Below are 55,476 nucleotides of genomic sequence, written 5' to 3'. Positions count from 1 at the left end.
ACTCAATCTGGATATCGTCCCGCGCAGCCAGCATGCCGACACCACGCTGAACGACGGTGACAATGTCGAAGTCGTGCACGCCATCGGCGGCGGCTAGTCGCCCGGCCCGCAAGGGCACAGAATTCTGCAAGAACCTCACCCCTACAGAGGATTTCCCATGAGCATCGTTCGTAGCGACAAGCCCTTCGTCCTGGCCGGTCGTACTTACCAGTCGCGTTTGCTGGTAGGCACCGGCAAGTACCGTGACATGGAAGAAACCCGCCTGGCCATCGAAGCCTCGGGTGCCGAGATCGTCACATTCGCCGTGCGCCGCACCAACCTCGGCCAGAACCCGGGCGAACCGAACCTGCTCGAAGTCCTGTCGCCGGATCGCTACACCTTCCTGCCGAACACTGCCGGTTGCTTCGACGCTGCCGAGGCTGTGCGCACTTGTCGCCTGGCCCGTGAGCTGCTCGGCGGCCACAACCTGGTGAAGCTGGAAGTGCTGGCGGACCAGAAAACCCTGTTTCCCAACGTGATCGAAACCCTCAAGGCCGCCGAAGTGCTGGTCAAGGAAGGCTTCGACGTGATGGTCTACACCAGCGATGACCCGATCATCGCCCGTCAACTGGCGGAAATTGGCGTTATCGCGGTCATGCCACTGGCAGGCCTGATCGGCACGGGCCTGGGGATCTGCAATCCGTACAACCTGCAGATCATCCTCGAAGAAGCCAAGATTCCGGTGCTGGTGGATGCCGGTGTCGGTACCGCTTCCGACGCCACCATCGCGATGGAGCTGGGTTGCGAAGCGGTGCTGATGAACTCGGCCATCGCCCATGCCCAGCAGCCGATCATGATGGCTGAAGCCATGAAACACGCCATCGTTGCAGGCCGCCTGGCCTACCTCGCCGGCCGCATGCCGAAAAAACTCTATGCCAGCGCCTCCTCGCCGCTGGATGGTCTGATCAAGTAAGAGCCATTGATGACTGAATCAAACGACACGCCTATCACGCCTGCAGAAGGCGAAGAGCGCCAACACCGCCGCATCAAGAGCTTCGTGATGCGTGCCGGGCGCATGACCGAAGGCCAGCAAAAAGGCCTGGAGCAGGGCACGCCGCTGTTCGTCCTGCCGCTGGCTGACGCACCGGTGGACTTCGACCAGGTGTTCGGCCGCTCCGCGCCGCGCTCGCTGGAAATCGGTTTCGGCATGGGCCATTCGCTGCTGGAAATGGCCGCAGCCTCGCCGGAACAGGATTTCATTGGCGTGGAAGTTCACCGTCCGGGTGTCGGCGCGCTGCTCAATGGCGTGCTGACCCAGGGCTTGACCAACCTGCGGGTCTACGATTGCGACGCGATCGAAGTGCTCAACCGTTGCGTGGCCGACAACAGCCTCGATCGCCTGATGCTGTTTTTCCCGGACCCATGGCACAAGAGCCGTCACCACAAGCGCCGTATCGTTCAGGCGTCCTTCGCTGAACTGGTGCGCAGCAAGTTGAAAGTCGGCGGTGTATTGCACATGGCCACCGACTGGGAACCGTACGCCGAGTACATGCTGGAAGTGATGAACGTCGCACCGGGTTATCGCAACCTGGCAGAAGACGGCAAATGCGTCCCGCGCCCGACCGAGCGCCCGATCACCAAGTTCGAACGCCGCGGCGAACGTCTTGGGCATGGCGTGTGGGACCTGAAGTTCGAAAAACAGTCCTGAGCCCTACGCAACACCCAATGTGGGAGCGGGCTTGCTCGCGAAGACGGTTAATCATTCAACAGTGATGTTGACTGACACGACGCCTTCGCGAGCAAGCCCGCTCCCACATTTGTTTTATGCAGTGTTCAAGATCAGCGTTGATCCGCCGAAAGATCTAGGTCCCCACTTGTAAAGGAAGACAGGTTTGAAAGTCATTTTCGTCTGCACGCTATTTTTAAGTCTGCTGTTTTCTGCAGCTTGCGAACGCGTTGTAACGCCCGATGAATACTTTGCACGCGCCCAGAGAGTGGCCGACAAATTCAAGCGTGAGGCCGATGAAAGGTTAAAGCTGGAGGCCGCCGGGGAATCTGCTTTCAAGTACAGTCCAGAGCAGCTGCGCAATGCGGAAGGTGATTTGGAAGCGCTCGTAGACAATCTGAAACGAGCGTCTGATGGCGGACACACTGGAGCAACGTACTTTTTGGCCAACCTGCAGGACAATCCGATGTTCTCTGAGCGCACGCGCAAGGAGGCGTGTGGCCTTTACCAAAAAGCCATGGACCAAGGCTTGCTGGCGGCTGCGGTTGGCTATTACCACTTGTGTGATAAGGCATACGAGAGGGTGATCTGCACAACGCGGATCACCTGAAGTACTTGCAGTCGCTGGAACAGTTGCTGCAAAAGCCCGACGCCCATGGTGACGCCTATCCGTTACCGGCCAAGCATTCCCTGTGTTTCGTGGACGAAGCGGGGCCCTTGCCGGAGCAGGGTGTGCTGGCGGCCATGCAGGCTCGCGCCGTCGCGCTGGTCCTGACCGAAGATCAATACCGGGCCGAGGCCAATTACATTCTGGCGCTGACGCGTGTAAACAAAGATGACCGGCCTGACAGTGTGAATATTGCCTATCTGGATGAAGCTGAAGCGTTGGGCTGCAACGACTTCCACGGGCTGAACGCCATGATGCGCAATGCAGTCAAGGTCGCCGCCAAGCAATAAAGGAATTCGCAATACCCAATGTGGGAGTGAGACCGGCTTGCCGGCGATAGCGTCATTACATTCAACATCTTCGTTGACTGTCAGACCGCTATCGCCGGCAAGCCGGTCTCACTCCCACATTTGTTTTTGGGGGGGGTTCGAGATTTAGCGGCGGTCTGCTACAACGCCAATCAACACCAGCACCACCAACAACACCGGCGCCAAGCTGTAGTTGTTGAACTGGCTCAGCCCTTTGATGATCCACGGCGTGGCGTAGATCAGTGCCACACCGCTCCCGATCATGCACACCAGAGCGAGCAACGGTACTCGTAAGGCGCCGGCGATGCTGCCCAGGCGTTGGTCGACCCAGCCTTTGATGTCCGCGCCGAACAGCACCAGCAGGCAGCCCACCAGCGCCAGAGAGATTTCCGACAGGTTGCTGCGGCTCCAGCGGGAGACGGTGGCGAGCAGGTCGAGTATCAAATCCATTCGTTTTCCCCTAAGGCTGAAATCAGCTCAGAAATGTTTGCAGCAAGTCATTGAGAAACAGCTGTCCGCGATCGGTCGCCGCCAGACGTGACGGTTCGACCTGCAACAGGCCGCTTTGTTCGGCGACCCGGCGGCCTTCGGCGAGGCTTTCCAGGCTCAGCCCGGTGCGTTCCGGATACAGCCGCGACTCGACGCCCTCGGTCAGGCGCAAGGCATTCATCAGGAACTCGAAGGGCAGCTCTTCGTTGGTCAGCGCTTTCTCGCCAGCCTTGAAGCTTTTGGCCGGGTTCAGGTAATCCTTCGGCAGGCGAGTCTTCCAGGTGCGCACGATGCGCCCGTCCGGATGACTGAGCTTGCCGTGGGCGCCGGCACCGATGCCGATGAAGTCGCCGAAACTCCAGTAATTGAGGTTGTGCCGCGCCGCACGACCGGGCTGGGCATAGGCCGAGACTTCGTACTGCGCGTAACCGTGTTCGGCGAGCAGCGCCTGCCCGGCTTCCTGAATGTCCCACAACGTGTCGTCTTCCGGAAGCACAGGCGGCTGGTTCCAGAACACCGTGTTCGGCTCCAGCGTCAGCTGATACCAGGACAGATGCGTCGGCTTCAGAGCGATGGCTTGGCGCAGGTCGCTCAACGCATCATCCAGCGACTGATCCGGCAAGCCGTGCATCAAGTCCAGATTGAAGTTGTCGAACCCGGCCTGACGCGCCATGCCGGCGGCGCGCACAGCTTCGTCACCGTTGTGAATTCGTCCCAGCGCTTTGAGTTTCTCTTCCTGAAAGCTCTGGATGCCGATCGACAGACGATTGATGCCCAGCGCGCGGTAGGCGAGGAATTTCTCCTGCTCGAACGTTCCGGGATTGGCTTCCAGGGTGATTTCGATGTCACTGGCAAACGGAATGCGCTGCTCGACGCCTTTGAGCAACCGGCCCAGGGCCTCGGCACTGAACAGGCTCGGTGTGCCGCCTCCGAAGAAGATCGAACTCAACTCGCGACCGTAGACCGCGTGCAAATCCTGGTCGAGATCAGCCAGCAACGCGTCGACATACTCTTCTTCCGGCAGCACCGGGCTGGCGGTGTGGGAGTTGAAGTCGCAATAAGGGCATTTGCGCACACACCACGGGATGTGGATGTACAACGCCAGGGGCGGCAGCACGGGGAGCGCGGCCCGGGGCGATGATGCGGCACCGCCGAAAATCAGCGGTGACGCGGATGATTCGTGGGTCATTTCAAGCCCAGACGCTGGCGCAGCAGATCCATTGCACGGGCGCGGTGGCTGATGAGGTTCTTGTCGCTCGGGCTCAGCTCGGCGCTGGAACAATCGCGCTCTGGCACCCAGAACAGCGGATCGTAGCCAAAACCATGCTCACCACTGGCGGCTGCCAGGATGCGTCCGTGCCACAGGCCTTCGCAGAGGATCGGCAACGGATCGTCAGCATGGCGCACCAACGCCAGCACACAAACGAACTGCGCACCGCGTTCGGCTTCCGGTACATCTTTCAACACGTCGAGCAGCTTGGCGTTGTTCGCCGCATCGCCCTGACCGTCAGCGTAACGAGCCGAGTAGATCCCCGGCGCGCCGCCAAGGAAATCCACCGCCAGCCCGGAATCGTCGGCCAGCGCCGGCAGACCAGAGATGCGCGCGGCATTGCGGGCCTTGAGGATGGCGTTCTCGACGAACGACAGGCCGGTTTCTTCAGGCTCGACACTGCTGAACTCGCCGATCGAGCGCAATTGCACCGACTCGCCGAGCATGGCCTGGAGTTCCTTGAGTTTGCCGGCGTTATGGCTGGCCAGTACGAGTTGCGTGAAGTTGATCATTCGCCGGGGAAAAGCTCTTGGTTGAAATTGATGGTGTTGGTTTTATCGCCGTTCTGCACCTTGATCTCGAAGGTGCGGACTTCCTGCTGATCGACCGGGAACTGGGCGATGTAGTAGATCGCGCCTTGCTCGGTGATCTGTTTGAATTTCAGCGGCACACTTTGGCTGGTCAGGTCTTTGACCGTTCCACTGACTTGAGCCATCAGCGGTTTGCCTTCCTTGATCACCGAAACGTTGATCACACCTTGGTTCTTGCTGCGGGTGAGCTCCGCGGCTTTAGCGATATCGGGTGTCAGGAAGGTAGAGTTGAAGGTGTTGTAATGCACCGTCACATCGCCAAACTTTTCCTGACGATCACCTTTGATGACGTCGGCGGCCATGGCGGTGACGCTCAGGCAGGCAGTAAGTACAAACAGCGCTAGACGACCCATGTTCGTTCTCCTTGGAATGTCGTGGTTCAGACCGCGATTTTGTGATCCTGCAACCCTGGGCTGCTGACGCGGTAAATACCGATTTCACCTAATAGATTAGGCCATAGCTTACTGGCCCACCCGTGTCGATGCTGTTGATCCACGGCAAGGCGATCAATGACCCTCGCTTCACGTTCGCGGCACAACGCTTCAAAGTCTTCGAAGGTGCAAAAGTGAATGTTCGGCGTGTTGTACCAGGTGTACGGGAGAAAATCGGATACCGGCATCCGACCCTTGCTCGCCAGGTACCAGCGGCAGCGCCAGTGACCGAAGTTGGGGAAGGTGATGATGCACTGGCGGCCGACCCGCAGCATTTCGTCGAGGATCTTGTCCGGGTAATGCACCGCTTGCAGCGCCTGGGTCATGACTACGACGTCGAAGCTGTTGCTGGCGAAGTTGCCCAGGCCCTTGTCCAGGTCCTGCTCGATGACGTTGATGCCTTTGGCCACGCACTCGGCGATATTGTCCGGGTCGTTTTCCAGGCCATAGCCGGTGACTTGCTTGTTGTCCCGCAGCCAGGTCAGCAGCTCACCGTCGCCGCAACCGAGGTCGAGCACGCGGCTGCCGGCGGGGATCCATTCCTGGATGATTTCCAGATCAGCTCTCATGGCTTTCTCACAACGTAATACGGTTCATGTAATTGCTGAACGCCTGCAAGTATCGCGGGATCGGAATCAGGAAGGCGTCGTGGCCTTGCGGAGCATCGATCTCCAGGTAGCAGACGTCTTTCCTGGCCGCCATCAGCGCGTCCACCAGTTCCCGCGAGCGGGCAGGGGAGAAGCGCCAGTCGGTGGTGAAAGACATCACGCAGAACTTGGCCTGGGCATTGGCGAAGGTTTTCGCCAGGTCGTCGTCAAAGTTGGCTGCCGGGTCGAAGTAATCCAGCGCCTTGGTCATCAGCAGGTACGTGTTGGCGTCGAAACGCCCGGAGAACTCTTCGCCCTGATAACGCAGGTAGCTTTCGACCTGGAACTCGACGCTGTGGAAGTCGTAGTTGAGCTTTTCGCTCTTGAGGCCACGGCCGAATTTTTCGCCCATCGAGTCATCGGACAGGTAAGTGATGTGCCCGACCATCCGCGCCAGCATCAAGCCGCGCTTGGGGATCACGCCCGCCTCCTGGAACGAACCGCCGTGGAATTCGGGGTCGGTGAGGATCGCCTGACGCGCCACTTCGTTGAAGGCGATGTTCTGCGCCGACAGTTTGGGGGCCGAGGCGATGGCCAGGCAGTGGCGAATGCGATCGGGGTAGGTGATGCTCCACTGCATCGCCTGCATGCCGCCGAGACTGCCGCCGATCACGGCGGCCCATTGGCTGATGCCGATCCGGTCGGCCAGGCGCGCCTGACTGTGAACCCAGTCTTCCACGGTCAATACCGGGAAGTCGGCGCCGAAGGGCTTGCCGGTCTCCGGGTTGACGCTGCTCGGGCCGGTGGAGCCGTTGCAGCCGCCGAGGTTGTTCAGGCTGACCACAAAGAACTTGTTGGTGTCGATCGGCTTGCCGGGGCCGATGCAGCTGTCCCACCAACCGGGCTTGCGGTCGTCGGGGCTGTGGAAGCCGGCAGCGTGGTGGTGACCCGACAGGGCGTGGCAGATCAGCACGGCGTTGCTCGCCGTGGCGTTCAGCGTGCCGTAAGTTTCGTAGATCAGGTCATAAGCTGGGAGCGAACGGCCGCAGGCCAGGGCCAGGGGTTCACTGAAGTGCGCCACTTGCGGCGTCACCAGACCAACAGAATCGGCGGGAAAGGCAGTTGGCATCGACCCTGCTCTCGTTGAAATGAGGCGTAAGTCTAAAGACCGCTGCCCCTAGCAGCAAGCAAAGGGCTTGGCTGATTTTCCTGTCAGACCGGGGGGCGGCATTCGCGGGCAAGCCTCGCTCCTACAAGACTTATGCGATCCCCTGTAGGAGCGAGGCTTGCTCGCGATGAACGATGACGCGGTTAGCCTGCTGGGCGCAGCAGATCAGGCAAATCCGGCAGCTTCTTCGGCGAACAGATCCGCACCCGCTTCTGCCGGTTCAACTCACCGCTGAGCAAACTGACCTGACTCTTGGAAACCCCAAACGCCTTCGCCAGGAACGCCATCAGATACGCATTGGCTTTACCTTCAACCGGCGGCGCCGTCAGGCGGATCTTCAGTCGATCACCGTGCAGCCCGCAGAAATCATCGCTGCGGGCCGCCGGTTGCAGGTGACAATCCAGAATCAGGTCATCACCGTCCCAGCGAAAGTAGCTCATCAGATCAGGCCGAGCAGCCCCTGCGGCATTAAGGCAAAGTGCGCGAGGCGCGGGATCAGCCAGCTTTGCAGCAACTGGATCACGATAAACGCGAAGATCGGCGAGATGTCGAGGCCGCCCAGGTTCGGAATGATCCGACGGAACGGGGCGAGTACCGGTTCAGTAATCTGCGCGACCAGCTCTGCGCCCGGATTGTGGCTCCCCGGGGCGACCCAGGACAGAATCACGCTGATGATCATCGCCCAGAACACAATGTTCAAGAACAACGAGAAGAGGGCGATCAGCGCCCACGGCACCAGGAACAGCCAGTCGACCATGAAGCCTTTGAGCAGCAGGATCACCGCGATCAGCAGCATTTGAATGATCAGCGCCAACACCAGTGACGACATGTCCAGCCCGAACATGCTCGGGATGACCCGGCGCAGAGGCTTGAGCAGCGGCTGAGTCGCCTTCACGATGAACTGGCAGAGCGGGTTGTAGAAGTTCGCCCGAACCAGTTGCAGGATGAAGCGCATCAGCACGATCAGCAGGTACAGGCTGCCCAGGGTTTTAATTATGAAAATGGCAGCGTCATTGAGTCCAAGCATCATTGATTCCTTTGTAAGAGCTGATTAGCGGCCAAGTTGCTCAGCCATCTCGGCCGAGCGGTGCGCAGCGGCGCCGAGTGCTTTTTCCACCAGCGATTCGAAGCCGCCGGCCTGGAACGATTTGATTGCAGCTTCCGTGGTGCCCGCAGGCGAAGTCACGCGACGACGCAATTCTGCGGCGTCGACATCGCTGGCCACGGCCATGTGCGCGGCGCCCAACGCGGTTTGCACGGTCAATTGTGCGGCGATGTCCGCCGGCAGGCCGAGCTTCACGCCGGCGGCGGTCATCGCTTCAATCAGCAAAAAGAAGTACGCCGGGCCGCTGCCCGAAACGGCGGTGACCGCGTCCAGTTGCTGCTCTTCGTTCAGCCACAGGGCAATGCCGACGGCCGACAACAGTTCTTCAGCTTGCTGGCGTTGTTCAGCATTTACTTCGGCCGTGGCAAACAAACCGCTTACGCCCTGACGCAGCAGTGCCGGGGTGTTGGGCATGCAGCGCACGATCGGCTGGGCGCCGAGCCAGTTGTTCATGCTGGCGCAGGTAATGCCGGCGGCGATCGAGACCACCAGTTGATTCGGCTTCAGGCTTGGGCGAATCGCTTCGCACACGGCTTTCATCGCCTGGGGCTTTACTGCCAGCACGACGACGTCTGCGTCTTGAATGGCATCGGCGTTGTCGGCGAAAACTTCAACGCCGTGTTCGGCCTGCACGTTGGCGCGGGTTTCGGCGCCCGGGTCGCTGGCGCGGATCTGTGCGGCGTCCAGACCTTTGGCGCGCAGGCCGCCGATCAGGCTGGCGGCCATGTTTCCGGCACCGATAAAGGCAATACGAGTCTTGCTCATGTCAGGTCCTTATAAAGAGAGGAGTCAGCCATTGTTTACTGGCTGGCCGTAGTCGCGGGCGCCAAACAGGGCTGTTCCGATGCGGACCCAGGTGGCGCCCATGGCGATGGCCGACTCGAGGTCGTGGCTCATGCCCATGGAAAGTGTGTCGAGCGGCAGGTTCAGGCTGGCTTGCAGGCTTTGCACGGCAGCGAAAGCAGCGTCCTGGGCGGCGCGATCTTCAGTCGGCTCAGGGATCGCCATCAACCCGCGCAGCTTGATGCGCGGCAATTCGCTGATGGCTTTGGCCAAGGCCGGCAGGTCGGCCGGGGTGCAGCCGGATTTGCTGGCTTCACCGCTGACGTTGACCTGGATGCAAATGTTCAAGGGAGGCAGATCGGCAGGGCGTTGTTCGGAGAGGCGTTGTGCGATTTTCAAGCGATCCACGGAATGCACCCAGGCGAAGTGCTCGGCGATAGCGCGAGTCTTGTTCGATTGAATGGGGCCGATGAAGTGCCAGATCAAGGGCAGGTCGGCCAATTCGAGCTGTTTGCTCAGGGCCTCCTGCAGGTAATTCTCGCCAAAGTCACGAATCCCGGCGGCGTGGGCTTCGCGCAGGGCCTCGGCGGGCTTGGTCTTGCTCACGGCCAATAGTTGAACGCTGTGTTCGTCACGGTGGGCGGCGAGGGCGGCGGCACGGATGCGCGAACTAACCTGAATAATGTTGTCTGCTATCGTGGACATTCAAGAGGCGCCAGCGGGTCTGAGGTTGGCGGCATTCTACTGGAATTGAGGAGCGCTATGGATATCACTGAGCTGCTGGCCTTCAGCGCTAAACAGGGCGCGTCCGACCTGCACCTGTCTGCCGGTCTGCCACCGATGATTCGCGTTGACGGTGATGTGCGGCGTATCAACCTGCCGGCCCTGGACCACAAACAGGTGCATGAACTGATCTACGACATCATGAACGACACCCAGCGGGTGGACTTCGAGAAACACCTGGAAACTGATTTTTCCTTCGAAGTGCCCGGTGTGGCGCGTTTCCGGGTCAATGCCTTCAACCAGAATCGGGGTGCAGGCGCGGTGTTCCGGACCATTCCGTCGAAGGTTCTGAGCATGGACGACCTCGGCATGGGCGACGTGTTTCGCAAGATTGCCGAGGCCCCGCGCGGTCTGGTACTGGTGACCGGCCCCACCGGTTCCGGCAAGTCCACCACCCTGGCGGCGATGATCGATTACCTCAACAACCATCGCCATCACCACATCCTCACCATCGAAGACCCGATCGAGTTCGTCCACGAATCGCGAAAATGCCTGATCAATCAGCGCGAAGTCCATCGCGATACCCGCAGCTTTGCCACGGCCCTGCGCTCGGCGCTGCGGGAAGACCCGGACGTGATTCTGGTGGGGGAGATGCGTGATCTGGAGACCATCCGCCTGGCGCTGACCGCCGCTGAGACGGGTCACCTGGTGTTCGGTACGCTGCACACTACGTCAGCAGCGAAGACCATCGACCGGGTGGTGGATGTGTTTCCGGGGGACGAGAAGTCGATGGTGCGTTCGATGCTGTCCGAGTCGTTGCTGGCGGTGGTGTCGCAGACCCTGATCAAGAAGATCGGCGGCGGGCGCATTGCGGCACACGAAATCATGCTCGGCACCTCGGCGATCCGTAACCTGATCCGCGAAGACAAGGTGGCGCAGATGTACTCGTCGATTCAGACCGGGGGCAACCTGGGGATGCAGACGCTGGACATGTGCTTGAAGGATTTGGTGACCAAGGGTTTGATCAGCCGGGAGCATGCGCGGGAGAAGGCGCGTTCGCCGGATAACTTCTGAAAGAAGTTGATCGTTCCCACGCTCTGCGTGGGAATGCCTCTACGGACGCTCCGCGTTCGGCTCTGAAAGGGACGCGGAGCGTCCCAGGCTGCATTCCCACGCAGAGCGTGGGAACGATCGAGTTAGCGCTGAACAACCTGTAAGGTGTTCTTCTCTTTCGGCATAACCCGCTTGGCAACCACGTAGTGTTTTTGCCAGTACGGTTTTTTCAGGGTGTCGATGCTCACCGACTTGCCACGACGCGGTGCGTGGATGAAGCGGTCGTTGCCCAGGTAGATGGCAACGTGATTGACCCGACGACTCTTGAGATTGAAGAAAATCAGGTCGCCCGGTTTCAGGTCGTTGCGATCGACTTTGTCGCCATGACCGCTAGCCATCGCATTGGACGTGCGCGGCAGGTCAAACGTGGCGTCATTGAACGCGTATTTCACCAGGCCACTGCAGTCGAACCCTTTACTTGGGCTGCTGCCGCCCCAACGGTAGGGTGTACCGAGGACGTTGACTGCGCGGCTCAGCACGTCGCTGCTTTCCTTGGTCGCCATTGGCGGAACCAGGCTGCTTTTGCTGCTCAACTGGGGAGCGCGTTTTACGGTCTGTTTGTTTTTGCTCGAAGGAGCAGAAACATGTGATTTTTGGGTGTAACCATTAACGTTAGGAAGACGTTGCTCACGATTGGTGGCGTGGGCGGCCAGTGGCATCAAAAGGCAAATGGTTAGCCATGTCTTGAAAAATGGACGCATTAGGCAAGGCTCATATAAGTTAGCGCGCAACTTTATAACAGCTTTTTTGCCTCTTCCGAGGCCGTTGGTCGATTCAACTTGAGGGCAACGGAACCAAATAAGCTGTAAATGGACGCAATTGTCGGACACAAGTCAGGTGTCACAAGGCTTTGACGGGAGACAAGGTAACATCTGCCATATGTCGGCCACCTGTAAAAAAGTCACAAAGAATTCAAGAATATTTATCTATCGTGTGAATCGAGGTCCTTCATGAACACCTATCAACAGGCCGGCCCGCAGCAAGACACGCACAGCAAAATGATCGGCTATCTGCTATGGATTTTTGGTTTTACCGGGGCTCACCGCTTCTATTACGGCAAGCCGGTGACCGGGACGATCTGGTTTTTCACCTTCGGTTTGCTCGGCATTGGCTGGCTGATCGACCTGTTCCTGATCCCGGCCATGGACCGTGAAGCGGACCTGCGTTTCTCCGCCGGCCCCATTGAGTACAACGTTGCGTGGATTCTGCTGACGTTTCTCGGGGTATTCGGCGTACACCGGATGTATCAGGGGAAGTGGATCAGCGGGTTGCTGTACCTGGTGACGGGTGGGTTGTTCTTTCTGGGGGTTTTGTATGACTTCTGGACGCTGAATGACCAGGTTTCTGTGCGTAACGCCCAGAATAGAGGAACCTTCCAGTAAGCCATCGCGAGCAGGCTCGCTCCCACAGTGGATCTCCAGTGAACACAATATCTGTGCTCGCCAAAGATCAAATGTGGGAGCGAGCCTGCTCGCGATTGCAGGCAACTCGGTCTTAAGCCTGGTGGCTAATCCGCCCATCCACCAGGGTGTAACGCACGACGCCTGGCAGGCTATGCCCAATGAACGGGCAGTTCTCACCCTTGGACAGCCAGGTGTCACCGGCCACGGTCGAAGCCGCCGGATCAAACAGCACGATGTCCGCCGGCCCACCTACGGCCAACTTGCCCGCTGGCAGTCGTAACGCTTCGGCAGGTCCACTGCTCAGGCGCGCCAACAACGTCGACAGATCCAGCAAACCATCCTCCACCAACGTCATTGCCAGCGGCAGCAACAATTCAACACTGCTGATCCCCGGCTCGGTTGCGCCAAACGGTGCCAGTTTGGCGTCCCGTTCGTGCGGCTGGTGATGGCTGGAAATCGCCGAAATCACGCCCGACTTCACCGCTGCACGCAAGCCATCGCGGTCGGCGCGGGTGCGCAGCGGCGGCTGGACGTGATAGAGGCTGCTGAAGTCGATCAGCGCTTCGTCGGTCAGGATCAGTTGATAAAGCGCCACATCGGCGGTCACCGGCAAGCCGCGGGCCTGAGCCTGAGCGATCAGGGCCACGCCGCGAGCGCTGGTGAGCTGGCTGAAGTGCGCACGCACGCCACTTTGCTCGACCAGCAGCAGGTCCCGGGCCAGGGCCACGGTTTCAGCGGTTTCCGGAATGCCCGGCAAGCCGAGGAAACTCGCGGTCGGGCCTTCGTGGGCCAGGCCACCTTCGGCCAGGTCGTGGTCCTGAGAGTTGAAAATCACCGTCAGGTCGAATGTTGCGGCGTATTCCAGCGCCCGGCACAGCGTGCGGGTGTTGCGGAAGCTGTCCAGGCCGTTGCCGAAGGCCACGCAACCGGCATCGCGCAAGGCGACCAGTTCGGCGAGCTGTTCGCCTTCCAGGCCTTTGCTCAGGGCGCCAATCGGGAAGACTTTGGTGTTGCCGGCTTCGCGGGCACGGTCGAGGATCAGTTCGGCCACGGCCGAGGTGTCCAGTACCGGTTTGGTTTTCGGCGGGCAGCACAGGCTGGTCACGCCACCGGCCGCGGCGGCGCGGGTTTCACTGACGATAGAGCCTTTGCGGCTGTAACCCGGCTCACGCAGGGCGACGTTCAGGTCAACCAGGCCAGGAGCGGCCACCAGGCCTTTGGCGTCGAGGGTGTCGACGGGCACAAAGCCGGCGGGCGCGGCGCCAAGGGCGACGATTTTGCAGGCTTCAATATGAATGTCGATGACTTTATCCAGGCCAGTGGCTGGATCGATAACACGGGCGCCGAGAATGCTGAGCTTCACTGGGCGTTCTCCTGCTCGAATTGGCGCTGGGCTGTCTGCCCGCTCATGGCCATGGACAACACGGCCATACGAATCGCGATGCCGTAGGTAACCTGGTTGAGGATCACCGAGTGCGGGCCGTCGGCCACCGCCGACTCAATCTCCACTCCACGGTTGATCGGCCCCGGGTGCATGACGATGCAATCCGGTTTGGCCCCGGCCAGGCGCGCAGTGGTCAGGCCGAACAGGCGGTAGAACTCGCCCTCGCTCGGCAGCAGGCCGCCGGTCATGCGCTCGCGTTGCAGGCGCAGCATGATCACCACGTCGACGTCTTTCAGGCCTTCGGTCATGTCGGTGTAAACCTTCACGCCGTATTGCTCGATGCCGATCGGCAGCAGGGTTTTCGGTGCGATGACGCGGATGTCCGGGCAACCGAGGGTTTTCAGCGCCAGCATGTTCGAGCGCGCCACCCGTGAATGCAGGATGTCGCCGACGATGGCCACCGAGAGGTTTTCGACGCTGCCCTTGTGCCGACGAATCGTCAGCATGTCGAGCATTCCCTGGGTCGGGTGCGCGTGACGGCCGTCGCCGCCGTTGATGATCGCCACTTGCGGGCAGACATGTTCGGCGATGAAGTGCGCCGCGCCGGAATCACCGTGACGCACGACGAACATGTCAGCGGCCATGGCTTCAAGGTTGCGCAGGGTGTCGAGCAGGGTTTCACCCTTGCTTGCCGACGAGGTGGACACGTTCAGCGTGATCACGTCCGCCGACAACCGCTGGGCCGCCAGTTCGAAGGTGGTGCGGGTGCGGGTGGAGTTCTCGAAGAACACGTTGCACACGGTCTTGCCGCGCAGCAACGGGACTTTTTTCACCGCCCGGGCGCCGACTTCGAGGAACGAGTCGGCGGTGTCGAGGATTTCCGTCAGCAGCTCGCGGCGCAAACCGTCGAGCGAGAGGAAGTGGCGCAGCTGGCCCTGATCATTGAGCTGCAGCGGGCGCTTGGTTTCTAGAGGCGTCATCGCGAGGGGGACTCTCAATAGGGCGAATTAAAGGGCGAGGTCTTGCAGTTCGAGCTTCAGTTCCGGGCCGGACAGTTTCACCCGCTCGTGGGCCGCCAGCGACAGGGTCGCGCCGACCACATTCGGGCGAATCGGTAGCTCGCCGGCGTCCAGGTCCAGCAGGCACACCAGCGTCACGCTGGCCGGGCGACCGTAGTCGAACAGCTCATTGAGGGCGGCGCGGATGGTCCGGCCGCTCATCAGCACGTCATCGATCAGCACCAGGTGCTGGCCTTCGATTTCGAACGGCAGCGCGGAGGGGCGCACTTGCGGGTGCAGGCCGTTCTGGCTGAAGTCGTCGCGGTAGAAGGAAACGTCCAGGGTGCCAAGGGGCGAGTCGCTGCCCAGTTCATCGAGCAACGCCTGGGCGACCCAGACGCCGCCGGTACGAATACCGATGTAGCGCGGTTCGCAGATGCCACGGTGTTCCAGGTGTGCCTTGAGACGGATCGCCATCTGGCTGATCAGTTCGGCGGGATTGGGCAGGCTCATGGTTGCTCCTTCTTGGGCCCGAGCCGAATGTTGCTTGAGTGGTAGCTCGGGGTGTCGCTATAGAGAGTCGCTTGTTGCGGCTCTTCAGGATTCGAACAGTGCGGTGTTTTCGTCGAGCCAGCCTTGCAGCAGCAGGGCGGCGGCGATGGCATCGACCGGGTTGTCGCGGTAGCTGCCCTTTTGTCCGCCGCGATCACGCCGTTCACCCTTGGCTTCGAAGGTGGTCAGGCGCTCGTCGTGGGTATAGAAGGGCAGGTTGTAGCGGCCATTGAGGCGGCGGGCGAATTTCTCCGCGCGCAGGCACATGTCGCTCGGCGTGCCGTCCATGTTCAGCGGCAGGCCGACGACCACAGCATCAGGCTTCCACTCTTTAATGAGGGCTTCGACCTGATTCCAGTCGGGAACGCCGTTTTGCGCTTTCAAGGTACACAGCTCGCGGGCCTGGCCGGTAATCACCTGGCCGACCGCAACGCCGATCTGTTTGGTGCCGTAGTCGAAACCCAAAATAAGGCGCAGGGCCATCAGGCGTGCCCCGCCTGGCTGGTGAGCAGGCTGAGATTGACCCCGAGGAGCTTGGCCGCCGCTTCCAGGCGCAGCTCGCTGCTGGTGTTGAACAGGATGTCGGCTTCGAACGGGCAGGTCAGCCAGGCATTCTGCGCCAGTTCGGCTTCGAGCTGCCCGGCTTCCCAGCCGGCGTAACCGAGGGCGATCACGCTTTTGGCCGGGCCAACGCCGTCAGCGATGGCGAACAGCACGTCCTGGGAGGTGGACAAGGAAAGGTCGCCTTCCAGATCAACGGTTGCCTGAAAGGTCTTGCCCGAAGGGTGCAGGACAAAACCGCGATCGGTCTGCACCGGGCCGCCGATAAAGATCGGCACATGCTGGCAGAGCACGGGCGGTTCGATGTCGGGGCGCAATTGCTCGAGGATATCGGCCAGATTCAGGTCTTGCGGCCGGTTGACCACCAGCCCCATGGCACCATTGGCCGTGTGCTCGACGATGTAGGTCAAGGTGTGCGCAAAGTTCGGGTCGGCCATGTGAGGCATGGCGATCAGGAAGTGATGCTTGAGGTAGCTGGGGCTGACGTTCTTCATGAGCGCTAGTGTGGCGTTGGAGGGGCGAACTGACAAGCTGGGGATGCACAGGAAATACCTGCGCGGGTGTCTTTTTGATTTGGGTTTGCTTGAGGGCCTCTTCGCGGGCAAGCCTCGCTCCTACAGGTCATGCGCCATTTTCGCGAAACATACAAAATCTGTAGGAGCGAGGCTTGCCCGCGAAGGCGTCGGCTCAGTCAATACAAATCAATCGGTCAATTACTGGACAACCGGTCGCCGCGAGCGAATTTCCACGTGCGGATGATTTCCAGTCGGTCTATATCCGACAAATCCCCGGTAAACGGCGAAAACGGTGCCGCCAGCCGCACGATGCGCTGGGCGGCCTGATCCAGCAGCGGTTGCCCGGATGACTCGAGCACCAGCACTTCATACAGCGAGCCGTCGCGGTTGATCGAGACCATCAGGCGCAAATTGCCGTAGATCTGCTTGCGACGCGCTTCGTCGGGGTAATTCAGGTTGCCGATGCGCTCGACCTTCTTGCGCCACTCGTCCTTATACCAGGCGCCCTTGTCGCGCATGGTCGACGCGGCGCTCAGTCGGTGGATGCGCGGGCGCTTGGCGTACAGCTGTTGTTCGTTGGCCAGTTCCGCTTCCAGGCTGGCGATGTCGCTGGACAGCTGCTCGGTGTCGAACGTCGGCGCCGCCACGGCAGGTTTGGTGAGTGGCTTGACCTCTTCGTTCTTCGCCGGGGCTTTTTTCGGCTTCGGCGCCACGGTGGTCACGGCAGCCTTGGGCGGCGCTTCCTGCACTTGCGGCTTGGCGGCCGGCGGTGGCGTGACTTTTTGCACTTTGTTGTCCTGAAACGGCGCGACCTCGGTGGTCTTGGGAATCGCCTTTTTATCCAGGGTGCCGCTGCCTTCCTGATTTTCCTGGGCAAGGAAATCAGCTTTCGCAGGCTTCTTTTCGCTTTTGAAGGTGGCGAGGGTGATTTCCAGGGTTTTGCTGATCTGCTGGGGTTCGACCATCGTAAAGCCGACGCCCAACAGCAAGGCCAGGTGAATCAACGCCGCGAGAAACAGGGTAAATCCGAGGCGATCGGCCGGGCGCACGCCACGATGGGCGAGTTCAGCGGGCAGATCGGACGGGAGAGTCATGACAAAAAAACCAACATCGCGTTTTTCACGGGCCGCGCATGATAACGCAATGTTGGATTCATCTGAGGGTCTGTTGACGTTTGGTAGCGGCCGCGACGGAGGCCCACTGGATGCAGGGCAAGGCGCGAGGAACGCGGTTTGGTTGTTTCAAATAAGTTCCGAGTAACGCAGCCCTGCATCCAGTGGGCCCCGTCCCTTCGGGTTGCGTGCCAAACTGCGCGAGGCTGCGTTGCAGGATTTGCCAAGGGAACAACCATTGGCGGCATCCCGCGCCTTGCCTCGCGCAGTTTGGCCCAGCAACGCGGCTCGCTACCAAACGTCAACAGACCCTCCTGTTCTATATCAACGAGCCTTGAGCTTCTGATCGATGGCATCCATCAGCAGGCCACCGATGTCGGTGCCGAACGCGTTATCAATCTCGCGAATGCAGGTCGGGCTGGTGACGTTGATTTCGGTCAGGTGCTCACCAATCACGTCCAGGCCCACGAACAGCAGGCCTTTCTCGCGCAGGGTCGGGCCGACCTGTGCAGCGATCCAGCGATCCTTGTCGCTGAGCGGGCGAGCTTCGCCGCGACCACCAGCGGCGAGGTTGCCACGGGTTTCGCCAGCGGCAGGAATCCGCGCCAGGCAGTAATCCACCGGCTCGCCGTCGATCATCAGGATGCGTTTGTCGCCGTCCTTGATCGCCGGCAGGTAGGCCTGGCCCATGATCTGCTGGGTGCCCAGCGCGGTCAGGGTTTCCAGAATCACCGACAGGTTCGGATCGCCCGCGCGATGACGGAAGATCGAGGTGCCGCCCATGCCGTCCAGCGGCTTGAGGATCACGTCGCCATGCTTGGCGGCGAATTCACGCAGCACGTCGGCGCGGCGGCTGACCACGGTCGGCGGCGTGCACTGCGGGAACAGCGTGGCGAACAGCTTTTCGTTGCAGTCACGCAGGCTTTGCGGCTTGTTGACCACCAGCACGCCAGCGCGCTCGGCTTGCTCCAGCAGGTAAGTGGAGTAGACGAACTCCATGTCGAACGGCGGATCCTTGCGCATCAGGATCACGTCCAGATCGCTCAGCAGCGCGTCGGTCTCGGCTTCCAGTTCAAACCATTTTTCCGGGTTGGCGAAGACTTTCAGCGGACGCATCCGCGCACGGGCCTCGCCTTCACCCTGATACAAATCGCGCTGCTCCATATAGAACAGTTCCCAGCCGCGCTTCTGTGCGGCCAGCAGCATGGCCAGCGAGCTATCCTTTTTATAGGAGATGCTGGCAATAGGATCCATGACAATCCCGACGCGAACGCTCATGGGTTTTTCCTCGAATTTGGGGGCCGGAGCGGCTTTAAAAAAGTGGCGTCAGAGTGGCGCTGAGTGTGTTCCTGGTCAAGGAAAAACCACCGCACCTGTCGCCCGATAGATTGGTTTTAGAGACTGTGCTAAAAAGGCTGCCATATCGTTCTGGCCCTTAAACATCAAGGGCTTCGAGCCTCCGGTTATCGGAAATGGACAATTTGATTCGCAAAGGCGACGGCAGAGCATTTATGGACCAGCATTCCAGCGCCTTGAAGGTCATGGTGATCGACGATTCGAAGACGATTCGTCGCACCGCCGAAACGCTGTTGAAGAACGTGGGGTGTGAGGTCATCACGGCCATCGACGGTTTCGATGCCCTGGCGAAGATTGCCGACAATCATCCCGGCATCATCTTCGTCGACATCATGATGCCGCGCCTGGATGGCTATCAGACCTGCGCGTTGATCAAGAACCACAGTGCGTTCAAGTCCACGCCAGTGATTATGCTGTCGTCCAAGGACGGGCTGTTCGACAAGGCCAAGGGGCGCATCGTCGGCTCCGACCAGTTTTTGACCAAGCCTTTCAGCAAGGAAGAACTGCTGAACGCGATCCAGGCCCATGTACCGGGCTTCGCCGCCGTTTTGCCGCACTAGGACACGCACAGTGACGCTCGGCCAGCGGGCCCGGCGTCGACAAGAATGGGGAAGACCATGGCACGTATTCTGATCGTCGATGATTCGCCGACTGAAATGTACAAACTGACCGGCATGCTGGAAAAGCACGGTCATGAAGTGTTGAAAGCCGAAAACGGCGCCGACGGCGTGGCCTTGGCCCGCCAGGAAAAACCTGACGCGGTGCTGATGGACATCGTCATGCCCGGCCTCAACGGTTTCCAGGCGACCCGCCAGTTGACCAAAGACCCGGACACCGGGCACATCCCGGTGATCATCATCACCACCAAGGATCAGGAAACCGACAAAGTCTGGGGCACGCGCCAGGGCGCGAAGGATTACCTGACCAAACCGGTCGACGAAGAGACCCTGATCGAAACCCTGAACAACGTGCTGGCCGGTTGATCGTCCGGCCATGACCGAGTCGCTGACGGCTTTCGAACTGCTGCTGCAGATCGACCAGCGCTGTCGTCTGCTGGCGGCGGATTTGCCGTCCCAGCCGACCCGACAGGACCGCTGGAGCGGCATCGGTTTTCGCCTGGGCGAGCACTGGTATGTCGCGCCCATGGGTGAAGTCAGCGAAGTCCTGCACGAGCCGCGTTTCACCCAATTGCCGGGTGTCAAACCCTGGGTCAAGGGTGTGGCCAACCTGCGCGGGCGATTGCTGCCGATCATGGATTTGTGCGGCTTCTTCGGTCATGAACAGTCGACCCTGCGTAAACAGCGGCGGGTGTTGGTGGTGGAACACGGCGAAGTGTTTGCCGGGTTGATGGTCGACGAAGTCTTCGGCTTGCAGCACTTTGCCCAGGACAGTCTGGAGCCGGTATTGATGGCCGATCTGCACGGGCCGATTTCAGCGTTCGTCAAAGGCCGGTTTCAGCGTGAGCAGAGCTGGCAGGTGTTCAGTCCGTTTACGTTGGCGCAGTCGCAAAGCTTTATGCATGTAGCGTTGTAATCAAGGCGACATGCAACTTTGTAGGAGCGAGGCTTGCCCGCGAAGCAGGCGACGCGGAGTTACAGAAAAACCGCGTTTTCGTTCTTCGCGGGCAAGCCTCGCTCCTACAAGAGCGTCGTTGAATTGGGCAGTACAGGCGAGGACCGATGATAAAAACAAAGACAGGCAAGCCAGAAGGATCGCGCAGCCGCTCGCAGATCATCGTGCTGTTCATCGCGCTGATCATCTTCATCATGCTGCTGTTCGCCAACTTCGCTTACCTCAACACTCAAGCCACGTACGACAAACAGTACATCGGCCACGCCGGCGAGTTGCGCGTGCTGTCCCAACGCATCGCCAAAAACGCCACCGAAGCCGCTGCCGGCAAGGCTGCCGCGTTCAAGCTGCTGAGCGATGCACGCAACGACTTCGCCCAGCGTTGGGGTTATCTGAAGAAAGGCGATCCGGCCACCGGCCTGCCGCCGGCACCGGCCACCGTGCGCCCGGAAATGCGCGCCGTGCAGCTCGACTGGGAACGCTTGCTGAAAAACACCGACGCGATCCTCTCCAGCGAACAGACCGTACTGTCGCTGCATCAGGTCGCCGCGACGCTGGCTGAAACCGTGCCGCAGTTGCAGGTCGAATACGAAAAAGTCGTCGAAATCCTCTTGCAGCGCGGTGCTCCGGCCGGTCAGGTCGCCATGGCCCAGCGTCAGTCGCTGTTGGCCGAACGCATTCTGGGCGCGGTGAATACTGTGCTGTCCGGCGATGAAAACTCGCAGCAGGCCGCCGACGCTTTCGGTCGTGACGCCGCGCGATTCGGTCAGGTGCTCAACGGCATGCTCCAGGGCAATGCGTCGCTGCGGGTCAGCCAGGTCGAAGACCGCGATGCTCGCGCCCGGTTGAGCGAGATTTCCGAACTGTTCGAATTCGTCTCCGGCTCTGTTGATGAGATCCTCGAAACCTCGCCGGAGCTGTTCAAGGTTCGCGAATCGGCGAGCAACATTTTCACCTTGTCGCAAACCTTGCTCGACGAAGCCTCGCACCTGGCCACCGGGTTCGAAAACCTGGCCGGCGGACGCGACACCGACACCATCGGCGGCTATGTGCTGGGCCTGCTGGCGCTGATGTCGATCATCCTCATCGGCCTGGTGATGGTTCGCGAAACCAATCGCCAGCTGCGCGAAACCGCCGAGAAGAACGAGCGTAACCAGAACGCGATCATGCGCCTGCTCGACGAGATCGAAGACCTGGCCGACGGCGACCTGACCGTGACCGCCTCGGTGACCGAAGACTTCACCGGGACCATCGCCGATTCGATCAACTATTCCGTCGATCAACTGCGCGACCTGGTGGCAACCATCAACCTCACCGCCGGCCAGGTCGCCGCCGCCGTGCAGGAAACCCAGGCCACCGCCATGCACCTGGCCCAGGCTTCGGAGCATCAGGCGCAACAGATCAGCGAAGCCTCCACGGCGATCAACGACATGGCCCAGTCCATCGACCAGGTCTCGGCGAACGCTGCCGAGTCCTCGGCGGTGGCCGAGCGTTCGGTGGAGATCGCCAACAAGGGCAACGAGGTGGTGCACAACACCATCCACGGCATGGACAACATTCGCGAGCAGATTCAGGACACCGCCAAGCGGATCAAGCGTCTGGGTGAGTCCTCGCAGGAAATCGGCGACATTGTCAGCCTGATCGATGACATTGCCGACCAGACCAACATCCTCGCGCTCAACGCGGCGATTCAGGCCTCGATGGCCGGCGACGCCGGGCGCGGTTTTGCGGTGGTGGCTGACGAAGTGCAGCGGCTGGCCGAGCGTTCGTCCGCCGCCACCCGGCAGATCGAAACCCTGGTGCGGGCGATTCAGACCGACACCAACGAAGCCGTGATTTCCATGGAGCAAACCACCACCGAAGTGGTGCGCGGCGCGCGTCTGGCGCAGGATGCCGGAGTGGCCCTGGAAGAAATCGAAGGGGTATCGAAGACCCTTGCAGCGCTGATCCAGAGCATTTCCAACGCAGCGCAGCAGCAGACGTCTTCGGCCGGTCAAATTTCCCTGACGATGAATGTGATCCAGCAGATCACCACGCAGACGTCATCGGGCTCCACCGCCACCGCCGAGAGCATCGGCAACCTGGCGAAAATGGCCAGTCAGCTACGGCGATCGGTGTCCGGTTTCACCTTGCCGGCGGCCAAGGCGCAAGCTGTGGATAAAGTGTGAAGGCCCGCAGGCGTTTGCGTTTTTTTGAGTAGAGCAGTGATTTGGAGTGGTTATGGGTGATCGGCACGACTATGTGGCCCTTGAGTGGGTCAAAGGCGTGATTGCCGAAACGCTGAAAGTGGCTCATCAAGCAATCGAAACCCTGCTTGATGACCCTCAGGCGACGCACGCCCTGAGCGATTGCCTGGCGTGCATCCATCAGGTTCACGGCAGCTTGCAGATGGTCGAATTCTACGGCGCGGCCCTGCTCGCCGAAGAAATGGAACAACTGGCCACCGCCTTGCAGCAGAACCGCGTCAGCCATCGCGACGAGGCGCTTCACCTGTTACTGCAAGCCATCGGGCAACTGCCGATCTACCTCGACCGGGTGCAAGGTGCGCGCCGTGACCTGCCCTTGGTGGTGCTGCCGTTGATCAACGACTTGCGCAGTGCCCGGGGCGAAAGCCTGTTGTCGGAAACCAGTCTGTTCAGCCCGCAATTGCTCGACCTGCCGGCGCTGGACGAAGAGTTGCTGGCATTGCTTGAACCGGCAGATTTACCCACTGTGCTGCGCAAGTTGCGGCAGATGCTGCAAATGGCCTTGGTCGGATTGCTGCGCGAGCAGGATGACGACACTAACCTCGGTTATCTGACCAAGGTTTTTTCACACCTTGAAGGGCTGTGCGGCAACGCGCCCTTGAGCCCGTTGTGGCAAGTTGCCTCGGCGCTGGTCGAAGGCATGCGCGGTGGCTCGATTGCCAACAGCCCCGCGCTGCGCAGCCTGTTCAAGGATGCCGACAAAGAACTCAAACGCCTGCTCGAACAGGGCATACGCGGCATCAATCAGCCGGCACCGCCGGAGTTGCTCAAGAGTTTGCTGTTCTACATTGCCAAGGCCGAACACCCCACCGGGCAGATGCTGACCATGAAAGATCGTTACTCACTGGACGACGCGCTGCCTGACAGCGCAATGGTCGACGAAGAACGCGTCCGCCTGGCCGGTCCTGACCGTGACGCCATGCGCTCGGTGCTGGCCGCGCTCTGTGAGGAGCTGGTGCGGGTCAAGGAGCGCCTCGATCTGTTCGTGCGCAGTGACCGCCAGCACACCTCAGACCTCGAAACCCTGTTGGCGCCGCTGCGGCAAATCGCCGACACCCTGGCGGTGCTGGGTTTCGGCCAGCCGCGCAAAGTCATCATCGATCAACTGGCTGTGGTGCTGAGCCTTGCTCAGGGCCAGCGCGAACCCAACGACGCCATTCTCATGGACGTCGCCGGGGCCTTGCTCTACGTCGAAGCGACGCTGGCCGGCATGGTCGGCACCGTTGAGCCGGAGAGCCAGGAAGAAAGTCACCTGCCGACCACCGACCTGACGCAGATCCATCAGATCGTGATCAAGGAAGCGCGCATCTGCCTGCAACAGGCCAAGGACATGATCGTCGACTACATCGACGCCGACTGGGACCGCCAGCATTTGCAGGCATTGCCGGCGTTGCTGACCCAAGTGCGCGGCGCGCTGTCGATGATTCCGTTAAACCGTGCGGCGAGCCTGATCGAAACCTGCAACCACTTCATTCGCGAGCATCTGCTGCTGGACCCGGACCAGCCCGGCTGGCAGGAACTGGACAGCCTGGCTGACGTCATCACCAGCATCGAGTACTACCTGGAACGTCTCAGCGACGACCCCGAGGCACCGGGCGAACAATTGCTCGACGTGGCGGAAAAAAGCCTGGCCTCACTCGGGTTTTTCCCCAGCGAACAGCATGTGCCGATGCTTGAGGATGTGCTCAGCCCGAGTGAAGCCCAGGTGATGCAGGGCCTTCAGGAACTCGATGATCCGGATACCGTCCAGTCGCTGGCCGATGTTTTGGCCAGCCCAGTGTCTTCGGTCAATCCGCCAGCCCTGACCACCCCGGGCAGCCTGCTGCCACCGCCCGCCGGCGAAGAACCGGTGGACGATGAACTGCGGGAAGTCTTCCTCGAAGAAACTGATGAGGTCCTGGATATCCTCCGGGAATATTTGCCGCGCTGGGCGGCCACTCCCGGCGATGTACCCGCCTTGAGTGAACTGCGCCGGGCGTTCCACACCTTGAAAGGCAGTGGCCGGATGGTCCGTGCGCTGGTGCTGGGCGAGCTGGCGTGGGCGGTGGAAAACCTGCTCAACCGGGTGCTGGAACACAGTGTTGCGCCTGGGGCGGCGGTGCAACAATTGCTCGGCGATGCACTGAACCTGCTGCCGGAGCTGGTGGCCGAATTCGCCGCCAATGCCCAACGCCAGCGCAACGACGTCGACCAGTTAGCGGCTCGCGCCCATGCCCTCGCCAAGGGCGATGCGCCTGCCAGCGATGAAGATACTCAGGACGTCGCGGCACTCGATCCGCTGTTGCTGGAGATCTTCCGCAAGGAAGCCGAGACCCATCTCGCCAGCCTCAACCGCTTCCTCGATCAAGCCGCCGAGCATGTGCCGCTGCAGGCCAGCGACGAGTTGCAACGGGCGTTGCACACCTTGAAAGGCAGCGCCTCAATGGCCGGCGTCTTGCCAATCGCCGAACTGGCGACGCCGCTGGATCAACTCGCCCGTGAGTACAAGGCGCACCTGATCGCCCTCGACCTCGACGAAGTCGAACTGCTGCTGGAAGCCGAAGGTCTGTTCCGCCTCGGGTTGCGGCAGCTCAAGGGTGACCCGCTGGCCGAGATTCCGGGCGCTCATTCGCTGATCGAGCGCACCAAGGCGCTGCTCGCCGAGCGTCTGGACGCGCTCTTGAAAGCGCCGAACACCGCGCTGCGGACCAAGCGCGATCCGCAGCTGATCAACAATTTCCTGGCCCAGGGCATGGACATCCTGCTGGACGCCGAAAGCCTGTTGCAGCGCTGGCAGCAGCACCCCGGCGAGCGTCAGGAACTCAGCGCGTTGCTGGACGAATTGACCACGTTGGGCGAAGGCGCACACCTCGCCGATCTGCACCCGGTGGATGAACTCTGCGAAGCGTTGCTCGACCTGTACGGCGCGGTCGAAGAAAGCAGCCTGGCGGTCAGCGACCGGTTTTTTCACGAGGCGCAAAGTGCCCACGAAGCGCTGATCAACATGCTCGACGAACTCGCCGCCGGCCAGGAAGTCAGCCCGCAACCGGAACGCATCCGGGCCTTGCGCGGCTTGCTGGATGAAAGCCTGGATCCGTCGTCCATGGGCCTGATCCGCAGCGACGGCAGCCGTACCCTGAGCATCCGGGAACTGGGCAGCGCCACCGCGGAACTGGAACAGACCGCGACCCAGGTCGAGCTGGACGATGAGATCGTTTCGATCTTCCTCGAAGAAGCCGTGGATATCCTTGAGAGCGCCGGCCAGGCCCTGCAGCGCTGGCTGAGCGACCCGGAAAACGCCGCGCCGCTGTCGTCCTTGCAGCGCGATTTGCACACCCTCAAGGGTGGTGCGCGGATGGCCGAGGTCGAGCCGGTCGGCGACCTGGCCCATGAATTGGAAAGTCTTTACGAAGGCCTGGTGGACCGCCGTTACAGCCACAGCGAAACCTTGGCGCAGCTGCTGCAACAGAGCCATGACCGCCTCGCGGTGCTGCTTGAACAGCTTCAAAACCAGCACGTCTTGGGTGCCCCGAACGAGCTGATCGAGGCGATTCGCGAGTTCCGTCAGGGCAACGCCAACACCGCCGAAGTGGCGGAACCCGCGCCGGCCAATGACTCGCCGGGGCATGATCCCGAATTGCTGGACATCTTCCTTGAGGAAGGCTTCGACATCATCGAAAACTCCGGCGCGGCCCTCGTGCGCTGGCAAGCCGAGCCGTCGAACCGCCAGGAAGTGGAAACCCTGTTGCGCGACTTGCACACGCTCAAGGGTGGCGCGCGGATGGTGGAAATTGCCCCCATCGGCGACCTCGCCCATGAGCTGGAATTTCTCTACGAAGGCCTCTCCGCAGGCGTGCTGCAACCGACTCCCGCGCTGTTCGCGCTGCTGCAAAGCAGTCACGACCGACTGGCACAAATGCTCGATGCCACCCGCGCCGGTCAGCCCTTGCCGCCGGCCGATCGGTTGATCGACGCGATCAAGAACTTCAGTCATCCCGCCGTTCTCGATACGCCAGTGGTGCTGCCCGCCGCGCCGAAACCGGACACGCCCGTACCGCAAGCCGAAGCGGGCGCCGACATGGTCAAGGTCTCGGCAGAGCTGCTCGATGATCTGGTCAATCTGGCCGGTGAAACGTCGATCTTCCGTGGCCGTATCGAGCAACAGGTCAACGATGCGCGGGTGGCCCTGAGCGAGATGGAAACCACCATCGAGCGGATGCGCGATCAGTTGCGCCGGCTCGATACCGAAACCCAGGGACGGATTCTCAGCCGCCAGCAAGTCGAAGCCGAACGTCTGGGCTACGAAGAATTCGATCCGCTGGAAATGGACCGTCACTCGCAGTTGCAGCAATTGTCGCGGGCGCTGTTCGAATCGGCCTCCGACCTGCTCGACCTCAAGGAAACCCTCGACCGCCGCAATCAGGACGCGGAAAACCTGCTGCAACAGCAGGGCCGCATCAACACCGAATTGCAGGAAGGCCTGATGCGTACGCGCATGGTGCCGTTCGAACGGATGCTGCCGCGCTTGAAGCGGATCGTCCGCCAGGTTTCCAGTGAGCTGGGCAAAGACGTCGAGTTCATTGTCGGCAATGCCGAAGGCGAGATGGATCGCAACGTGCTCGAGCGCATGGCGGCACCGCTGGAGCACATGCTGCGCAACGCCGTGGACCACGGTCTGGAGTCGGCCGATGTGCGCATCGCGGCGGGCAAACCGGCTCAGGGTCGGATCACGCTCGACCTGTCCCGCGAGGGCGGCGACATCATTTTCGACATCCGCGACGACGGCGCGGGCGTGCCGCTGGACGCTGTACGGCGCAAGGCGATCAAGCGCGGCTTGCTGGCCCCGGACGCCGATATCAGCGACCGCGAAGTGCTGCAATTCATCCTGCAACCGGGGTTCTCCACCGCCGAGAAAATCACCCAGATCTCCGGGCGTGGCGTGGGCATGGACGTGGTTCACGAAGAAGTCCGGCAGCTCGGCGGCACCATGGTCATCGACTCGACACCGGGGCAGGGCGTGCACTTCCGCATTCGCCTGCCGTTTACCGTGTCGGTCAACCGCGCGCTGATGGTGCAATGCCTGGAGGATCAATACGCGATCCCGCTGAACACCATCGATGGCATCGTTCGCGTGTTGCCCAACGAACTTGAAGGGCATTACCGGCTCGATCCGCCGACCTACGAATACGCCGGACAACGTTACGAACTGTGCTACCTCGGTGAGTTGCTGAAAACCAGCACCCGTCCGAAACTGTTGGGCCAGAGCCTGCCGCTGCCGGTATTGCTGGTGCAATGCAACGAGCGGCATATCGCCGTGCAGGTTGACTCCATGGCCGGCACTCGGGAGATCGTGGTCAAAAGCCTCGGCCCGCAGTTTGCGTCGGTGCAGGGGCTGTCCGGGGCGACGATTCTTGGCGATGGCCGGGTGGTGCTGATTCTCGACTTGCTGGCGCCAATCCGCGCCATGCAGGCGCAGGTGCCGCAGCGCACGCAGACCCAGGACGCGGAGGTCGAGCCGCATAAACCGCTGCTGGTGTTGGTGGTCGACGATTCGGTCACCGTCCGCAAGGTCACCAGCCGTCTGCTGGAACGCCACGGCATGAACGTGCTGACCGCCAAGGACGGGGTCGACGCCATGCTGCTGCTCGAAGAACACATGCCCGACCTGATGCTGCTGGACATCGAAATGCCGCGCATGGACGGTTTCGAAGTGGCGACCCAAGTGCGCAGTGACGAACGTTTGCAGCACTTGCCGATCATCATGATCACCTCCCGCACCGGCCAGAAACACCGCGACCGCGCCATGGCCATCGGCGTCAACGACTACCTCGGCAAGCCGTACCAGGAATCGGTGCTGCTCGACAGCATCGCCCTGTGGAGCAAAACCCATGCTTGATCCCCATTTTTACCAGCGCACCAACAATCTGACCGGCCTGCTGTTGCCGTTGGCTGACCGCAATCTGATTCTGCCCAACGTGGCGGTGGCGGAGTTGATCGACTATCAACCGGGGGCGTTCGATCTGGACACGCCACCGTGGTATCTGGGGTTGGTGAAGTGGCGGGATCGGCAGATTCCATTGCTGAGTTTCGAGTCGGCGTGCGGCAGTAAAATCGTCATCGGCGAGCGGGCGCGGATCGTGATTCTCAATGCCCTTGGTGGGCGCCCGGAGCTGAAGTTCATTGCGCTACTGGTGCAGGGGATTCCACGGTCGTACAAGCTCGACAGTCAGTTGAGTTATGTGGATGTGCCGCTGTGTTCGCTGGAACAGGCGGCGGTGCAGGTGGGGGAGCAAGTGGCCAAAGTGCCTGACTTGCTGGCGCTGGAGGAGTTGCTTGTTACAGCAGGGTTAGCCCACTGATCGTTCCCACGCTCCGCGTGGGAATGCCTCTTCGGACGCTCCGCGTTCGGCTGTTGAAGGGACGCAGAGCGTCCCGGGCTGCATTCCCACGCAGAGCGTGGGAACGATCATGACCTGACGGCTAAACCTTGGCCTGAGCCCGCAGCTGCATCTGCAACGACTCATGGTGATCCAGCGCCCGCTCCACCAACAACTGCACACCATCGGCCATTCGACTGAGCGCCAGGGCTACCGAGCGGCGTGATCCTTCAACATCGTCCGCCAGATCGGCCGCAATGGCGCTGATGGACAGCAAGTCTTCAGAGGCGTTGGCCAGCAGGGCTTCGGTATCGATATCGGGGGAGACGCTGAAGAGGTGATGTTTGCGGCGCTTGCCCGGTTTTTCATGGGGTGGGAAGTAGTAGGAAAAGACGCGGTCGGCGGCTTCCTTGAGTTTTTCGGCTTCGAGGGTTGCTTCGGAACCGGTGTCGGATTCCGGCGGATTGGGAGTTGGTTTGAACATAGTGAAGCTCCATTTAATGAGTTTCAGCTGCTCCATCGGGTTCCAATCGAAGGGGTGGCAGCTGTACGCGGGTTGGAACCCGGGCAAACGGACAAAACCCGACAGACTCTAAGGTCTCCCGCGCACAGCCGCCATAACGGAGTGCACCCATTAAAGGTGCGCAAGCATACGTTATGGAAGGCGTTTTTGCCTCGTTAACACCACGGGGTTCCAATCCCGGTCGCTGAATTGGCAGCGACCCATAAACGATAAAGATCTACACCAAAGCGCACCAGTCAGCGGCTTCCGGCATTGCTGTAGGCCGCGACGCCAGACGGCGTAGCCTCTCACCGTTCCTGCGGACAAATGTTTAAACACAAATCCCCATTCGGCTCGCGACAGGTTGAAGATTCCCAAAAAGGGACCTATCGTTCCCTTTTTGGGACTCATCGGTTGCCACTGTGAAAAACCTTTCCCTCAGCGAAGCCTTGTTCACGACCACTCAGCAAAAAGTGCTGGGCTTGTTGTTCGGCAAACCCGACCGCAGTTTTTACGCTAACGAGATCGCCCGCTGGGCTCAAGTGGGTAAAGGCAGCCTCATGCGCGAGTTGGATCGATTGCAGCAGGCCGGCGTGCTGACCCTGAGCCGTCAGGGCAACCAGACCCACTATCAAGCCAATCCGCAATGCCCGATCTATGCCGAACTGTCAGGCATCGTCCGCAAGACTTTTGGTATTGCCGAGCCCCTACGCCAAGCGCTGCAACCCTTTGCCGAACAGATCACCTGGGCATTTGTGTACGGTTCGATCGCCAAGGATTCGGCAAACGCATCCAGTGACATTGATCTCATGCTGATCGGCGAAAGCCTTCACTACAGTGAAGTGATGGAGCTGCTAATGCCTCTGGAGGAACAACTGGGCCGCGTCCTCAACCCGACGCTCTACACCCCCGACGACTGGGCTGCAAAACTGGTGGCTGAAAACAGCTTTGTGGTGCGGGTGGCGCAGCAGGACAAGATCAACCTGATGGGGGGAAACCCTTTGGAGTCCAAGGATGGGCAGCAACGAGAATCTGGAGAACCTGTTACGTAGCGGTGGATTGAAAGCCGAACCGCCGGACCGCAAGGAATGCGAAGGGCTGATGCGTTCCGCTGTGGATCGATTGAAAGATGCGCAAACGTCTTCGCTTTCCTTCGCAAGCCGTTTTGACTTGGCTTACAACGCCGCCCATGCCTTGGCTCTGACGGCTCTTCGCTTGTGTGGTTACCGCTCAGACAAGAGATACCTGGTGTTTCAGTGCCTGGTTCATACCGCTGATATTGGCAAAGTGCAGGTTCGGTTATTCGCGCTGTGCCATGAGCGACGAAACCTGGCGGAGTACGAAGGCTATATGGACGAAGATCCGGCGTTGTTGGCGCAGTTGTTGGAAAGCGCTGAGCAGTTGCTGGTTCGTGTGCAGCAGCAGATGGCTGGTCTGTAATTATTCTTCATTGAAAACAGCGGTGATCGCTCTGGCCCCTTCGCGAGCAAGCCCGCTCCCACATTTGATTTGATTCGTACCCCAACCTGAGTACACCAATGAACCAATGTGGGAGCGGGCTTGCTCGCGAAGGGGTCGGTACAGTCACCGCAACTCTACGCTAACCATTACCCTGACCGTAACAATCCACCACTCTGCTTGATTGATGCCCCCACCCAACACTCCTAAGGTGACTCCCACGACAGCGAACCCGTGGAGTGGTCATGACAACAACAATATCCCCCGACTCGCGATGGACGCGGCGGCGCAGCGAAAAGCAGCGGCGTCTCGAACTGGTGCGCAGCCTGGCCGACGGTGTGGTGTTGCCCACCGACAACATCGTCGCCGCGCTGGAAGCGTTGATTCTGCCCGGCGACCGCGTGGTGCTGGAGGGCAATAACCAGAAGCAGGCGGATTTCCTCTCCCACACCCTGGCCAAGGCCGATCCCGCCAAGCTGCATGACCTGCACATGATCATGCCCTGCGTCGGCCGTTCTGAGCACCTGGACCTGATCGCCCGCAAGCTCGACTTCTCCTTCGCCGGCACCCAGAGCCTGCGCATCAGCCAGTTACTGGAAGATGGCCTGCTGGAAATCGGTGCGATCCACACCTACATCGAGCTCTATGCGCGGCTGGTGGTCGACCTGATTCCCAGCGTCGTGCTCTCGGCCGGTTTCATGGCCGACCGCGCCGACAACATCTATACCGGCCCGAGCACCGAAGACACACCCGCATTGATCGAACCGGCCGCGTTCAGCGACGGCATCGTCCAGGTCAATCAACTGGTGGACGATGTCAGCGACCTGCTGCGCGTCGACATCCCCGCGTCCGGGGTCGACTTCGTGGTGGTGGCCGACCAGCCGTTCTACATCGAACCGCTGTTCACCCGCGACCCACGCCACATCAAGCCTGTGCGCGTGTTGATGGCGATGATGGCGATCCGCGGGATCTACGAGAAACACAACGTCCAGTCCCTGAACCACGTCAGGGTGATGAACGTTTCTTCGCGCACTTCGGCCAGGTCAACTTCCGCCCGATGGGCAAACTTCGAATCCGCCGGCGTGGCCAGGAAGATGTCATCGGAAAACAGCGGAATCTGCTTGCAGTCCGGGTTGTTGACGCTGTCGTCCAAGGACACCAGGATCGCGTCGACTTCCATGTTCTTGAGCTTGTACAGCAGGTCGAAATTCGAGCCGAGGATCAGGTCGATGTTGAGTTCGCTGCGGCGGATTTTCAGGCCCATGATCAACTGCCGCAAGGTCTTCACCGTCAGCGAATACAACGAGCCGAGCTTGAAACGTTCAGCCGAGAATCCGGCCGCTTCACGGGTCAGACGCACGGTTTCGACCACGTCCTGAAACAGCTTCTGCGCCCGTTCTTCCAGCACATAAGCACTTTCCAACGGTGTCAGGTTGCGGCCTTCGTGTTTGAACACGGGCAGCGCAGGGCGCTTTCCAGAGAGTGAATCGCCCGGTGCACGCTGACGTTGCTGGTTTGCGATTCGGCGGCGGCCCGGGCCAGGTTGCCGGTGCGCATGAAGGCGAGGAACACCTCGAGTTTTTTCAGGGTCAACTCTTCGTCGATCAGCATGGCGTGGACTCTTACTCGAATGGCTCGATTGTGCACGTATGAGGGAAATTGTGATCTGAAACATTGCGCTTTTAAACTCAAGGGCTGAGCCTTGCGCGATGTTGTAACGAATTTTGAGGTGAGCAATACATGTATCACGGGGAAAGATTGAACGCCTGGACGCATCTGGTCGGGGCGGTGGCAGCGACGGTCGGGGTGGTGTGGATGGTGGTGATTGCCAGCATGGACGGCAGCCCGTGGAAGATCGTCAGCGTGGCGATTTACGGATTTACCTTGATGGTGCTTTACAGCGCATCGACCGTTTACCACAGCGTGCGCGGGCGCAAGAAAGCGATCATGCAGAAAGTCGATCACTTTTCGATCTACCTGCTGATCGCCGGCAGTTACACGCCGTTTTGCCTGGTGACGTTGCGCGGGCCCTGGGGCTGGACGTTGTTCGGGATTGTCTGGGGGCTGGCGCTGATCGGCATCCTGCAAGAGATCAAGCCGCGGTCGGAAGCGCGGATTCTGTCGATCGTGATTTATGCGGTGATGGGCTGGATTGTGTTGGTGGCGGTCAAGCCGTTGCTCGCGGCGCTGGGCAGAACAGGGTTCGCCTGGCTGGCGTCGGGCGGGGTGTTGTACACCGTCGGGATTGTCTTTTTTGCCCTGGATCATCGGTTGCGGCATGCGCACGGGATCTGGCATTTGTTCGTGATTGCGGGGAGTTTGCTGCACTTTGTCGCAATTTTGTTTTATGTCCTTTAAACCGCGTCGCGGTCATTCGCGAGCAAGCCCGCTCCCACATTAAATCGGTATGTTGCTGAAGATTTGTGAATTACCACAAATCCCCTGTGGGAGCGGGCTTGCTCGCGAAGGCTGACTAGAAGTCTCCCCAAAGCTGCTGGGCCACCGCCAGTGCAACCACTGGCGCGGTCTCTGTCCGCAACACCCGAGGCCCGAGGCGAGCGGCATGAAAACCGGCACTCTTGGCCTGATCCACTTCAGCATCCGACAGCCCACCCTCAGGCCCGATCAGAAACGCCAACGTCCCAGGCTTCTCATGACTCACCAAGGGCTCAGCCACAGGATGCAGCACCAGTTTCAATTCAGCCTCGGTCTGCTTCAACCAGTCCGCCAACAACAGCGGCGGATGAATCACCGGCACCCGCGAACGCCCGCATTGCTCGCACGCGCTGATCGCAACCTGGCGCCAGTGCATCAGGCGTTTGTCGGCGCGTTCGTCCTTCAGGCGGACTTCACAGCGGTCGCTGAAAATCGGGGTGATTTCGGTGACGCCCAGTTCAGTGGCTTTCTGAATCGCCCAATCCATGCGCTCGCCACGGGACAAGCCCTGGCCGAGATGGATCGCAAGCGTCGATTCGACCTGCCCGGCGAAGCTTTCATCGATCTGCACGACGACGCGCTTCTTGCCGACCTCCACCAGCGTGGCGCGAAACTCATGGCCCGAGCCGTCGAACAGTTGCAGCGCATCACCCTCGGCCATGCGCAGCACGCGGCTGATGTAATGGGCCTGGGCTTCTGGCAACTCGTGTTGGCCGATGCTCAGGGGGGCGTCGATGAAGAAGCGGGACAGTCTCATGCTGGGTCTCTACTGAATCTGATGTTCGGCATTGTAATGGGGGTCGATCTGGCTTTTGTGGCGAGGGGATTTATCCCCGTTCGGCTGCGAAGCAGTCGTCAATCCGGCTAATGCGGTTTAACTGATAAATCGTGGTTACCGGATTTGGGGCCGCTTCGCGACCCTACGGGGCGGTGCGACGTTTCGCTAAATCCCCTCACCACAGATAAATCTTCCCACCACAGGGAGCTGTGTCGGTCTTTAGCCCGGATCGCGGAAGCCGGGGTGGAAGTCCTTCGGCACCGACACGCTGACGCCATCACGGGTCGCGATGTCGATGCCTTCACTGGCCACTTCAGCCAGAAAGTCGATCTGCTCCGGCGTAATCACGTACGGCGGCAGGAAGTACACCACGCTGCCCAACGGTCGAAGTAAAGCACCGCGCTCCAACGCATGCTGGAACACCTTCAAGCCGCGACGTTCCTGCCACGGATAGGCTTCTTTCGTCGCCTTGTCCTTGACCATCTCGATGGCCAGCACCATGCCGGTTTGGCGCACTTCCGACACGTTCGGGTGGTCAGCCAGGTGTGCGGTGGCGCTGGCCATGCGCTGAGCCAGCGCCTTGTTGTTCTCGATGACGTTGTCTTCTTCGAAGATATCCAGCGTCGCCAATGCCGCCGCGCACGCCAGCGGATTGCCGGTGTAACTGTGCGAATGCAGGAAGGCGCGCAGGGTCGGGTAGTCGTCATAGAAAGCGCTGTAGACGTCTTCGGTCGTCACGCACGCCGCCAGCGGCAGGTAGCCGCCAGTCAGGGCCTTGGACAGGCAGAGGAAGTCCGGGCGGATGCCGGCCTGTTCACAGGCGAACATCGTGCCGGTGCGGCCGAAGCCGACGGCGATTTCGTCGTGAATAAGATGTACGCCATAACGGTCGCAGGCTTCGCGCAGCAACTTGAGATACACCGGGTGATACATGCGCATGCCGCCCGCGCCCTGGATCAACGGCTCGACGATTACCGCAGCGACGGTGTCATGGTTCTCGGCCAGGGTCTGTTCCATAGCGGCGAACAGGTTGCGCGAGTGTTCTTCCCAGCTCATGCCATCGGGGCGCAGGTAGCAATCGGGGCTCGGCACCTTGATGGTGTCCAGCAGCAACGCCTTGTAGGTTTCGGTAAACAGCGGCACGTCGCCCACCGACATCGCCGCCATGGTTTCGCCGTGGTAGCTGTTGGTCAGGGTGACGAAGCGCTTTTTGTTCGGCTGGCCGCGGTTGAGCCAGTAGTGAAAGCTCATTTTCAGCGCGACTTCGATGCAGGACGAACCGTTATCGGCGTAGAAGCACCGGGTCAGGCCTTCCGGCGTCATCTTTACCAGGCGCTCGGACAACTCGATCACCGGCTGATGGCTGAAACCGGCGAGGATCACGTGTTCCAGCTGATCGACCTGATCCTTGATGCGCTGGTTGATGCGCGGGTTGGCGTGGCCAAACACGTTGACCCACCAGGAGCTGACGGCGTCGAGGTAGCGTTTGCCTTCGAAGTCTTCCAGCCACACGCCTTCACCGCGCTTGATCGGGATCAGCGGCAGCTGTTCGTGGTCTTTCATCTGGGTGCAGGGATGCCACAACACCGCGAGATCGCGTTGCATCCACTGATTATTCAGGCCCATGTTCAGTCTCCTCGAGGCGGCTCGCTGGTTTCGCGGGCAAACAATCGCGCAAGCCTATGCAATGCATCGCACGGGGACAACCTATTGTGTCGATTGAGCTACTTTGTATAGGTCGATAGACGTTGCTGGCGGCGTTTTGATGGCTGACGTATTCTTCGCGGTTCTTTGAGTCGTCTGACTCGTAAAACCGCTATTTCCTCGTGTATTTCCGGAGTTCGCTGAATGTCTGCTGGTTGGCTGCGCGCCTGTGCGCTGGTGATGTTGGGGCTGTTCAGCGTGTCTGCGCTGGCCAAGGATAAAACGGCGATCGTGATCGGCGGCGGGCTCTCGGGCCTCACTGCGGCTTACGAACTGCAGAACAAAGGCTGGCAGGTGACTCTGCTGGAAGCCAAGCCGAACCTGGGCGGTCGCTCCGGCATGGCCACCAGCGAGTGGATCGGCAACGACAAGACCCAACCGGTGCTGAACAAATACGTATCGACCTTCAAGCTGAGCACCACACCAGCCCCTGAATTCGTGCGGACTCCGAGCTACTTGATCGATGGCGTGTATTACACCGCTGCCGACTTGGCAACCAAGGAGCCGGCCACCGCCGAAGCGCTCAAGCGCTACGAAAAAACCGTGGATGATCTGGCGCGCTCGATCGAAGATCCACAGAACCCGGCGGCCAACAATACGCTGCACGCTCTGGATCAGATCAACGTCTCCAACTGGCTCGACCGTTTGAGCCTGCCAGCCACTGCACGCCAGTTGGTGAACCAGCAGATTCGTACCCGTTACGACGAACCTTCGCGCCTGTCGCTGCTGTATTTCGCACAGCAGAGCCGTGTTTACCGTGGCGTCTCCGACCGTGACCTGCGTGCCTCGCGTCTGCTCGGCGGTAGCCCGGTGCTGGCCCAGGCCTTCGTCAAACAGCTGAAAACCATCAAGACCAGTTCCCCGGTGTCGTCCATCACCCAAGACAAGGACGGCGTGACCGTCAAAGTCGGCAGCGTTGGCTATCAGGCGGACTACGTCGTGGTAGCGGTGCCGTTGCGTGCACTGAACAAAATCGTGATGACCCCGGCGCTGGATGCCCAGCACCTCGGCGCCATCAAAGGCACCAACTACGGCTGGCGCGACCAGATCATGCTGAAGTTCAAGACGCCAGTGTGGGAAAGCAAGGCGCGCATGTCCGGCGAGATCTACAGCAACACTGGTCTGGGCATGTTGTGGGTCGAGCCGGCGCTGAAGGGCGGCGCCAACGTGGTGATCAACCTGTCCGGCGACAACGCGCGCGTGATGCAGGCGTTCGGCGACAAGCAGATGGTCGACCAGGTGCTGATTCGCCTGCACGCGTTTTATCCACAGGCACGCGGTTCGTTCACCGGTTATGAAATCCGCCGCTACAGCACCGACCCGTCGATGGGTGGCGCTTACCTGGCCTTCGGCCCGGGCCAGATCAGCAAGTACTGGCGCCTGTGGGAGCGTCCGCTGCAGCGCGTAGCGTTCGCTGGCGAACACACCGACACCTTGTACCCGGGCACGCTGGAAGGCGCATTGCGCACCGGTCAGCGCGCGGCCAGTCAGGTTGAAGACCTGGCGGCGGGCAAGTCGTTTGAACCGGCGAAGGTTGTTCCGGCAGCGACCGCTGTGGCGGCCGGCGCGGTGGCGGCGAAGAAAGGTAACTTCTTCACTAGCCTGTTTGGTGGTTCTGACGACAAACCGGAACCGGTCAAGGCGCCAGAGCCAGTGGCTCCGGTTGCTCCTGCACCGGCTCCAACGCCAGCCCCGACCCCTGCGCCAGCGCCGGTCGAAGCACCGAAACCAGTGGCACCGGTGAAAGCCGAACCGACCAAAAAGGCTCCGGCGAAAAAGCCTGCTGCCAAAACCGAGGCCAAAAAGGCTCCGGCAAAAGCCCCGGTAAAGAAAGCTGAACCGGCCAAGAAGCCAGCGGCCAAACCCGCCGCGACCCCGGCAACGGATACCAAAGCGCAGTAAGCGTTGGGATTAAAGAAACGCGGCAGAAATGCCGCGTTTTTTTATGTTCCCGAAGAAAACCAATATCAAGAATCGAACAAACCTCATGACGGAGGTGTTCTTTAGTTGGACTTCATTTTTTTTACACAGGGGTCTTTAATCTTTCCTTAACTCACCTATTTCAAGCTCTTGATCGTATTTCTCGATATTTCAAAGCGAAATTTTCCGCTTTAAATAGATAGATAACTCGATAGTCTTGGTCGCAGTTCTCACAGGATTTGGGCAATGCAGCTACGTAACTCTTCTTCCCGCTACGGTTGGGTCAGCATCTTCATGCATTGGGGCGTGGCGCTGGCGGTCGTTGGTTTGTTTGCGCTGGGCTGGTGGATGGTTGGTCTCGACTACTACAGCACCTGGCGCAAAGACGCGCCGGAATTGCACAAGAGCATTGGCCTGGTGTTGTTGGCCGTCATGGTCCTGCGGGTGTTGTGGCGCGTTGTCAGCCCGCCACCGCCGACACTGGAAACGTATAGCCGCATGACGCGTCTTGGCGCCAGGTTCGGTCATTCGTTCCTGTACCTCGGCCTGTTCGCTGTGATGATTGCCGGATACCTGATTTCCACCGCAGACGGTGTCGGGATTTCGGTGTTTGGCCTGTTTGAAGTTCCTGCGCTGGTTTCCGGACTACCGGACCAGGCAGACACCGCCGGTGTAATTCATCTGTATCTGGCGTGGGCGCTGGTAATTTTTTCCGGTCTCCATGCGTTGGCAGCATTGAAGCACCACTTTATCGATCGTGATGCGACCCTCACTCGAATGCTGGGCCGCAAAGCCTGAAGTTCAACCTCGACTCCAAAGGAATAGAAAGCATGTTGAAAAAAACACTCGCTGCTCTGGCAATCGGTTCGGCTCTGCTGTCCGCTAACGTGATGGCGGCTGACTACGTCGTCGACAAGGAAGGCCAGCACGCCTTCGTTGACTTCAAGATCAGCCACTTGGGCTACAGCTTCATCACCGGTACCTTCAAGGATATCGACGGCACGTTCAGCTTCGACGCTACCAAGCCGGAAGACAGCAAGATCGAGTTCAACGTGAACACCGCCAGCGTGTTCACCAACCATGCCGAGCGCGACAAACACATCGCCAGCAAAGACTTCCTGAACGGCTCTAAAGCCAAGTTCGTCTCCACCAGCGTCAAATCCACCGGCAAAAACGCCGCTGGCAAAGACACTGCCGACGTGACCGGCGACCTGACCATCCTTGGCGTGACCAAGCCAGTTGTGGTCAAGGCCACGTTCCTGGGCGAAGGCAAGGATCCATGGGGCGGCTACCGTGCCGGCTTCGAAGGCACTACCAGCATCAAGCATTCCGACTTCGGCAAGCAGAAAGACCTGGGTCCAGCGTCCGATGCGGTCGAGCTGTACGTTTCGTTTGAAGGTGTGAAAGCGAAGTAACATTCGAGCCTGACACAAAAACGCCCCCGATCTTGCGATCAGGGGCGTTTTTTATTGCCTGCGATATCTGCGCGGCACCCTAAAACCCTGTAGGAGCGAGGCTTGCCCGCGAAGGCGTCAGTGGCCACATCACATAGCTGAGTCGACCCCTTCGCGGGCAAGCCTCGCTCCTACAGTTAATCGGTGCTGCATAAAAAAATGCCCCGGATCGTGAGATCAGGGGCATTTTTTGTTACTGCGTTAAATCAGCGATTGCGGGTCAGCAACGCTGGCTTCTCACCGCGTGGACGGCCTGGCAGTTGATCCAGTTGCTCTGGCGTCGGGAACCGATCGGTCTTCGACTCTTTATGGATGATCTTCGGTGCCGGACCGCGCGGATTTTGCACGGCCGGTTCTGAGCGCGGCTGATCGTCGGTGCGGGCCGGGCGACGGTTGCGCGGCTCTTCGCGACGGGCCTGGCCGTCACGTGGAGCGCCGTTGCGTGGACCGCTGCGCTTGGCCGGCGGCGTGCCGGTGGTGGCGCCGTCGCTGCTGCGCGGACCACTTTGGCGACCCTGAGGCTTGCCGCCGGTGCGCGGAGCACCTGCGCCGGCGCCAGCGCCAGCAGCCGAACCTTGCGCCGGAGCACCCGGACGGCGGCCACGGCCCTGAGCCGGTTTGGCTTGAGGCACGTAGTCGACGCGGTTACCGAAGTTATCGACGTCGTCGTCCAGGAACTCATCCGGAGCACGGTCAGCAGCTGCGGCGCGAGGAGCCGGGCGCTGTTGCTCGCGAGCCGGGGTGCCTTCGCGTGGCTTGTGTTCACGCGCTGGGCGATCACCACGGCCAGTGGCTGCAGGTTTTTCCTTGCCGCCCTTGTCCTTGCCCTTGTCTTTACGACCGCCACCGCCGCCGGTGCCGTTCGGACCGTCGCCGCGCGGGCCACGTGGGTTGCGCGGGTTACGCACATCCGGACGCTCGCGGACTTCTGGCTTCTCGGCTTCTACAGCGCTGGAGTCGAAGCCCATCAGGTTGCCGTCGGCAATTTTCTGCTTGGTCATGCGTTCGATGCTTTTCAGCAGCTTTTCTTCGTCCGGAGCGACCAGCGAGATCGCCTCGCCTGAACGACCGGCCCGGCCGGTACGGCCGATACGGTGCACGTAATCTTCGTCGACGTTCGGCAGTTCGAAGTTGACCACGTGTGGCAACTGGTCGATGTCGAGGCCGCGAGCGGCGATGTCGGTGGCGACCAGGATGCGCACTTCACCGGCCTTGAAGTCGGCCAGGGCTTTGGTGCGGGCGTTCTGGCTCTTGTTGCCATGGATCGCGACGGCGGCGAGGCCGTGTTTGTCCAGGTACTCGGCCAGACGGTTGGCACCGTGCTTGGTGCGGGTGAACACCAGAACCTGTTCCCAGGCGCCAGCGGTGATCAAGTGCGCCAGCAACGAACGCTTGTGGCTGGCGGCCAGGCGGAATACGCGCTGTTCGATACGCTCGACCGTGGTGTTCGGCGGCGTGACTTCGATGCGTTCCGGGTTGTGCAGCAGCTTGCCGGCGAGGTCGGTGATGTCTTTGGAGAACGTCGCCGAGAACAGCAGGTTCTGGCGTTTGCTCGGCAGACGGGCGAGGACCTTTTTCACGTCATGGACGAAGCCCATGTCGAGCATGCGGTCGGCTTCGTCCAGCACGAGGATTTCCACGTGGGACAAATCGACGCTGCCTTGGCCGGCGAGGTCAAGCAGGCGGCCAGGGCAGGCCACCAGCACGTCAACACCACGGGACATGGCCTGAACCTGTGGGTTCATGCCGACGCCGCCGAAGATGCAGGCGCTGACGAACTTCAGGTCACGGGCATAAACCTTGAAGCTTTCGTGAACTTGAGCGGCGAGTTCGCGGGTAGGGGTCAGGACCAGTACGCGCGGTTGGCGCGGGCCGTGACGCTGGGATTTGTCCGGGTGACCGTTGGGGAACAACCGCTCCAGAATCGGAAGGGCGAAGCCGCCGGTTTTACCAGTACCTGTCTGAGCCGCGACCATCAGGTCGCGACCTTGCAACACGGCGGGAATGGCCCGCTGTTGCACCGGAGTAGGCTCGGTATAGCCCGCTGCCTCGATGGCGCGGACTAAAGCCTCGGAGAGACCGAGGGAAGCAAAGGACATGAGTAATCCTGTTTTAGTTAGGGCTTGGCCCAATGGGAGTCTTGCCTGGCGCGAATGGCGTTTAAGAGGAACGCAATCCCGTCCGGTCCTGCTGGGCCTTGAAAGCTCGTCTGGAGTGCTCGCGCGGGCTGAAAAGCTGCGCTGTAGCGGTGTCGAGATGCCTTGAACAAGTCCGAGCGTCCGGGCGTGAGCCTGGCGGGAAGGCCGGAGTATAACAGAGCAATCACTGCGCGCCGCTTTCCTGCTGCTCAACGGTTTTTCCGCTGGCGGCGGTGGCTCGGGTGGTTTTCACCTCGGCTGCCGGCTCGGCACCATAACGGGCGCTCAGTTCTGCGTACGCAGGCTCGCGCTTGAAGCGTTTGAGCTCGGCGCCGAAGCGCTGCACCAACAAGTCCATGCCCGCGTTGCGGCGCACCGCCAGGAACTGGCTCTGGTGGCTGATGACGGTCGGGTTCTCGGTAATCTTGTCGCGGATGCCCAATTCGTCGAGCAAGTGCTGACCCACCCGGCGGTCGGTGATCAGCAGGTCGATCCGCCCGCGCACCAGTTTGCCGAAGTTGGCTTCATGGGTCGGCGCCGGCTCCCGGGTGAACAGGGCCGATTCGCTGAAATCCTTGCTGTAGAGATAGCCCGGGGAGGTGCCGACGGTCAGGCCTTTCAGGTCGTCCAGGGTGCGAAACGGATGGGGCCGCTCATTGGCGTAGAACATCACGAATTCGACTTCCGACAGCGGTTCGGCGGGATACAGGAGCGTTGCGTCGCGTTCATCGCTGTGAAAGATGTCCAGCGCGCCATCCGCCTGGCCCGTTTCAAGCATCGACAGGCAGCGTTTCCACGGCAGGAACTGCCAGTCCACTTCGATCCCCAGGCGTTTGAAGACGATGTCCGTGGTTTCGTAATCCAGGCCCAGGGATTTGCCGTCTTGCTCATAGACATAAGGCGCCCACGGCTCGGTGACAATGCGCAGCTTCTCGCCCCGGGCGGCGAAGCTCAGGCAAGTGAAAAGAAACACGGTCAGTAACTGGGCGATCAAAGGCATGGCTTGAGATTACGACGAGAATTCACAAAGAGCCAGAAACCGGATCCACAAGCTCTATCTCCGTGTGTTGCTGCACAATAAAAGTGCGCTGAATGCAAAAGATCGCAGCCTCGTTTCACTCGCAGCTCATACAGAGTACGCAATCCCCTGTAGGAGCTGTCGAGTGAAACGAGGCTGCGATCTTTTGATCTTGCTTCTAGCGTGGCAGCTTCAGGTTGTTCCAAACCGCCAGGCTCGCTTCAGCTTGATTCAGTGTGTAGAAGTGCAGCCCCGGTGCGCCACCTTGCAGCAGCCGTTCGCACATTTCGGTGATGACTTGCTCACCAAAGCCTTGAATGCTCTGGGTGTCGTCGCCGTAGGCTTCCAGCTGTTTGCGGATCCAGCGCGGGATTTCCGCACCGCAAGCGTCGGAGAAACGCGCAAGCTTGCTGTAGTTGGTGATCGGCATGATCCCCGGCACGATCGGGATGTTCACGCCCATCGCCCGTACACGCTCGACGAAGTAGAAGTAGCTGTCAGCGTTGAAGAAGTACTGGGTGATCGCACTGTTGGCGCCAGCGTTGGCCTTGCGCACGAAGTTGTTCAGATCGTCTTCGAAATTGCGCGCTTGCGGATGCATCTCTGGATAAGCAGCGACTTCGATGTGGAAATGATCGCCGGTTTCTTCACGAATGAATTGAACCAGGTCGTTGGCGTGGCGCAATTCGCCGCTGGCCATGCCCATACCTGAAGGCAGGTCACCGCGCAGGGCAACGATGCGCTTGATGCCGGCAGCCTTGTATTGAGTCAGCAGACCGCGCAGGTCGTCCTTGCTGTCGCCAACGCAGGACAAATGCGGTGCGGCCGGGACTTTGACTTCGCTTTCGAGCTGCAACACGGTGTTGAGCGTGCGATCACGGGTCGAACCGCCAGCGCCGTAGGTGCAGGAGAAGAAATCGGGGTTGTACGTAGCCAGCTGACGAGCAGTAGCGAGCAGTTTTTCATGCCCAGCGTCGGTCTTCGTAGGGAAGAACTCGAAGCTGTAGCGACGGTCTTGGGACATGGGAATACCCTTGAAAACGCGTAAGCCTTGCAGTCGCCGCGCTTATCTGTAGGAGCGAAGCTTGCTCGCGAAAGCAACGACGCGGTGCTTCAGGAACAACGCGGTGATGCGTTCGCGAGCAAGCTTCGCTCCTACAGGGGAGCGTGGATACTGCATAAGTCCGCTCCCATGGGGAGCGGACAGCAGGTCCAATCAGTAGCGGTAAGCGTGCGGCTTGAACGGACCTTCGACGGTCACGCCGATGTAGTCGGCCTGGGTCTTGGTCAGTTGAGTCACAACGCCGCCGAAACCGCGGACCATTTCCAGGGCCACTTCTTCGTCGAGTTTCTTCGGCAGTACTTCAACCGTCAGGCGCTCGGCTTTTTGGGCTGGCGACAGGTCGGCGTACTTCTGGCCGAACAGGAAGATCTGCGCCAGAACCTGGTTGGCGAACGAACCGTCCATGATGCGGCTTGGGTGGCCGGTTGCGTTACCCAGGTTAACCAGACGGCCTTCGGCCAGCAGGATCAGGTAGTCGTCGTTCTGGGCATCGAATGCGCCAGCGCCGGTACGGTGGATCTTGTGAACCTGTGGCTTCACTTCTTCCCATGCCCAGTTCTTGCGCATGAAAGCAGTGTCGATTTCGTTGTCGAAGTGGCCGATGTTGCAGACAACAGCGCGCTTCTTCAGGGCTTTGAGCATGTTCGCGTCGCAAACATTGACGTTGCCGGTGGTGGTCACGATCAGGTCGATCTTGCCCAGCAGCGCTTTGTCGATGCTTGCTTCAGTACCGTTGTTGATACCGTCGATGAACGGCGAAACCAGCTCGTAACCGTCCATGCAGGCTTGCATGGCGCAGATCGGGTCGACTTCGGAGACTTTAACGATCATGCCTTCCTGACGCAGGGACTGAGCGGAGCCCTTGCCCACGTCGCCGTAACCGATGACCAGCGCTTGCTTGCCGGACAGCAGGTGGTCGGTGCCGCGCTTGATCGCATCGTTCAGGCTGTGACGGCAGCCGTACTTGTTGTCGTTCTTGCTCTTGGTCACCGAGTCGTTGACGTTGATGGCCGGGATTTTCAGCTCGCCCTTGGCCAGCATGTCCAGCAGGCGGTGAACGCCCGTGGTGGTTTCTTCGGTGACGCCGTGGACGCGGTCCAGGATCGCCGGGTATTTCTTGTGCAGCAGCTCGGTCAGGTCGCCGCCGTCGTCGAGGATCATGTTGGCATCCCAAGGCGCGCCATCCTTGAGGATGGTTTGCTCCAGGCACCACTCGTACTCTTCTTCGGTTTCGCCTTTCCAGGCGTAAACCGCGATGCCGGCAGCGGCGATAGCAGCAGCGGCCTGGTCTTGAGTCGAGAAAATGTTGCAGGACGACCAGCGTACTTCGGCACCCAGGGCAACCAGGGTTTCGATCAGCACAGCAGTCTGAATGGTCATGTGGATGCAGCCGAGAATCTTGGCGCCTTTGAGTGGCTGCTCACCGGCGTACTTGCGGCGCAGACCCATCAGGGCTGGCATTTCGGATTCGGCGATGATGGTTTCGCGACGGCCCCAGGCAGCCAGGGACATGTCGGCCACTTTGTAATCGTTAAAATCTGCAGGCGTGATAACAGCGCTCATGATGAGCCTCCATTCGTAATGTATGCGAATGGGCGCCGTTGTGCGTTTAGTGTCTGACCGATAACGGTCAAGCAACGCCCCATCCGAGCCTGACAGGTCGAACCTGCTGCAGCGCCCCTCGGACAGGTGGCGGGAAAACGGTAGCAATGGAACGTTACCGTTTTGAAACGGTGGCGATTATAGCCGCGTCAGCGATACTTCCAAAGCGTTTCTGTTGGTCAATGTCTGAACGGTAATCGAGGCCATAGTCGATGCGTGATAGAGCCCTGGGTCGGGCTCTGCCATGATGCCCCCCATCATTCGGCAAGACGCTCAGGAGTGAATATGAATTTCCACACCCGCAAATGGGTAAAACCCGAAGACCTCAACCCCAACGGCACGCTGTTCGGCGGCAGCCTGTTGCGCTGGCTCGACGAAGAAGCGGCGATCTACGCCATCGTCCAGTTGGGCAATCAGCGTGTGGTCACCAAGTACATTTCCGAAATCAATTTTGTCAGTGCCTCACGCCAGGGCGACATCATCGAACTGGGCATCACCGCCACCGAGTTCGGTCGCACTTCCATCACCCTGAAGTGCGAAGTGCGCAACAAGATCACCCGTAAAAGCATCCTGACGGTGGAGAAGATTGTCTTCGTGAATTTGGGTGAAGACGGTTTGCCGGCGCCGCATGGCCAGACTGAGATCAAGTACGTCAAAGACCAATTCAAGGATGACGTCGCCAGCGAGTAATGCGAGCCCCGTAGGAGCGAAGCTTGCTCGCGAAGGCGTCATTTGCGTCACCACCGAACCCTTCGCGGGCAAGTCGGAACGCCGCATCGCTCGCTCCTACAGAGCCGGTTTCGTTTGGACGGTCAGTGAACAGCTCCGAACCGCGCGTGTCGTACCTACATGACACACCACCGGTTCCGGAGCTTTATGGACGCCAAGAAAGAAGGCAAGACCCCAAACCTGTCGCCGGAAGAACGGCACGAGGTCGACAAGAACCAGCCACCGCGGGCGGCGGTGCTGCACGAAATCATCCGTACCCAGGGCGATCAGGAACTCGAGCGCAGTGTCGCCGCCTTGTGGTGGTCGGCGCTGGCCGCCGGCCTGACCATGGGCCTGTCGCTGATGGCCATGGGACTGCTCAATTCCCGACTGCCGGACGGAGAGGGCTTCAAAGTCATCGCCAGTTTCGGCTACTGCGCAGGCTTTCTCGCGGTGATCCTCGCCCGTCAGCAGTTGTTCACCGAGAACACCCTGACGGCCGTGCTGCCGATCATGACCAAACCCACACTGAACAATTTCGGCCGGTTGCTGCGCCTGTGGTCGGTGGTGCTGGTGGGCAATCTCTGCGGCACGCTGCTGGTGGCCTACGTGATGCTGAATCTACCGATTTTCGACAGCAAGACCGACCTGGCTTTCCTCGATATCGGGCGCAAGATCATGGAAAACGACGCCAGCCAGATGTTCGCCAAAGGCATCGTTTCGGGCTGGATGATTGCGACCATGGTCTGGATGATTCCGTCCATGGAGAGCGCCAAGATGTGGATCATCATCCTCATCACCTACCTCATGGCGCTGGGGGATTTCACCCACATCGTGGTCGGTTCGGCCGAGGTCTCGTACCTGGTGTTTGCCGGCGAATTGCAGTGGAAGGATTTCTGGCTGGTGTTCGCCGGGCCGACGCTGGCTGGGAACATCATCGGTGGCAGCTTCATCTTTGCGCTGATCAGCCATGCGCAGATCCGCAGCGAGAGCGGGCCGCCGAAGAAGACTGCGGATCAGGACATGGAGCCCGATCCGCAGAAGAGCAAAAAGTAATCAGTGATGCTCAGCCTGTGCCGTTGGCGCAGGCTCATCCCGGGTCACGTGCTTGACCAGTTTGCCGATACTCAAACCCTGCAACAGGATCGACGACAGCACCACGATGTAGGTGATGCTCAGCAGCAAGTCACGCTCCGGGCCCAGCGGCAGGGCCAACGCCAGCGCCACCGAAACACCACCGCGCAAACCACCCCAGGTCAGAATCCGGATCGTCCCGCGCGGGACCGTGCGCCAACGCCGCAGCAGCACGATGGCCGGCGCCACTGTCAGCAAGCACGAGAGCAGAATCGCCACTGCCAGCAAACTCGCCGCGAGCACGTGTAACCAGTTGAACGGCAGCAACAACAACTCCATGCCGATCAGGGCGAACAGCAGGGCGTTGAGCATGTCATCGAGCAGTTCCCAGAAACCGTCCAGGTACTTGCGCGTCATGTCGTTCATCGCCAGGTTGCGGCCCAGGTTGCCGATGATCAGACCGGCAACGACCATCGCGATCGGTGCGGAAACATGCAGCTCCGACGCCATGGCCGAGCCGCCGATCACCAGCGCCAGGGTCAGCATGACCTCGATCTGATGCTGCTCGATGCTCTTGATCATCAGGTACACCAGATAGCCGATCAGCCCTCCAAACAGCACGCCGCCAATCGCTTCGTGGGCGAACAGCATGGCCGTGGCGCCGACAGTCGGGGTTTCGCCGAGTTGCGCGATGCCCAGCAACACGGTGAAGACCACCACGGCCGTGCCGTCGTTGAACAGCGACTCGCCGACGATGGTGGTTTTCAACGGCTTGGAGGCATTGGCGGTCCGTAGCACGCCGAGGACCGCGATCGGGTCGGTGGGGGAAATCAGCGCGCCGAACAGCAGGCAATAGAGGAAGCTCACGTGCCAGCCGAACAGGGCAAAAATGTAATAGGCGAGGCTGCCGATCACCGCGGTGGCGATCAAAACGCCGAACGTCGCCAATAAGCCGATGGGCCAGCGGTAACTGCGCAAGTCATTCAGGTTGACGTGCAAGGCGCCGGCGAACAGCAGAAAGGACAGCATCCAGTTCATCAGCAGATCGCCGAAGTCGATCTGGCCGATCAGCTGCTGAATGCGTTCTTCGAGGCTGGGGTAGCCGAGGAAGCTCAGGCCTTGCAGCAGCAGGGAAAACATCAGCGCAGTGACCATGACCCCGATGGTCGGGGGCAGGCCGATGAAGCGGAAATTGACATAGGTGAGGAGTGTGGTGAGGCAGATAAAGGCAGCGACAAGTTCGAGATCCGGGGTCCTTGGATGGCAGGTGAGAAATGGGGTTTCAGGCAGTTGCACCGAGTCAGTTTCTTCGCGGGCAAGCCTCGCTCCTACAGGATTTGCGCGATTCCTTGTAGGAGCGAGGCTTGCCCGCGAAAGCGATGTCATGGGCGGAGCAATTGTTCAGCCGGACACATTGACCGCAGCCACTCCGCGACGTTGCAGATAGATGTAGAACAGCGCAGTCAGCACCGTCAGGCCACTGACCAGCGCGCCGGTCCATGGCAGGTCCGCCAGATCGGCACCGCTGGCAACCACCAGCCCGCCGATCCACGCCCCCGCCGCGTTGCCGAGGTTAAAGGCGCTCTGGTTCAGCGTCGAGCCGAGGTTGGGGGCTTCATGCGCCTGATCGATGATCAGCAATTGCAAAATCGGGCACAGGGCAAACGCAAAAATCCCCCACAGCACCAGGGTAATCGCCGCCGGAATCACCGAGTGACTGTTCTGGCGTGAACAGTGGCGACTGGGGCTGGCGGTCGGGTTCTGCGTGTTGTTCAGCTACGCTTTGGTGCTGTGGGCCATGCAGCTTGGGTCGATTGCAGAAGCGGCGGCGTTGCGCGAGATCAGCGTGATCCTGGTGGTGCTGTTCGGTATGCGGTACCTGAAAGAACCTTTCGGCAGGCCAAGGCTCTTAGCCTGTGGGCTGGTGCTGGTCGGTATTTTGGTGATGAAGTTCTGACGGCTGCTCAACATTCTAAAACTGAAGAAAGGACTGCTTTATGACGGTTGCTCTGTGGTGCATTTTGATCGCGATCTTCCTGCCGTATATCTGCACGGGCATCGCCAAGGCCGTTGGCGGGTACAGGCTGAAAGACAACCATGACCCCCGTGACTTTCTCGAGTCGCTGAATGGTTTGGGTAGACGCGCACATGCGGCGCAACTGAACAGTTTTGAAGTGACCCCGGCGTTCGCGGCGGCGGTGATCGTTGCGCATCTGGCCGGCAATGCCGAGCTAGTGACGATCAATGTGCTGTCGGTTTTGTTTATCACCAGTCGGCTGCTCTACATCATTTGTTACCTGGCGGACTGGCATATTTTGCGGTCGTTGGTGTGGTTTGTGGGGATGGGGTTGATTGTCAGTTTCTTTGTGGTTTCAGTCTGACGGATTTGCGGTGTTTACTCTGGCCTCTTCGCGGGCAAGCCTCGCTCCTACGGGGATCTGCGTCGAACACACAATGTGTGTTCGACGGTCATCCCTGTAGGAGCGAGGCTTGCCCGCGAAAGCTATCTGACTGCCAGTGCAGATTTCAGGGCTTGGCTTTAACCGCATCGGCAACTTGAGGCACTTGCGGCAACGCCGCGCCTTTAGGCCATAGCATCCAGATCTGCCCCTGCTGTTTCATATCCCCGGCCAATTGCCCGGCCGCCTCGCCAGTGCCCCAGAACAAATCCGCACGCACTTCGCCGGCAATCGCGCCACCCGTGTCTTGCGCTGCCACCGGCCGTACGAGAGCGGTGCCGTCCGGCTTAGTCGTCGATAACCACAACAGACTGCCCAGCGGAATCACTTTGCGATCCACTGCCGCGCTGTAACCGGCCGTCAGCGGAACGTTCAGCGAGCCGCGTGGGCCTTCGTTGCTGTCCGGGTTACGGGTGAAGAACACATAACTCGGGTTGCTGCCCAGCAGTTCCGGAATGCGCGACGGATTGGCCTTGGCCCAGGTGCTGATGGCGCCCATGGTCACGTCTTCTTTCTTCAGCTCGCCTTGCTCCACCAGCCAGCGCCCGATCGGCCGATACGGATGGCCATTCTGGTCGGCATACGCGATGCGCAGTTGACGGCCGTCGTCGAGCTGGATGCGGCCCGAACCCTGGATTTGCAGGAATTGCAGGTTCATCGGGTCGGTCAACCAGGCCACCACCGGCGCCTTGACCCCTTTGGTCTCAATCGTTGCCGCATCGTCGTAAGGCTTGAGCACGCGACCTTCGAGTCGTCCGCGCAGGCGTTTGCCCTTGAGTTCCGGATAGATGCTGTCCAGAGAGACAATGATCATGTCCTCGGGCACGCCGTATACCGGAATGCTCGCCACTTCGGTCTGGGTCAGGCTGCCGGGGTAGACCGGTTCGTAATAGCCGGTGATCAAACCGTTGGGATTGTCATTGGCGGCGCGCAGGCCGTAGACGTCGAGGTTCTGCTTGAGGAAGCCGCGGATGTCGTTGGCGGTTTGCGGCACATTGGCGGAAGCCGCACAGGTCGAACCCCAGACCGGGTCGGCCTTGAGTCGGGTGCAGGCGCTGCGCCACGAGCCGAAGCCGGCGACCAGATCGCTGTCGGACACTGCCGGCAGCGCTTCCCAAGTGGCGCTGGAGTAGGTCGCCAACGCGTGGGTTTTAGGGGTGTTCTTATCGCCGCCGGTGCAGCCAGCGAGCACGGCCACCATTGGAAGAGTCCACACGAGGTGGTGTCGCCATGCCTTGAAACGGCTGTTCATGGAGTAATTCCTTTGCCGGTTGCCTGAGTGCTCCATGCGCTCAAACAACCCGTATTGATAATAGGGCTATTGGTCTTTGCCGATGACGCGAGGATACTGGCCGCCGTTTCCCGTGACCTGAAGCCCCCATGACTCTTAAAAGACTTTCTGTTGTATTGCTGGCCTGCCTGACGTTGTCTGCGTGCGGTGGAGTCGACCCGAATTCGCCGTTGGGCCAGCGCAAGGCGATCTTCAAACAGATGCTCAAGACCGGCGAAGATCTGGGCGGTATGTTGCGTGGTCGTATCCCGTTCGACGGTCCGAAATTCGAGGAAGGCGCTGTGAAGCTCGACGCCTTGTCCCGTGAGCCGTGGAAACATTTTCCGCAGGTGCGCGAAGAAGATCACACCAGCGCCAAGGACAATGTGTGGCAGCAGCAGGCACGTTTCCAGGAAATGGTCCGCACCCTTGAAGCCGCCACCGGTGATTTGGTGATTGCCAGCAAGGTTCAGCCTTACAAGGCCAGTAACCTGAGCCCGGCAGTGCAGAAAGTCGAAGACGCGTGTAGTGCCTGCCATAAAGAGTTTCGGGATCATTGATTGGCAACGCATTCCTGTGGCGAGGGGGCTTGTCGGAACGCCGCATCGCCCCGTTGGGCTGCGAAGCGGCCCCAAAACCCGGCGGTTCGATAAAACTGAAGAATCGAGTTGCACGATGACGACGGCTGCGCAGCCGAACGGGGACAAGCCCCTTCGCCACAAAAGCTCCCTCGCTTAGCTCAGGGGCTTATTTATCCAGTTCGTCGAGTGCGTCCTGCAATTCCTTGCGGGACTCAGCGAGTTTGTTTTTGCGCTTGTCGATCTTCTCCGGATCGCCTTTCTTCATGGCTTTGTCCAGGTCGGCCTGATGCTTGCTGACTTCATGCTTGGCGTCGAGCACCTTGTTTTCCCGTTCCTTCTTCAGCGAGGCATCGGTGCAATGGGCGGTGACTTCGCTCAGGGCCGTTTCGAGGCCGGCCTGCTGATCGGCGTTGCCGTGGGATTTGGCCAGTTCGATCTGATTGATGATCCCCTGTTTCTTCGCGGCGCAGCCGGTCAGCTCAGGGGCTTCTTCGGCGGCCATCAGGGGAGCGGCCATCACGCTGCAAAGGGTCAACAAGGCGAGCGGTGAAAGAAATTTCATAAAAGCTCCATGTGCAAAGACAATCGGGTCGATGTGGCGATGGGCGTTTGAGCCTGTCGGCCCCTTTGGGTTCCCGGGTTGCCGTGTGTCGTCGGCGTTTAAAAACCGTCAATCCCGGCCATGCGTAATGTTTGACTCAGTGCCAGGACGTGCGGGTCGCGGAAAAATGCGCTCAATTGCGCCGCGCGTCCCGGGCCGATACCTGCTTCTGCCTGCCATTGTTCGGTGTTTCGATCCGCCAGTTCCTGCCATGAATCGGCAAGCCGTGCCTGGCCGGTCGGCGGCAACCCCAAGGCTTTGAGCCAGTGAGCAAACGGGCGTTGCCGGGCGATGTTGAAACTGTTTAAAAGGCGAGCCGTGCTGCGCTCACCGAAGCCATCAATGTTAGCAAGCTCTTGAGCATCGAGGGTCAACCAATCCAGCAGGCTGTTTAGGCGGCCTATTTCGAAAAGTTTCTCCCAGGTGCCAGGGCCGAGATGGGGCAAGGCCAGTCCCTGCTTGCTGCTGAGCCAGGTCAGGCGCGCGAGGAATTGGCTCTTGCATCCTGATGTCGGTTGCCAGCAACTCAACTGATGAAAGTCTGCTGCCAATGGCACGTCGAATTCAGCGCGTTCGGTACTGCGCAGCACGACGCCGTCGAGCCTTGGAATGGTCAGTCCCGCCAGGCTGATGGACACCTGATCCCCGGGGCGGATATCCAGTTCCTCCCAACGTCGCAGAGAGCTGACGCTCACGCGTTTGATCTGTCGGTCATCAAGCGTCACGGGCGTCAGGTCCAGCACCGGTGTAATCCGGCCCGTCCGCCCGATTTTGAAGTGAACCTTGCGTACTTCGGCCAGTGCCTGGGCGAACGGATACTTCCAGGCAACGCTCCAGAAGGACGGCCGCGCCTGCCAGCGCTCGGCCGGTGGACGCTGGCTCTGACGCAAAACAACGCCATCGCTGGCAAAGGGCAAGGGTGTGCGATACCAGTGATCGCGCCATTGTTCAGCGTCGGCAAAAACCTTGATGGGCTGACTGTAAGGCGCAGTACTCGGGAAGCCCATTTCATCGAGAGCCGCCGCCCGGGCGGGCAGGCTTGCCGGACCTTGCGGCCAGTCCCAGACAAACAACCCGATTCCACCGGCCTGTTCGGCGTTCAGCTCTTTGCGAGCCATCAATCCAGCCACCGTGGAGCGTGCGTTGAGGCTGCCTGCCTTGGCTTGCACATGATCGGTCAGGCGCCAATAGAGTTCGCCTTGTACCAGTAAATCCAAGGGTTGCGGCAGTTGTCGGGGGATGGCCTCGATCAGTCGGGCCGACGCGGTCCAGTCCTGGCCGTTTACCCCGTCACCTCGACTGATTGCCTGATGCAGCGCGCCGTTGCGATAGATCAATGTCACGGCCACGCCGTCGACCTTGGGTTGTATCCAGATGTCATTGCGCTCGCGTAGCCAATGCTCGACCGCACGACCATCACGCAGTTTTTCCAGGCCCGTGTGGGCGATGGGGTGGGCAATCTTGCCGCCCGCGGTGCGCAAGGGGTCGGGCGCCAGACTCAAGTCAAAACACTCACGCCATTCGCTCAATCGCGCGCGGGATTGATCATAGATTTCGTCGGCGACCAGTGAGCGTCCATTGCGGTGGTAGTTGTCGTCCCAGAAGTCGATTTGTTTTTGCAGGGCCGTTATTTCGTCCAGGGCGCGGGCGGGTGACCAGTCGGGGCAGTCGTTGGCAATTGAGCTCAGGCAAAACAAGGTCAGGAACAAAGCGGAAAACAGGCGCAGAAGCATCGTGAGCGTCCTTGCTCAGGGAGATGCTTGAAGGTTAGTCAGTTTTTTCTGGGGGGAAGAGTGGGTGTTTTGCCTGGTGTTTCTAGTGGTGCCTGGGCTGGCCTCTTCGCGAGCAAGCCCGCTCCCACATGGGATCTGTGTCTACACAAAATTTGTCTTCACTGAAGATCCAGTGTGGGAGCGGGCTTGCTCGCGAAGGGGGCGACTCGGTGTAAAGCGCAAGACAATAAAAAGCCCCGCACGGCGAACCGTGCGGGGCTTTTGGTACCGCCAGGAAAGTCTTACAGGCCGGCTGCAGTACGCAGGTCGTCGGCGCGGTCGGTCTTTTCCCAGGTGAAGGTGGTGAAAGTATCTTCGCCCACAGTCTTGGTGGCCGGGGTGCGACCGAAGTGGCCGTACGCAGCAGTTTCCTGGTACATCGGGTGCAGCAGGTCGAGCATGGTGGTGATCGCGTATGGACGCAGGTCGAACACTTCGCGAACCAGTTTGACGATCTTGTCGTCGCTGATTTTGCCGGTGCCGAAGGTGTTCAGCGAGATCGAAGTCGGCTGGGCAACACCGATCGCGTAGGAAACCTGAATCTCGCAACGCTCGGCCAGGCCGGCAGCGACGATGTTTTTGGCCACGTAACGACCCGCGTAGGCAGCCGAGCGGTCAACCTTCGATGGATCTTTACCGGAGAACGCGCCGCCGCCGTGACGAGCCATGCCGCCGTAGCTGTCGACGATGATCTTGCGACCGGTCAGACCGCAGTCGCCCACCGGGCCACCGATGATGAATTGGCCGGTCGGGTTGATGTGGAATTGGGTGTCTTTGCTCAGCAGTTCGGCAGGCAGTACGTGCTTGACGATCAGCTCCATCACGCCTTCGCGCAGGTCTTTGTAGGACACGTCAGGGTTGTGCTGGGTCGACAGCACAACGGCGTCGATACCGACAACCTTGCCGCCTTCGTAACGGCAAGTCACTTGCGACTTGGCGTCCGGGCGCAGCCAAGGCAGCAGGCCGGATTTACGGGCTTCGGCCTGGCGCTGCACCAGCTGGTGCGAGAACGTGATCGGTGCTGGCATTAGCACGTCGGTTTCGTTGCTGGCGTAGCCGAACATCAGGCCTTGGTCGCCGGCGCCCTGATCTTCAGGCTTGGCACGGTCGACACCCTGGTTGATGTCAGGGGACTGCTTGCCGATGATGTTCATCACACCGCAAGTGGCGCCGTCGAAGCCGACGTCAGAGCTGTTGTAGCCAATGCCCAGGATGACGTCGCGAACGATCTGTTCCAGGTCGACCCAAGCCGATGTGGTGACTTCACCTGCGATGATTGCCACGCCGGTTTTAACCAGCGTCTCGCACGCGACTCGGGCGAACTTGTCTTCAGCAATGATGGCATCCAGCACCGCATCGGAAATCTGGTCGGCGATTTTGTCCGGATGCCCTTCGGACACGGACTCGGAGGTGAAGAGGGAGTATTCGCTCATCTCGATTTTTTCCTGAATTTACCGATGGTGAGTGTCGCCAGCCGGTCGCTGAAAATGGCGGACCTGGATCTGGAAACCATTACGTAAGCCTACATAGAGGCTTTCCCCGGGAACGAGTCCCGCAGCGGTGGCCCAACGGGCCAAATCGTCCTGTTCAAACCCCAACCAAAGATCACCGCAGGCCTCCCTGGCCCAACTCTGGTTATGGCTACATAACTCTGTCACAAGCAGGCTACCGCTCGGTTGCAGTAAATCGGCCATGTGCTTGAGCGCTTCGGCCGGTGCGGCAAAATGGTGCAGCACCATGTTCAATACAACGCAATCGGCCTTGAGGCTCACACCATTCAATGCATCGGCCAGTTGCAGGCTGACGTTAGCCAGCGTCTCGCGTTCGCAGACCTGACGCGCCAGTTCGAGCATCGCCGAGCTGTTGTCCAGCGCCGTGACCTGGGTGAAGCGGCGCGCCAGTTCCGGCAGAAATTCACCGTCGCCGGGGCCGACTTCTATGGCCGTG

At 60.2% G+C, this 55,476-nt stretch carries 54 protein-coding genes, 4 pseudogenes and 1 riboswitch (2 of these 59 cut by a window edge); of the genes and pseudogenes, 25 read left to right on the top strand and 33 right to left on the bottom strand.

The annotated features are described in order from the left end of the window. The 5 genes from thiS to ACYZTM_RS13345 all read left to right on the top strand — a co-directional run. Positions 1-97, top strand: partial view of a sulfur carrier protein ThiS gene (thiS, locus tag ACYZTM_RS13365; protein WP_167394879.1) — the final stretch only. It extends 104 nt beyond the left edge of the window; 97 of the gene's 201 nt are visible here — the last part of the coding sequence; its start codon lies beyond the left edge, outside the window; it ends in the stop codon at positions 95-97. Positions 98-157: 60 nt separating this feature from the next. Then, a complete protein-coding gene (locus ACYZTM_RS13360) occupies positions 158-952 on the top strand; it encodes a thiazole synthase (RefSeq protein ID WP_461988922.1) in 795 nt (264 codons plus the stop codon). A gap of 9 nt (positions 953-961) precedes the next feature. After that, entirely contained in the window at positions 962-1,687 is a 726-nt protein-coding gene (gene trmB, locus ACYZTM_RS13355; protein WP_131061118.1) for a tRNA (guanosine(46)-N7)-methyltransferase TrmB, read from the top strand. 184 nt (positions 1,688-1,871) lie between these two features. Continuing rightward, positions 1,872-2,315: a hypothetical protein gene (locus tag ACYZTM_RS13350; RefSeq protein ID WP_461988921.1), complete on the top strand. Its 444-nt coding sequence runs from the start codon at positions 1,872-1,874 to the stop codon at positions 2,313-2,315. A gap of 5 nt (positions 2,316-2,320) precedes the next feature. Continuing rightward, entirely contained in the window at positions 2,321-2,662 is a 342-nt protein-coding gene (locus ACYZTM_RS13345; RefSeq protein ID WP_461988920.1) for a hypothetical protein, read from the top strand. 144 nt (positions 2,663-2,806) lie between these two features. Here ACYZTM_RS13345 and ACYZTM_RS13340 read toward each other — a convergent pair whose 3' ends face one another. The 10 genes from ACYZTM_RS13340 to ACYZTM_RS13295 all read right to left on the bottom strand — a co-directional run bounded on the left by ACYZTM_RS13340 (position 2,807) and on the right by ACYZTM_RS13295 (position 9,808). Further along, the gene (locus tag ACYZTM_RS13340; RefSeq protein ID WP_131061120.1) at positions 2,807-3,130 is read right to left on the bottom strand and encodes a DUF3392 domain-containing protein; all 324 of its coding nucleotides are present in this window, start codon (positions 3,128-3,130) and stop codon (positions 2,807-2,809) included. Between the two features lie 22 nt (positions 3,131-3,152). Next, entirely contained in the window at positions 3,153-4,358 is a 1,206-nt protein-coding gene (hemW, locus tag ACYZTM_RS13335; RefSeq protein ID WP_461988919.1) for a radical SAM family heme chaperone HemW, read from the bottom strand. Next, the gene (gene rdgB / locus ACYZTM_RS13330) at positions 4,355-4,951 is read right to left on the bottom strand and encodes an RdgB/HAM1 family non-canonical purine NTP pyrophosphatase (RefSeq protein ID WP_461988918.1); all 597 of its coding nucleotides are present in this window, start codon (positions 4,949-4,951) and stop codon (positions 4,355-4,357) included. The genes hemW and rdgB overlap by 4 nt, the downstream gene beginning before the upstream one ends. Further along, complete coding sequence (locus ACYZTM_RS13325; protein ID WP_131061124.1) at positions 4,948-5,382, bottom strand: DUF4426 domain-containing protein; 435 nt, start codon at positions 5,380-5,382, stop codon at positions 4,948-4,950. Before ACYZTM_RS13325 ends, rdgB begins: the two co-directional genes overlap by 4 nt. 26 nt (positions 5,383-5,408) lie before the next feature. Continuing rightward, the gene (metW, locus tag ACYZTM_RS13320; protein ID WP_131061125.1) at positions 5,409-6,029 is read right to left on the bottom strand and encodes a methionine biosynthesis protein MetW; all 621 of its coding nucleotides are present in this window, start codon (positions 6,027-6,029) and stop codon (positions 5,409-5,411) included. Positions 6,030-6,036: 7 nt separating this feature from the next. Beyond that, the gene (gene metX, locus ACYZTM_RS13315) at positions 6,037-7,176 is read right to left on the bottom strand and encodes a homoserine O-succinyltransferase MetX (RefSeq protein ID WP_131061126.1); all 1,140 of its coding nucleotides are present in this window, start codon (positions 7,174-7,176) and stop codon (positions 6,037-6,039) included. Positions 7,177-7,358: 182 nt separating this feature from the next. Next, positions 7,359-7,655 (bottom strand): DUF167 domain-containing protein, encoded by a 297-nt coding sequence (locus tag ACYZTM_RS13310; protein ID WP_131061127.1) that lies wholly within the window; start codon positions 7,653-7,655, stop codon positions 7,359-7,361. Next, positions 7,655-8,242 (bottom strand): YggT family protein, encoded by a 588-nt coding sequence (locus ACYZTM_RS13305; RefSeq protein WP_131061128.1) that lies wholly within the window; start codon positions 8,240-8,242, stop codon positions 7,655-7,657. Before ACYZTM_RS13305 ends, ACYZTM_RS13310 begins: the two co-directional genes overlap by 1 nt. Before the next feature lie 24 nt (positions 8,243-8,266). Continuing rightward, entirely contained in the window at positions 8,267-9,085 is an 819-nt protein-coding gene (gene proC / locus ACYZTM_RS13300; protein WP_131061129.1) for a pyrroline-5-carboxylate reductase, read from the bottom strand. A gap of 24 nt (positions 9,086-9,109) precedes the next feature. Next, on the bottom strand, positions 9,110-9,808 hold the full coding sequence (locus tag ACYZTM_RS13295) for a YggS family pyridoxal phosphate-dependent enzyme (RefSeq protein ID WP_461988917.1): 699 nt from the start codon (positions 9,806-9,808) through the stop codon (positions 9,110-9,112). A 57-nt stretch (positions 9,809-9,865) separates the two neighbouring features. Between ACYZTM_RS13295 and ACYZTM_RS13290 the strand changes: the two genes are divergently transcribed. Next, positions 9,866-10,900: a type IV pilus twitching motility protein PilT gene (locus ACYZTM_RS13290; protein WP_461988916.1), complete on the top strand. Its 1,035-nt coding sequence runs from the start codon at positions 9,866-9,868 to the stop codon at positions 10,898-10,900. A gap of 122 nt (positions 10,901-11,022) precedes the next feature. On the opposite strand, the gene ACYZTM_RS13285 is transcribed toward ACYZTM_RS13290, so the two are convergent. Further along, positions 11,023-11,640 (bottom strand): C40 family peptidase, encoded by a 618-nt coding sequence (locus ACYZTM_RS13285; protein WP_449645781.1) that lies wholly within the window; start codon positions 11,638-11,640, stop codon positions 11,023-11,025. Between the two features lie 249 nt (positions 11,641-11,889). On the opposite strand from ACYZTM_RS13285, the gene ACYZTM_RS13280 reads away from it, so the two are divergent. After that, positions 11,890-12,321, top strand: a complete 432-nt coding sequence (locus tag ACYZTM_RS13280; RefSeq protein WP_461988915.1) for an NINE protein — start codon at positions 11,890-11,892, stop codon at positions 12,319-12,321. A gap of 112 nt (positions 12,322-12,433) precedes the next feature. Here ACYZTM_RS13280 and ACYZTM_RS13275 read toward each other — a convergent pair whose 3' ends face one another. From ACYZTM_RS13275 to gshB, 7 genes are all read right to left on the bottom strand, one after another. Beyond that, entirely contained in the window at positions 12,434-13,705 is a 1,272-nt protein-coding gene (locus tag ACYZTM_RS13275) for a dihydroorotase (RefSeq protein ID WP_461988914.1), read from the bottom strand. Further along, on the bottom strand, positions 13,702-14,706 hold the full coding sequence (locus ACYZTM_RS13270; protein WP_461988913.1) for an aspartate carbamoyltransferase catalytic subunit: 1,005 nt from the start codon (positions 14,704-14,706) through the stop codon (positions 13,702-13,704). Before ACYZTM_RS13270 ends, ACYZTM_RS13275 begins: the two co-directional genes overlap by 4 nt. A gap of 27 nt (positions 14,707-14,733) precedes the next feature. Beyond that, positions 14,734-15,237, bottom strand: a complete 504-nt coding sequence (gene pyrR / locus ACYZTM_RS13265; RefSeq protein WP_461988912.1) for a bifunctional pyr operon transcriptional regulator/uracil phosphoribosyltransferase PyrR — start codon at positions 15,235-15,237, stop codon at positions 14,734-14,736. An 84-nt stretch (positions 15,238-15,321) separates the two neighbouring features. Then, entirely contained in the window at positions 15,322-15,759 is a 438-nt protein-coding gene (gene ruvX, locus ACYZTM_RS13260) for a Holliday junction resolvase RuvX (RefSeq protein WP_003195067.1), read from the bottom strand. Next, complete coding sequence (locus ACYZTM_RS13255) at positions 15,759-16,331, bottom strand: YqgE/AlgH family protein (RefSeq protein WP_131060575.1); 573 nt, start codon at positions 16,329-16,331, stop codon at positions 15,759-15,761. Before ACYZTM_RS13255 ends, ruvX begins: the two co-directional genes overlap by 1 nt. Before the next feature lie 215 nt (positions 16,332-16,546). Further along, on the bottom strand, positions 16,547-17,446 hold the full coding sequence (locus ACYZTM_RS13250) for an energy transducer TonB (RefSeq protein WP_131060577.1): 900 nt from the start codon (positions 17,444-17,446) through the stop codon (positions 16,547-16,549). A 342-nt stretch (positions 17,447-17,788) separates the two neighbouring features. Beyond that, the gene (gene gshB, locus ACYZTM_RS13245) at positions 17,789-18,742 is read right to left on the bottom strand and encodes a glutathione synthase (protein ID WP_131060578.1); all 954 of its coding nucleotides are present in this window, start codon (positions 18,740-18,742) and stop codon (positions 17,789-17,791) included. A 233-nt stretch (positions 18,743-18,975) separates the two neighbouring features. On the opposite strand from gshB, the gene pilG reads away from it, so the two are divergent. The 6 genes from pilG (at position 18,976) to ACYZTM_RS13215 (ending at position 28,973) form a co-directional block, all read left to right on the top strand. Then, entirely contained in the window at positions 18,976-19,380 is a 405-nt protein-coding gene (pilG, locus tag ACYZTM_RS13240) for a twitching motility response regulator PilG (protein ID WP_461989137.1), read from the top strand. Between the two features lie 57 nt (positions 19,381-19,437). Further along, entirely contained in the window at positions 19,438-19,803 is a 366-nt protein-coding gene (gene pilH / locus ACYZTM_RS13235) for a twitching motility response regulator PilH (RefSeq protein ID WP_461988911.1), read from the top strand. A gap of 10 nt (positions 19,804-19,813) precedes the next feature. Further along, positions 19,814-20,353, top strand: coding sequence for a chemotaxis protein CheW (locus tag ACYZTM_RS13230; RefSeq protein ID WP_131060579.1), 540 nt, complete (start codon positions 19,814-19,816; stop codon positions 20,351-20,353). A 146-nt stretch (positions 20,354-20,499) separates the two neighbouring features. After that, positions 20,500-22,557, top strand: a complete 2,058-nt coding sequence (locus ACYZTM_RS13225; protein WP_461988910.1) for a methyl-accepting chemotaxis protein — start codon at positions 20,500-20,502, stop codon at positions 22,555-22,557. 52 nt (positions 22,558-22,609) lie between these two features. Further along, positions 22,610-28,510 carry an Hpt domain-containing protein gene (locus ACYZTM_RS13220; protein WP_461988909.1) on the top strand — a complete coding sequence of 1,967 codons (5,901 nt, stop codon included), beginning with the start codon at positions 22,610-22,612 and terminating at the stop codon, positions 28,508-28,510. Next, positions 28,503-28,973 (top strand): chemotaxis protein CheW, encoded by a 471-nt coding sequence (locus ACYZTM_RS13215; protein WP_131060582.1) that lies wholly within the window; start codon positions 28,503-28,505, stop codon positions 28,971-28,973. The genes ACYZTM_RS13220 and ACYZTM_RS13215 overlap by 8 nt, the downstream gene beginning before the upstream one ends. A gap of 121 nt (positions 28,974-29,094) precedes the next feature. On the opposite strand, the gene ACYZTM_RS13210 is transcribed toward ACYZTM_RS13215, so the two are convergent. Beyond that, positions 29,095-29,475: a DUF6124 family protein gene (locus ACYZTM_RS13210; protein WP_131060583.1), complete on the bottom strand. Its 381-nt coding sequence runs from the start codon at positions 29,473-29,475 to the stop codon at positions 29,095-29,097. 440 nt (positions 29,476-29,915) lie between these two features. Between ACYZTM_RS13210 and ACYZTM_RS13205 the strand changes: the two genes are divergently transcribed. The 3 genes and pseudogenes from ACYZTM_RS13205 to ACYZTM_RS13195 all read left to right on the top strand — a co-directional run. Then, a complete protein-coding gene (locus tag ACYZTM_RS13205; RefSeq protein ID WP_461988908.1) occupies positions 29,916-30,545 on the top strand; it encodes a transcriptional regulator in 630 nt (209 codons plus the stop codon). Next, entirely contained in the window at positions 30,508-30,933 is a 426-nt protein-coding gene (locus tag ACYZTM_RS13200) for a hypothetical protein (protein ID WP_131060585.1), read from the top strand. The genes ACYZTM_RS13205 and ACYZTM_RS13200 overlap by 38 nt, the downstream gene beginning before the upstream one ends. A gap of 263 nt (positions 30,934-31,196) precedes the next feature. After that, positions 31,197-31,955 (top strand): annotated as a pseudogene (locus ACYZTM_RS13195) (malonate decarboxylase subunit alpha); the annotation flags it as partial. On the opposite strand, the pseudogene ACYZTM_RS13190 reads toward ACYZTM_RS13195, so the two are convergent. Further along, positions 31,955-32,562, bottom strand: a pseudogene (locus tag ACYZTM_RS13190) (LysR family transcriptional regulator); the annotation flags it as partial. The pseudogenes ACYZTM_RS13195 and ACYZTM_RS13190 overlap by 1 nt on opposite strands. Positions 32,563-32,691: 129 nt before the next feature. Here ACYZTM_RS13190 and trhA point away from each other — a divergent pair. Beyond that, positions 32,692-33,309 (top strand): PAQR family membrane homeostasis protein TrhA, encoded by a 618-nt coding sequence (gene trhA / locus ACYZTM_RS13185; RefSeq protein WP_461988907.1) that lies wholly within the window; start codon positions 32,692-32,694, stop codon positions 33,307-33,309. Positions 33,310-33,424: 115 nt separating this feature from the next. Here trhA and ACYZTM_RS13180 read toward each other — a convergent pair whose 3' ends face one another. Continuing rightward, positions 33,425-34,144, bottom strand: a complete 720-nt coding sequence (locus tag ACYZTM_RS13180; RefSeq protein ID WP_131060587.1) for a 16S rRNA (uracil(1498)-N(3))-methyltransferase — start codon at positions 34,142-34,144, stop codon at positions 33,425-33,427. A gap of 240 nt (positions 34,145-34,384) precedes the next feature. After that, complete coding sequence (locus tag ACYZTM_RS13175; RefSeq protein WP_131060588.1) at positions 34,385-35,791, bottom strand: adenosylmethionine--8-amino-7-oxononanoate transaminase; 1,407 nt, start codon at positions 35,789-35,791, stop codon at positions 34,385-34,387. A 222-nt stretch (positions 35,792-36,013) separates the two neighbouring features. Between ACYZTM_RS13175 and ACYZTM_RS13170 the strand changes: the two genes are divergently transcribed. The 3 genes from ACYZTM_RS13170 (at position 36,014) to ACYZTM_RS13160 (ending at position 39,204) form a co-directional block, all read left to right on the top strand. Continuing rightward, on the top strand, positions 36,014-37,771 hold the full coding sequence (locus ACYZTM_RS13170; RefSeq protein WP_131060589.1) for a flavin monoamine oxidase family protein: 1,758 nt from the start codon (positions 36,014-36,016) through the stop codon (positions 37,769-37,771). A gap of 264 nt (positions 37,772-38,035) precedes the next feature. Continuing rightward, on the top strand, positions 38,036-38,587 hold the full coding sequence (locus tag ACYZTM_RS13165) for a cytochrome b (protein WP_131060590.1): 552 nt from the start codon (positions 38,036-38,038) through the stop codon (positions 38,585-38,587). A 32-nt stretch (positions 38,588-38,619) separates the two neighbouring features. After that, entirely contained in the window at positions 38,620-39,204 is a 585-nt protein-coding gene (locus tag ACYZTM_RS13160; protein ID WP_461988906.1) for a YceI family protein, read from the top strand. Positions 39,205-39,449: 245 nt separating this feature from the next. Here the strand turns inward: ACYZTM_RS13160 and ACYZTM_RS13155 are convergent, their stop codons facing one another. From ACYZTM_RS13155 to ahcY, 4 genes are all read right to left on the bottom strand, one after another. Next, the gene (locus ACYZTM_RS13155; RefSeq protein ID WP_131060592.1) at positions 39,450-41,342 is read right to left on the bottom strand and encodes a DEAD/DEAH box helicase; all 1,893 of its coding nucleotides are present in this window, start codon (positions 41,340-41,342) and stop codon (positions 39,450-39,452) included. A 223-nt stretch (positions 41,343-41,565) separates the two neighbouring features. Continuing rightward, the gene (locus ACYZTM_RS13150) at positions 41,566-42,381 is read right to left on the bottom strand and encodes a substrate-binding periplasmic protein (protein ID WP_131060593.1); all 816 of its coding nucleotides are present in this window, start codon (positions 42,379-42,381) and stop codon (positions 41,566-41,568) included. A 196-nt stretch (positions 42,382-42,577) separates the two neighbouring features. Next, positions 42,578-43,423 carry a methylenetetrahydrofolate reductase [NAD(P)H] gene (gene metF / locus ACYZTM_RS13145; RefSeq protein ID WP_131060594.1) on the bottom strand — a complete coding sequence of 282 codons (846 nt, stop codon included), beginning with the start codon at positions 43,421-43,423 and terminating at the stop codon, positions 42,578-42,580. Positions 43,424-43,615: 192 nt separating this feature from the next. Next, the gene (gene ahcY / locus ACYZTM_RS13140; protein ID WP_131060595.1) at positions 43,616-45,025 is read right to left on the bottom strand and encodes an adenosylhomocysteinase; all 1,410 of its coding nucleotides are present in this window, start codon (positions 45,023-45,025) and stop codon (positions 43,616-43,618) included. 23 nt (positions 45,026-45,048) lie between these two features. After that, positions 45,049-45,151: riboswitch (S-adenosyl-L-homocysteine riboswitch) on the bottom strand. Positions 45,152-45,349: 198 nt separating this feature from the next. On the opposite strand from ahcY, the gene ACYZTM_RS13135 reads away from it, so the two are divergent. Together ACYZTM_RS13135 and ACYZTM_RS13130 are read left to right on the top strand one after the other, a co-directional pair. Beyond that, positions 45,350-45,754: an acyl-CoA thioesterase gene (locus ACYZTM_RS13135; RefSeq protein WP_131060596.1), complete on the top strand. Its 405-nt coding sequence runs from the start codon at positions 45,350-45,352 to the stop codon at positions 45,752-45,754. A 186-nt stretch (positions 45,755-45,940) separates the two neighbouring features. After that, positions 45,941-46,828 carry a formate/nitrite transporter family protein gene (locus tag ACYZTM_RS13130; RefSeq protein WP_461988905.1) on the top strand — a complete coding sequence of 296 codons (888 nt, stop codon included), beginning with the start codon at positions 45,941-45,943 and terminating at the stop codon, positions 46,826-46,828. Here ACYZTM_RS13130 and ACYZTM_RS13125 read toward each other — a convergent pair whose 3' ends face one another. Together ACYZTM_RS13125 and ACYZTM_RS13120 are read right to left on the bottom strand one after the other, a co-directional pair. Continuing rightward, positions 46,829-48,136: a cation:proton antiporter gene (locus ACYZTM_RS13125; protein ID WP_461989136.1), complete on the bottom strand. Its 1,308-nt coding sequence runs from the start codon at positions 48,134-48,136 to the stop codon at positions 46,829-46,831. Positions 48,137-48,247: 111 nt separating this feature from the next. Further along, positions 48,248-48,571, bottom strand: a pseudogene (locus ACYZTM_RS13120) (MFS transporter); the annotation flags it as partial. On the opposite strand from ACYZTM_RS13120, the pseudogene ACYZTM_RS13115 reads away from it, so the two are divergent. Together ACYZTM_RS13115 and ACYZTM_RS13110 are read left to right on the top strand one after the other, a co-directional pair. Then, positions 48,567-48,803: pseudogene (locus tag ACYZTM_RS13115) on the top strand (EamA family transporter); the annotation flags it as partial. The pseudogenes ACYZTM_RS13120 and ACYZTM_RS13115 sit on opposite strands and share 5 nt — an antisense overlap. A 40-nt stretch (positions 48,804-48,843) precedes the next feature. Beyond that, complete coding sequence (locus ACYZTM_RS13110; protein ID WP_131060599.1) at positions 48,844-49,227, top strand: MAPEG family protein; 384 nt, start codon at positions 48,844-48,846, stop codon at positions 49,225-49,227. A 145-nt stretch (positions 49,228-49,372) separates the two neighbouring features. On the opposite strand, the gene mltA is transcribed toward ACYZTM_RS13110, so the two are convergent. Next, positions 49,373-50,557 (bottom strand): murein transglycosylase A, encoded by a 1,185-nt coding sequence (gene mltA / locus ACYZTM_RS13105; RefSeq protein WP_131060600.1) that lies wholly within the window; start codon positions 50,555-50,557, stop codon positions 49,373-49,375. A gap of 128 nt (positions 50,558-50,685) precedes the next feature. On the opposite strand from mltA, the gene ACYZTM_RS13100 reads away from it, so the two are divergent. After that, positions 50,686-51,135 (top strand): c-type cytochrome, encoded by a 450-nt coding sequence (locus ACYZTM_RS13100; protein ID WP_131060601.1) that lies wholly within the window; start codon positions 50,686-50,688, stop codon positions 51,133-51,135. 187 nt (positions 51,136-51,322) lie between these two features. Here the strand turns inward: ACYZTM_RS13100 and ACYZTM_RS13095 are convergent, their stop codons facing one another. The 4 genes from ACYZTM_RS13095 to ACYZTM_RS13080 all read right to left on the bottom strand — a co-directional run. Continuing rightward, positions 51,323-51,718, bottom strand: a complete 396-nt coding sequence (locus ACYZTM_RS13095; RefSeq protein WP_461988904.1) for a DUF1090 domain-containing protein — start codon at positions 51,716-51,718, stop codon at positions 51,323-51,325. A gap of 98 nt (positions 51,719-51,816) precedes the next feature. Further along, the gene (gene ligB, locus ACYZTM_RS13090) at positions 51,817-53,490 is read right to left on the bottom strand and encodes an NAD-dependent DNA ligase LigB (protein WP_461988903.1); all 1,674 of its coding nucleotides are present in this window, start codon (positions 53,488-53,490) and stop codon (positions 51,817-51,819) included. 281 nt (positions 53,491-53,771) lie between these two features. Next, positions 53,772-54,962, bottom strand: a complete 1,191-nt coding sequence (gene metK, locus ACYZTM_RS13085) for a methionine adenosyltransferase (RefSeq protein ID WP_461988902.1) — start codon at positions 54,960-54,962, stop codon at positions 53,772-53,774. 18 nt (positions 54,963-54,980) lie between these two features. Beyond that, a protein-coding gene (locus tag ACYZTM_RS13080; protein ID WP_461988901.1) for an ArsR/SmtB family transcription factor crosses the window boundary here: on the bottom strand, positions 54,981-55,476 show its final stretch. The gene runs 500 nt beyond the window's last position; 496 of the gene's 996 nt are visible here — the last part of the coding sequence; its start codon lies off the right edge, out of view; the stop codon is at positions 54,981-54,983.

It is taken from the genome of Pseudomonas sp. MDT2-39-1 (assembly GCF_054898085.1).
Note: the sequence above shows the minus strand (reverse complement) of the source record. Positions and strands in the feature narration are given on the sequence as shown.

Coding starts and splice junctions, on each gene's coding strand:
- ACYZTM_RS13360 (WP_461988922.1), top strand. CDS start 158: ATGAGCATCGTTCGTAGCGACAAGCCCTTCGTCCTGGCCGGTCGTACT.
- trmB (WP_131061118.1), top strand. CDS start 962: ATGACTGAATCAAACGACACGCCTATCACGCCTGCAGAAGGCGAAGAG.
- ACYZTM_RS13340 (WP_131061120.1), bottom strand. CDS start 3,130: ATGGATTTGATACTCGACCTGCTCGCCACCGTCTCCCGCTGGAGCCGC.
- hemW (WP_461988919.1), bottom strand. CDS start 4,358: ATGACCCACGAATCATCCGCGTCACCGCTGATTTTCGGCGGTGCCGCA.
- rdgB (WP_461988918.1), bottom strand. CDS start 4,951: ATGATCAACTTCACGCAACTCGTACTGGCCAGCCATAACGCCGGCAAA.
- ACYZTM_RS13325 (WP_131061124.1), bottom strand. CDS start 5,382: ATGGGTCGTCTAGCGCTGTTTGTACTTACTGCCTGCCTGAGCGTCACC.
- metW (WP_131061125.1), bottom strand. CDS start 6,029: ATGAGAGCTGATCTGGAAATCATCCAGGAATGGATCCCCGCCGGCAGC.
- metX (WP_131061126.1), bottom strand. CDS start 7,176: ATGCCAACTGCCTTTCCCGCCGATTCTGTTGGTCTGGTGACGCCGCAA.
- ACYZTM_RS13310 (WP_131061127.1), bottom strand. CDS start 7,655: ATGAGCTACTTTCGCTGGGACGGTGATGACCTGATTCTGGATTGTCAC.
- ACYZTM_RS13305 (WP_131061128.1), bottom strand. CDS start 8,242: ATGCTTGGACTCAATGACGCTGCCATTTTCATAATTAAAACCCTGGGC.
- proC (WP_131061129.1), bottom strand. CDS start 9,085: ATGAGCAAGACTCGTATTGCCTTTATCGGTGCCGGAAACATGGCCGCC.
- ACYZTM_RS13295 (WP_461988917.1), bottom strand. CDS start 9,808: ATGTCCACGATAGCAGACAACATTATTCAGGTTAGTTCGCGCATCCGT.
- ACYZTM_RS13290 (WP_461988916.1), top strand. CDS start 9,866: ATGGATATCACTGAGCTGCTGGCCTTCAGCGCTAAACAGGGCGCGTCC.
- ACYZTM_RS13285 (WP_449645781.1), bottom strand. CDS start 11,640: ATGCGTCCATTTTTCAAGACATGGCTAACCATTTGCCTTTTGATGCCA.
- ACYZTM_RS13280 (WP_461988915.1), top strand. CDS start 11,890: ATGAACACCTATCAACAGGCCGGCCCGCAGCAAGACACGCACAGCAAA.
- ACYZTM_RS13270 (WP_461988913.1), bottom strand. CDS start 14,706: ATGACGCCTCTAGAAACCAAGCGCCCGCTGCAGCTCAATGATCAGGGC.
- pyrR (WP_461988912.1), bottom strand. CDS start 15,237: ATGAGCCTGCCCAATCCCGCCGAACTGATCAGCCAGATGGCGATCCGT.
- ruvX (WP_003195067.1), bottom strand. CDS start 15,759: ATGGCCCTGCGCCTTATTTTGGGTTTCGACTACGGCACCAAACAGATC.
- ACYZTM_RS13255 (WP_131060575.1), bottom strand. CDS start 16,331: ATGAAGAACGTCAGCCCCAGCTACCTCAAGCATCACTTCCTGATCGCC.
- ACYZTM_RS13250 (WP_131060577.1), bottom strand. CDS start 17,446: ATGACTCTCCCGTCCGATCTGCCCGCTGAACTCGCCCATCGTGGCGTG.
- gshB (WP_131060578.1), bottom strand. CDS start 18,742: ATGAGCGTTCGCGTCGGGATTGTCATGGATCCTATTGCCAGCATCTCC.
- pilG (WP_461989137.1), top strand. CDS start 18,976: ATGGACCAGCATTCCAGCGCCTTGAAGGTCATGGTGATCGACGATTCG.
- pilH (WP_461988911.1), top strand. CDS start 19,438: ATGGCACGTATTCTGATCGTCGATGATTCGCCGACTGAAATGTACAAA.
- ACYZTM_RS13230 (WP_131060579.1), top strand. CDS start 19,814: ATGACCGAGTCGCTGACGGCTTTCGAACTGCTGCTGCAGATCGACCAG.
- ACYZTM_RS13225 (WP_461988910.1), top strand. CDS start 20,500: ATGATAAAAACAAAGACAGGCAAGCCAGAAGGATCGCGCAGCCGCTCG.
- ACYZTM_RS13220 (WP_461988909.1), top strand. CDS start 22,610: ATGGGTGATCGGCACGACTATGTGGCCCTTGAGTGGGTCAAAGGCGTG.
- ACYZTM_RS13215 (WP_131060582.1), top strand. CDS start 28,503: ATGCTTGATCCCCATTTTTACCAGCGCACCAACAATCTGACCGGCCTG.
- ACYZTM_RS13210 (WP_131060583.1), bottom strand. CDS start 29,475: ATGTTCAAACCAACTCCCAATCCGCCGGAATCCGACACCGGTTCCGAA.
- ACYZTM_RS13200 (WP_131060585.1), top strand. CDS start 30,508: ATGGGCAGCAACGAGAATCTGGAGAACCTGTTACGTAGCGGTGGATTG.
- trhA (WP_461988907.1), top strand. CDS start 32,692: ATGTATCACGGGGAAAGATTGAACGCCTGGACGCATCTGGTCGGGGCG.
- ACYZTM_RS13180 (WP_131060587.1), bottom strand. CDS start 34,144: ATGAGACTGTCCCGCTTCTTCATCGACGCCCCCCTGAGCATCGGCCAA.
- ACYZTM_RS13175 (WP_131060588.1), bottom strand. CDS start 35,791: ATGGGCCTGAATAATCAGTGGATGCAACGCGATCTCGCGGTGTTGTGG.
- ACYZTM_RS13170 (WP_131060589.1), top strand. CDS start 36,014: ATGTCTGCTGGTTGGCTGCGCGCCTGTGCGCTGGTGATGTTGGGGCTG.
- ACYZTM_RS13165 (WP_131060590.1), top strand. CDS start 38,036: ATGCAGCTACGTAACTCTTCTTCCCGCTACGGTTGGGTCAGCATCTTC.
- ACYZTM_RS13160 (WP_461988906.1), top strand. CDS start 38,620: ATGTTGAAAAAAACACTCGCTGCTCTGGCAATCGGTTCGGCTCTGCTG.
- ACYZTM_RS13155 (WP_131060592.1), bottom strand. CDS start 41,342: ATGTCCTTTGCTTCCCTCGGTCTCTCCGAGGCTTTAGTCCGCGCCATC.
- ACYZTM_RS13150 (WP_131060593.1), bottom strand. CDS start 42,381: ATGCCTTTGATCGCCCAGTTACTGACCGTGTTTCTTTTCACTTGCCTG.
- metF (WP_131060594.1), bottom strand. CDS start 43,423: ATGTCCCAAGACCGTCGCTACAGCTTCGAGTTCTTCCCTACGAAGACC.
- ahcY (WP_131060595.1), bottom strand. CDS start 45,025: ATGAGCGCTGTTATCACGCCTGCAGATTTTAACGATTACAAAGTGGCC.
- ACYZTM_RS13135 (WP_131060596.1), top strand. CDS start 45,350: ATGAATTTCCACACCCGCAAATGGGTAAAACCCGAAGACCTCAACCCC.
- ACYZTM_RS13130 (WP_461988905.1), top strand. CDS start 45,941: ATGGACGCCAAGAAAGAAGGCAAGACCCCAAACCTGTCGCCGGAAGAA.
- ACYZTM_RS13110 (WP_131060599.1), top strand. CDS start 48,844: ATGACGGTTGCTCTGTGGTGCATTTTGATCGCGATCTTCCTGCCGTAT.
- mltA (WP_131060600.1), bottom strand. CDS start 50,557: ATGAACAGCCGTTTCAAGGCATGGCGACACCACCTCGTGTGGACTCTT.
- ACYZTM_RS13100 (WP_131060601.1), top strand. CDS start 50,686: ATGACTCTTAAAAGACTTTCTGTTGTATTGCTGGCCTGCCTGACGTTG.
- ACYZTM_RS13095 (WP_461988904.1), bottom strand. CDS start 51,718: ATGAAATTTCTTTCACCGCTCGCCTTGTTGACCCTTTGCAGCGTGATG.
- ligB (WP_461988903.1), bottom strand. CDS start 53,490: ATGCTTCTGCGCCTGTTTTCCGCTTTGTTCCTGACCTTGTTTTGCCTG.
- metK (WP_461988902.1), bottom strand. CDS start 54,962: ATGAGCGAATACTCCCTCTTCACCTCCGAGTCCGTGTCCGAAGGGCAT.